This window comes from Gaiella sp. (assembly GCF_035558935.1).
Lineage (GTDB): Bacteria > Actinomycetota > Thermoleophilia > Gaiellales > Gaiellaceae > Gaiella.
The window spans coordinates 1-44,074 of record NZ_DATMBZ010000076.1 but is presented as its reverse complement, the minus strand read 5'-3'; the positions used below and the strand labels follow the sequence as shown (position 1 = coordinate 44,074).

The 44,074-nt window shown below is 70.7% G+C and carries 42 protein-coding genes; 31 read left to right on the top strand and 11 right to left on the bottom strand.

The genetic code is table 11. The features are described 5' to 3' along the window. Window positions 1–635 (bottom strand): class I SAM-dependent methyltransferase (locus VNM44_RS08005; RefSeq protein WP_325624743.1); only part of this gene is annotated, 635 nt, incomplete at its 3' end. A gap of 108 nt (window positions 636–743) precedes the next feature. Here VNM44_RS08005 and VNM44_RS08000 point away from each other — a divergent pair. From VNM44_RS08000 to VNM44_RS07920, 17 genes are all read left to right on the top strand, one after another. Then, a complete protein-coding gene (locus VNM44_RS08000) occupies window positions 744–1,787 on the top strand; it encodes a betaine/proline/choline family ABC transporter ATP-binding protein (protein ID WP_325624738.1) in 1,044 nt (347 codons plus the stop codon). 7 nt (window positions 1,788–1,794) lie between these two features. Beyond that, on the top strand, window positions 1,795–3,780 hold the full coding sequence (locus VNM44_RS07995) for an ABC transporter permease (RefSeq protein ID WP_325624735.1): 1,986 nt from the start codon (window positions 1,795–1,797) through the stop codon (window positions 3,778–3,780). Window positions 3,781–3,872: 92 nt separating this feature from the next. Further along, entirely contained in the window at window positions 3,873–4,838 is a 966-nt protein-coding gene (locus VNM44_RS07990) for a glycine betaine ABC transporter substrate-binding protein (RefSeq protein ID WP_325624730.1), read from the top strand. Window positions 4,839–4,897: 59 nt separating this feature from the next. Beyond that, entirely contained in the window at window positions 4,898–5,572 is a 675-nt protein-coding gene (locus VNM44_RS07985; protein WP_325624726.1) for a GntR family transcriptional regulator, read from the top strand. Window positions 5,573–5,627: 55 nt separating this feature from the next. After that, entirely contained in the window at window positions 5,628–8,144 is a 2,517-nt protein-coding gene (locus VNM44_RS07980) for an FAD-dependent oxidoreductase (RefSeq protein ID WP_325624724.1), read from the top strand. Then, complete coding sequence (locus tag VNM44_RS07975; RefSeq protein ID WP_325624722.1) at window positions 8,141–8,908, top strand: electron transfer flavoprotein subunit beta/FixA family protein; 768 nt, start codon at window positions 8,141–8,143, stop codon at window positions 8,906–8,908. The genes VNM44_RS07980 and VNM44_RS07975 overlap by 4 nt, the downstream gene beginning before the upstream one ends. After that, window positions 8,905–9,864 (top strand): electron transfer flavoprotein subunit alpha/FixB family protein, encoded by a 960-nt coding sequence (locus tag VNM44_RS07970; RefSeq protein WP_325624720.1) that lies wholly within the window; start codon window positions 8,905–8,907, stop codon window positions 9,862–9,864. The genes VNM44_RS07975 and VNM44_RS07970 overlap by 4 nt, the downstream gene beginning before the upstream one ends. Window positions 9,865–9,868: 4 nt before the next feature. Continuing rightward, window positions 9,869–11,830 (top strand): (Fe-S)-binding protein, encoded by a 1,962-nt coding sequence (locus VNM44_RS07965; RefSeq protein ID WP_325624717.1) that lies wholly within the window; start codon window positions 9,869–9,871, stop codon window positions 11,828–11,830. 115 nt (window positions 11,831–11,945) lie between these two features. Then, window positions 11,946–12,725: an IclR family transcriptional regulator gene (locus VNM44_RS07960; protein ID WP_325624712.1), complete on the top strand. Its 780-nt coding sequence runs from the start codon at window positions 11,946–11,948 to the stop codon at window positions 12,723–12,725. After that, on the top strand, window positions 12,722–13,420 hold the full coding sequence (locus tag VNM44_RS07955) for a B12-binding domain-containing protein (protein ID WP_325624708.1): 699 nt from the start codon (window positions 12,722–12,724) through the stop codon (window positions 13,418–13,420). Before VNM44_RS07960 ends, VNM44_RS07955 begins: the two co-directional genes overlap by 4 nt. A gap of 4 nt (window positions 13,421–13,424) precedes the next feature. Then, on the top strand, window positions 13,425–14,087 hold the full coding sequence (locus VNM44_RS07950; RefSeq protein WP_325624706.1) for a DUF1638 domain-containing protein: 663 nt from the start codon (window positions 13,425–13,427) through the stop codon (window positions 14,085–14,087). Beyond that, window positions 14,080–14,379: a virulence factor gene (locus VNM44_RS07945; protein WP_325624701.1), complete on the top strand. Its 300-nt coding sequence runs from the start codon at window positions 14,080–14,082 to the stop codon at window positions 14,377–14,379. Before VNM44_RS07950 ends, VNM44_RS07945 begins: the two co-directional genes overlap by 8 nt. Further along, on the top strand, window positions 14,376–15,281 hold the full coding sequence (locus VNM44_RS07940) for a dihydropteroate synthase (RefSeq protein ID WP_325624696.1): 906 nt from the start codon (window positions 14,376–14,378) through the stop codon (window positions 15,279–15,281). Before VNM44_RS07945 ends, VNM44_RS07940 begins: the two co-directional genes overlap by 4 nt. Beyond that, on the top strand, window positions 15,278–17,311 hold the full coding sequence (locus VNM44_RS07935; RefSeq protein WP_325624693.1) for an ASKHA domain-containing protein: 2,034 nt from the start codon (window positions 15,278–15,280) through the stop codon (window positions 17,309–17,311). The genes VNM44_RS07940 and VNM44_RS07935 overlap by 4 nt, the downstream gene beginning before the upstream one ends. After that, a complete protein-coding gene (locus VNM44_RS07930) occupies window positions 17,308–18,846 on the top strand; it encodes a trimethylamine methyltransferase family protein (protein WP_325624687.1) in 1,539 nt (512 codons plus the stop codon). The genes VNM44_RS07935 and VNM44_RS07930 overlap by 4 nt, the downstream gene beginning before the upstream one ends. Beyond that, window positions 18,843–19,697 carry a methylenetetrahydrofolate reductase gene (locus VNM44_RS07925; protein ID WP_325624684.1) on the top strand — a complete coding sequence of 285 codons (855 nt, stop codon included), beginning with the start codon at window positions 18,843–18,845 and terminating at the stop codon, window positions 19,695–19,697. The genes VNM44_RS07930 and VNM44_RS07925 overlap by 4 nt, the downstream gene beginning before the upstream one ends. Before the next feature lie 17 nt (window positions 19,698–19,714). Continuing rightward, window positions 19,715–20,884: an iron-containing alcohol dehydrogenase gene (locus VNM44_RS07920; protein WP_325624680.1), complete on the top strand. Its 1,170-nt coding sequence runs from the start codon at window positions 19,715–19,717 to the stop codon at window positions 20,882–20,884. Between the two features lie 4 nt (window positions 20,885–20,888). Here VNM44_RS07920 and VNM44_RS07915 read toward each other — a convergent pair whose 3' ends face one another. Both VNM44_RS07915 and VNM44_RS07910 read right to left on the bottom strand, forming a co-directional pair. After that, window positions 20,889–21,722 (bottom strand): EamA family transporter, encoded by an 834-nt coding sequence (locus VNM44_RS07915; protein WP_325624678.1) that lies wholly within the window; start codon window positions 21,720–21,722, stop codon window positions 20,889–20,891. 9 nt (window positions 21,723–21,731) lie between these two features. After that, window positions 21,732–22,706, bottom strand: a complete 975-nt coding sequence (locus VNM44_RS07910) for a LysR family transcriptional regulator (protein WP_325624676.1) — start codon at window positions 22,704–22,706, stop codon at window positions 21,732–21,734. A 71-nt stretch (window positions 22,707–22,777) separates the two neighbouring features. On the opposite strand from VNM44_RS07910, the gene VNM44_RS07905 reads away from it, so the two are divergent. The 7 genes from VNM44_RS07905 (at window position 22,778) to VNM44_RS07875 (ending at window position 29,149) form a co-directional block, all read left to right on the top strand. Continuing rightward, a complete protein-coding gene (locus tag VNM44_RS07905) occupies window positions 22,778–23,677 on the top strand; it encodes an MBL fold metallo-hydrolase (RefSeq protein ID WP_325624673.1) in 900 nt (299 codons plus the stop codon). A gap of 134 nt (window positions 23,678–23,811) precedes the next feature. Continuing rightward, window positions 23,812–24,774: a sugar ABC transporter substrate-binding protein gene (locus VNM44_RS07900; protein WP_325624671.1), complete on the top strand. Its 963-nt coding sequence runs from the start codon at window positions 23,812–23,814 to the stop codon at window positions 24,772–24,774. A 71-nt stretch (window positions 24,775–24,845) separates the two neighbouring features. Next, window positions 24,846–26,348 carry a sugar ABC transporter ATP-binding protein gene (locus tag VNM44_RS07895; RefSeq protein ID WP_325624669.1) on the top strand — a complete coding sequence of 501 codons (1,503 nt, stop codon included), beginning with the start codon at window positions 24,846–24,848 and terminating at the stop codon, window positions 26,346–26,348. Further along, window positions 26,345–27,349, top strand: a complete 1,005-nt coding sequence (locus VNM44_RS07890; protein ID WP_325624667.1) for an ABC transporter permease — start codon at window positions 26,345–26,347, stop codon at window positions 27,347–27,349. The genes VNM44_RS07895 and VNM44_RS07890 overlap by 4 nt, the downstream gene beginning before the upstream one ends. Continuing rightward, window positions 27,339–27,779, top strand: a complete 441-nt coding sequence (locus tag VNM44_RS07885) for a carboxymuconolactone decarboxylase family protein (RefSeq protein WP_325624665.1) — start codon at window positions 27,339–27,341, stop codon at window positions 27,777–27,779. Before VNM44_RS07890 ends, VNM44_RS07885 begins: the two co-directional genes overlap by 11 nt. 63 nt (window positions 27,780–27,842) lie before the next feature. Next, complete coding sequence (locus tag VNM44_RS07880) at window positions 27,843–28,487, top strand: HAD family phosphatase (RefSeq protein ID WP_325624662.1); 645 nt, start codon at window positions 27,843–27,845, stop codon at window positions 28,485–28,487. Beyond that, window positions 28,484–29,149, top strand: a complete 666-nt coding sequence (locus tag VNM44_RS07875; RefSeq protein WP_325624660.1) for a glycerophosphodiester phosphodiesterase — start codon at window positions 28,484–28,486, stop codon at window positions 29,147–29,149. Before VNM44_RS07880 ends, VNM44_RS07875 begins: the two co-directional genes overlap by 4 nt. Here the strand turns inward: VNM44_RS07875 and VNM44_RS07870 are convergent. The 4 genes from VNM44_RS07870 to VNM44_RS07855 are packed head-to-tail and all read right to left on the bottom strand — an operon-like array spanning window position 29,138 to window position 33,138. After that, window positions 29,138–30,244, bottom strand: coding sequence for an ABC transporter ATP-binding protein (locus tag VNM44_RS07870; RefSeq protein ID WP_325624658.1), 1,107 nt, complete (start codon window positions 30,242–30,244; stop codon window positions 29,138–29,140). The genes VNM44_RS07875 and VNM44_RS07870 overlap by 12 nt on opposite strands. A gap of 2 nt (window positions 30,245–30,246) precedes the next feature. Then, complete coding sequence (locus VNM44_RS07865) at window positions 30,247–31,041, bottom strand: ABC transporter permease (protein ID WP_325624656.1); 795 nt, start codon at window positions 31,039–31,041, stop codon at window positions 30,247–30,249. Then, window positions 31,038–31,904, bottom strand: a complete 867-nt coding sequence (locus VNM44_RS07860) for an ABC transporter permease (RefSeq protein WP_325624652.1) — start codon at window positions 31,902–31,904, stop codon at window positions 31,038–31,040. The genes VNM44_RS07865 and VNM44_RS07860 overlap by 4 nt, the downstream gene beginning before the upstream one ends. A gap of 43 nt (window positions 31,905–31,947) precedes the next feature. After that, window positions 31,948–33,138 carry an ABC transporter substrate-binding protein gene (locus tag VNM44_RS07855; RefSeq protein WP_325624648.1) on the bottom strand — a complete coding sequence of 397 codons (1,191 nt, stop codon included), beginning with the start codon at window positions 33,136–33,138 and terminating at the stop codon, window positions 31,948–31,950. A 75-nt stretch (window positions 33,139–33,213) separates the two neighbouring features. On the opposite strand from VNM44_RS07855, the gene VNM44_RS07850 reads away from it, so the two are divergent. Together VNM44_RS07850 and VNM44_RS07845 are read left to right on the top strand one after the other, a co-directional pair. Continuing rightward, window positions 33,214–34,128 carry a CehA/McbA family metallohydrolase gene (locus VNM44_RS07850; RefSeq protein ID WP_325624645.1) on the top strand — a complete coding sequence of 305 codons (915 nt, stop codon included), beginning with the start codon at window positions 33,214–33,216 and terminating at the stop codon, window positions 34,126–34,128. Continuing rightward, a complete protein-coding gene (locus VNM44_RS07845) occupies window positions 34,101–35,624 on the top strand; it encodes a glycerol-3-phosphate dehydrogenase/oxidase (RefSeq protein ID WP_325624641.1) in 1,524 nt (507 codons plus the stop codon). Before VNM44_RS07850 ends, VNM44_RS07845 begins: the two co-directional genes overlap by 28 nt. 3 nt (window positions 35,625–35,627) lie before the next feature. On the opposite strand, the gene VNM44_RS07840 is transcribed toward VNM44_RS07845, so the two are convergent. The 3 genes from VNM44_RS07840 to VNM44_RS07830 all read right to left on the bottom strand — a co-directional run bounded on the left by VNM44_RS07840 (window position 35,628) and on the right by VNM44_RS07830 (window position 39,356). Further along, the gene (locus VNM44_RS07840) at window positions 35,628–36,098 is read right to left on the bottom strand and encodes a (2Fe-2S)-binding protein (protein ID WP_325624639.1); all 471 of its coding nucleotides are present in this window, start codon (window positions 36,096–36,098) and stop codon (window positions 35,628–35,630) included. Continuing rightward, window positions 36,095–36,985: an FAD binding domain-containing protein gene (locus VNM44_RS07835; RefSeq protein WP_325624635.1), complete on the bottom strand. Its 891-nt coding sequence runs from the start codon at window positions 36,983–36,985 to the stop codon at window positions 36,095–36,097. The genes VNM44_RS07840 and VNM44_RS07835 overlap by 4 nt, the downstream gene beginning before the upstream one ends. 109 nt (window positions 36,986–37,094) lie before the next feature. Continuing rightward, window positions 37,095–39,356 (bottom strand): xanthine dehydrogenase family protein molybdopterin-binding subunit, encoded by a 2,262-nt coding sequence (locus VNM44_RS07830; RefSeq protein WP_325624631.1) that lies wholly within the window; start codon window positions 39,354–39,356, stop codon window positions 37,095–37,097. A gap of 54 nt (window positions 39,357–39,410) precedes the next feature. Between VNM44_RS07830 and VNM44_RS07825 the strand changes: the two genes are divergently transcribed. The 3 genes from VNM44_RS07825 to VNM44_RS07815 all read left to right on the top strand — a co-directional run bounded on the left by VNM44_RS07825 (window position 39,411) and on the right by VNM44_RS07815 (window position 40,746). Then, window positions 39,411–39,731 carry a hypothetical protein gene (locus VNM44_RS07825; RefSeq protein WP_325624628.1) on the top strand — a complete coding sequence of 107 codons (321 nt, stop codon included), beginning with the start codon at window positions 39,411–39,413 and terminating at the stop codon, window positions 39,729–39,731. Further along, window positions 39,728–40,129: a ribonuclease HI family protein gene (locus VNM44_RS07820; RefSeq protein ID WP_325624625.1), complete on the top strand. Its 402-nt coding sequence runs from the start codon at window positions 39,728–39,730 to the stop codon at window positions 40,127–40,129. The genes VNM44_RS07825 and VNM44_RS07820 overlap by 4 nt, the downstream gene beginning before the upstream one ends. 71 nt (window positions 40,130–40,200) lie before the next feature. Further along, complete coding sequence (locus VNM44_RS07815) at window positions 40,201–40,746, top strand: hypothetical protein (RefSeq protein WP_325624623.1); 546 nt, start codon at window positions 40,201–40,203, stop codon at window positions 40,744–40,746. On the opposite strand, the gene VNM44_RS07810 is transcribed toward VNM44_RS07815, so the two are convergent. Next, the gene (locus tag VNM44_RS07810) at window positions 40,743–41,354 is read right to left on the bottom strand and encodes a hypothetical protein (protein WP_325624620.1); all 612 of its coding nucleotides are present in this window, start codon (window positions 41,352–41,354) and stop codon (window positions 40,743–40,745) included. The genes VNM44_RS07815 and VNM44_RS07810 overlap by 4 nt on opposite strands. A gap of 202 nt (window positions 41,355–41,556) precedes the next feature. On the opposite strand from VNM44_RS07810, the gene leuA reads away from it, so the two are divergent. Together leuA and VNM44_RS07800 are read left to right on the top strand one after the other, a co-directional pair. Continuing rightward, window positions 41,557–43,242, top strand: coding sequence for a 2-isopropylmalate synthase (gene leuA, locus VNM44_RS07805; protein ID WP_414652964.1), 1,686 nt, complete (start codon window positions 41,557–41,559; stop codon window positions 43,240–43,242). A 198-nt stretch (window positions 43,243–43,440) separates the two neighbouring features. Further along, window positions 43,441–43,995 (top strand): hypothetical protein, encoded by a 555-nt coding sequence (locus tag VNM44_RS07800; RefSeq protein WP_325624616.1) that lies wholly within the window; start codon window positions 43,441–43,443, stop codon window positions 43,993–43,995. Window positions 43,996–44,074: the final 79 nt, after the last annotated feature.

The window sequence follows — 44,074 nt, the reverse complement described above, 5'->3', positions numbered from 1 at the left end:
CGGAACAGCTCCCACATCTCCGCGGGATCGTGATGCTCGTGTCGCGTGTCGAGCTCCTCGAACGACAGCTCGAAGGCGCCGCCGAGCATCTTCTCGGCATACGTCTCCTCGCCCCACTGGAAGGGTGAGCCGGCGCCCTCGGGCGGCGGCGGCATGAACTTCGCCATCCCGTCGAAGATGTCGCCCACGCCGCTGTCCCGGCGCCATGCGGTGATACCCATGCGCCCGCCCGGCTTGCAGACGCGCGCCAACTCGGCCGCGACGCGGGCGTGATCGGGCGCGAAGATCACGCCGACCGACGACGAGACGACGTCGAACGACGCATCGGGATAGTGGAGCGCCTGAGCGTCCGCGACCTCGAGCGTGAGGTCGAGCCCGAGCTCTCGTGCGTGGCGCTCGGCCGTCTCGATGAGGGTCGGAGACAGGTCCGACCCGGTGACGATCGCACCCGCGCGGGCGGCGTGGAACGCAACGTCGCCGGTGCCGCAGCCGAGATCGAGCCAGTGCTCGCCGGGCTGCGGCGCCAGGCGCTCGACCAGGACGACGTGCATCTCCGTGATGATCTCCGCGATCCGCTCGAACGGTGCCGAGCTCCACACCTGCGCGTGCTTCGTCGTCAGCTCCTCGAACGCCACCGCACACCCTCCTCCTCGCCGACCGGAAGGCGGGAGTATCCCGCGCTCGTCGGGCGACGGTCAAGCGGTGTGTGGACACGAGCGCCGCGCGTTGATATATCAGCGCGCGTGACCGGCAACGGCCGTGTCGGCGAGCCTCTCATCGCGGCGTCGGGGATCTGGAAGATCTTCGGGCCGAAGGCGGACCGCATCATCGGGACGTCGGACGCGGAGTTGAGCCGCGCCGCGCTCCGCGAGCAGACCGGATGCGTCGCCGCGGTGCGCGACGTCTCCTTCGAGGTCTGGCCCGGCGAGGTCTTCGTCGTGATGGGGCTCTCCGGCTCGGGCAAGTCGACGCTCGTGCGCACCCTCATCCGCCTGATCGAGCCCACCGCCGGCACGATCCGTATCGCCGGCCAGGACGTCACCGCTGCGGGGCCGGCGGAGCTTCGTGAGCTGCGGCGCCACTCGGTCTCGATGGTCTTCCAGCACTTCGGTCTGCTGGCACACCGCCGCGTGATCGACAACGTCGCGTTCGGGCTCGAGATCCGCGGGATGCCGAAGGAGCAGCGCCTTGCCCGGGCGCGCGACCTGCTCGCGCTCGTGGGCCTCGAGGACGTCGAGAAGCAGTTTCCGGACCAGCTCTCCGGAGGGATGCAACAGCGGGTCGGAGTCGCGCGGGCGTTCGCCACGAGCCCTGCGGTGATGCTCTACGACGAGCCGTTCAGCGCGCTCGATCCCCTGATCCGCCGCGACATGCAGGACGAGGTCTGCCGTCTCCAGGAGGAGACCGGCCAGACGATGGTCTTCATCACGCACGACCTGCCCGAGGCGCTCCGGCTCGGCGACCGGATCGCGATCATGCGCGACGGCGCGATCGTCCAGCTCGGGACGCCCGAGGAGGTCGTGGGGTCGCCGGCCGACGAGTACGTGGAGAACTTCGTCCGGGACGTGCCGCGGAGTCACGTCCTCACGCTGCGCTGGATCATGCGAGAGGCGGAGCCGGACGAGATCCTCGACGGCCCGCGGCTCGACGTTCGCTGCGTCGTGCGCGACGCGGTGCCGGCGCTCGCGGGCAGCGAGCGCCCGGTGGTCGCCGTCGACGGCGACCGCGTCGTCGGGGTCGTCGACCGAACGGCGGCGCTCCAGGCGATGGCGGGCGAGGGCGGCTGAGCAGTTCGTGTCCGTCGTCGCCGAGACCGCCGCCACGACGACCGCCCCGTCGCTCCTCGTCGAGCACCGGCCATGGTGGCGGAGTCGGGTGACACTGACCGCGGGCATCGTCGGCGTGATGCTCGTCTGCTACTTCGCCCTGAAGGCGGAGTACCCGTGGCCGGCCGCGCTCACGTGGAACACGCTGCCGACGCACCTGAACGACTTCCAGACCTGGCTCGTCGACCAGCGCAACGCGGAGAGCCCGAGTGTCGTGATCCGCGCGTTCAACGGTTTCGCCGACTTCCTCGACAGCCTCGTCAACTGGTTCACGAGCTTCCTCGGCTGGATGACCTGGGTGGGCGTGACCGTGGCCGGCGTTCTCGTCTCGCTCCGCTTCGGCGGCGTGCGGGCGGCCGTGTGGGCGCTTGCGGCGTTCGCGACCTTCGCCGCGAGCGGGCTCTGGCTCGAGAGCATGCAGACCCTCGCGCTGATGCTCGCCGCCGTTGGCCTCTCGCTTCTGGTCGGGATCCCGCTCGGTGTCGCCGCCGGGCTCTCGACACGGTTCGAGCGGGCCGTCACTCCCGTGCTCGACGCGATGCAGATCATCCCCGCCTTCGCCTACCTCATGCCGGTCGTGATCCTCTTCTCCGTCGGGCCCGGCGCGGCCGTCATCACGACGATGATCTACGCGATCCCGCCCGCGATCCGCATCACCGCGCTCGGGATTCGCGGAGTCCCCTCCAACACCGTCGAGGCCGCCGTCGCGATGGGCTCGACGCCGTCGCAGACGCTCGCCAAGGTGCGCCTGCCGCTCGCGCGTCGGATGCTGCTCCTGTCCGTCAACCAGACGATCCTGTTCGCGCTTTCGATGGTCGTGATCGCGGGGCTCATCGGCGGGAAGGGCCTCGGCGACGTCGTGACGAGCGGCCTCAACTCCTACCCGGCCCTCGCGCTGCTCGCCGGCCTCGTGATCGTCGTCATGGCGATGGCGCTCGACCGTGTGACCGAGTCCGTCGCGGAGCGGACGAACCCGACCCGCCGTCATCTGACCGACCACCTCCGCCACCGGCTGCGCCTCGCGTCGATCGCGACCGCCGTCGCGATCGTCGCGGTCGTCGCCGCCGCGCGGCTCGCCGGCGCGGGGGCCGACTACTCGCGGACGACCGCCCGCGACTGGCTTCTCGCCCGGATCCAGTCGGTGCTGGACTACGTCCAGAACCCGGACACCGTCCTGTTCCGGATCACGAGCTGGATCGGCGACCACATCGTCCAGTACGGCCTCGTGCCGTTCCGGAACTTCCTCGTCGAGACGCCGTGGCCGGTGACGCTCGTCGGCATCACGCTCATCTCGCTCGTCGTGAGCGGGCGGCGCTCGGCGATCACGACGTTCCTGATGCTCGCCCTGATCGGCGTGATCGGCGAGTGGAGCTCCGCGATGGACACCGCGTCGCAGGTCCTGGTGGCGACGGTGCTGACGGTCGCGATCGGCCTCGGCCTCGGGATCTGGGCGGCGGAGAGCAGGACCTTCTCGAAGCTCCTGCGGCCGGTGAACGACGTGCTGCAGACGCTGCCGCAGCTGGTCTACCTGATCCCGCTCATCTACCTGATGCCGGTCTCGGTCGTCCCAGGCGTGATCGCCGGCGTGCTCTACGCGTTCCCCGTCGTCGCGCGCCTCGTCGAGAACGGCGTCCGGAACGTCGAGGCGAACGCGGTCGAGGCGGCCGCATCCTTCGGGGCGACGCGCGCCCAGGTGCTCCGGAAGGTGAAGCTCCCGCTGGCCCAGGACGCGATCATGCTCGGCGTCAACCAGGGGATCATCATGGTGCTCGCGGTCGTGGTGATCGGCGGGCTCGTCGGCTCGCCGGGCCTCGGGTACGAGGTGGCACAGGGCCTCGCTCGCTCCGACTTCGGCCTCGGTGTGCTCGCCTCGCTCGCGATCCTCGCCCTCGGCATCACGCTCGACCGCGTCACGCGCGGCGTCCGCCGGGCGCAGCTGGGAGATGAACCGTGAAGTCAGAGTCGGGAGGGCGGCGCCGACCGCACGGCCGCTCGACGCAACCGAAGCACGAAGGAGGTTCGATGTCGAACAGGAGAACACGACCGGTGCGTCTCGCGCTTGGCGCGCTGGCACTGGTCGTCGTGGGCGCGCTGGGGGTCTCCGCGAGCGCGTTCGGTCGCAGCGACGCGAAGAGCTGCGGCACGGTGACGATCGACGAGAACGCGTGGGCGGGCGCGACGGCGAACGTCTATGTCGTCAAGTACGTCCTCGAGAAGAACCTGGGCTGCAAGGTCAACATCGAGAAGCTCCCGGAGAGCACGCCGCTGTTCCAGGCGATGGCGGACGGCAAGGTCGACGTCCTGCTCGAGGACTGGAACAACATCCAGCTCAAGGTGAACCAGAAGTACGTCAAGAGCGGGGCGCTGATCGACCTCGGCTCGAACGGCGTGATCGGGCACATCGGCTGGTTCGTCCCGACGTACCTGATGAAGCAGTACCCGCAGCTCAAGACGTGGCAGGGCCTGAAGGGCAAGGAGAGCATCTTCAAGAGCCCGGAGTCGGGGTCGCAGGGCATGTTCCTCGGCGGTGACCCGTCCTACGTCCAGAAGGACCAGCAGCTGATCAAGCAGCTCGGCCTCAACCTGAAGTTCGTCTCCGTGGGCGCGGAGCCGGCGCAGGTCGCCCGCTGGAGCCAGGCGTACAAGCAGAAGAAGCCGATCCTCTTCTACTGGTACACGCCGCAGTACCTGAACACCGCGTACCAGCTGTCCGAGATCAAGTTGCCGGCGCGCGGCAAGACGTGCGTCGACTCGTACAACCCGAAGCTCGGGAACAACTGGAGCATCTACCGGTGCGCCTACGGGCAGACGATCATCGAGAAGGTCATCACGTCGAAGTTCGCGAAGTCGGGCTCGCCCGCCGTCGACGTGATCAAGCGCTGGAAGTGGTCGGCCAACGACCAGAACTTCGTGGCCAACCTGATCGCGGGGAAGCACATGGACCCGGAGAAGGCGGCCGAGCAGTGGGTCAAGGCCAACCCCGGCAAGGTCAAGGCCTGGCTGGGCAAGTGAGCTGACGAGACGCGGGCGTCCTCCCTGTCTCCGGCGGGGAGGACGCTCGCCCCCGAGAGATGGCAACGCCGACGCTCCACATCAACCAGCCCCGTCTCGGCGACGGGCAGTCGCTCTCCGACCGCGCCTACTACGCGATCAGGGAGTGGATCGTGACGCTCGAGCTCGCCCCGGGCACGGTCGTCAACGAGCGGGATCTGATGGGGCGGCTCGGCGTGGGGCGGACCCCGGTGCGCGAGGCGCTCCGCGACCTCGCGCGAGAACAGCTCGTGGAGGTCTTTCCGCGCCGCGGGATCTTCGTATCGACGGTCGACGTCGGCGACATCGCGGGGCTCTCCGAGGTGCGCCGAGTGCTCGAGACGCAGGCGGCGCGGCTGGCGGCGGAGAGGCGGAACGAGGCCGACCGCGCGCAGACGGAGGCGCTCCTCGACGAGCTCGCCCGGACGTCCGGCTCCCTCCACGAACGTGGCCTGATCGACCTCGATCAGCGGATCCACCGGCATGTCTACCACTGCGCGCACAATCCGTTCCTCGAAGCGACGCTCGAGGAGTACTACGTGCTGACCCTCCGCATCTGGTTCCTCGCACTCGATCGCGTGGAGCGCCTCGACCGCGCCGTCGCCGAGCACCACGAGATTCTCGAGGCGATCCGCGACGGTGACTCCGACCGCGCGGAGGAGGTCATGCGCAGGCACATCGTCGGATTCGAACAGGCGATGCGCGCCGTCCTTTGACGCCCTCGTGTAGATTCGCCGCGGACTGATATATCACCGGACGGAGACCTCCCGCATGAGTGACGCACCCTCCGCCGCCCGCTGCGTCGTCATCGGCTGCGGCATCGTCGGCAACAGCCTCGCCCATCACTTGACCCGGCTCGGCTGGACGGACGTCGTCCTTCTCGACAAAGGCCCCCTTCCCAACCCGGGCGGCTCCACCGGGCACGCGTCGAACTTCATCTTCCTCGTCGACCACTCGAAGGAGATGACCCAACTCACCGTCGAGAGCACGCGGCAGTACAGGGAGATGGGCGTCTTCACCGAGTGCGGCGGGATCGAGGTCGCGCGGACCGAGGAGCGCATGGAGGAGCTCCGGCGGAGGATGGCGTCGGCGAAGTCGTGGGGCATCGAGCCCGTGTCGCTGGTCACCCCGGCCGAGATCAAGGAGCTCGTGCCTTACATCGACGAGTCGATTCTCGTCGGCGGCTTCTACACGCCCGGCGTCGGGGTCGTCGACTCACTCCGTGCGGGCACGCTCATGCGCGAGCAGGGAATCGCCTCGGGTGGCCTCACCGTCCTCCCGAACACCGAGGTCCACGGGATGGCGGTCGAGCGCGGGCGGATCCGCCGTATCGAGACGTCCAGAGGAACGATCGAAGCCGAGACGGTGGTGATCGCGTGCGGAGTGTGGAGCCCGCTCCTCGCCGCGATGGCCGGCGCGCACATCCCGCTGACGCCGATGGTGCACCAGATGATCGACGTCGGCCCGGTGCCGCGGTTCGAGCAGAGCTCGCGCGCGATCGAGTTCCCGATCGTGCGCGACATGGACGTCTTCATGTACGAGCGCCAGGACGGGACGAGCCTCGAGATCGGCTCGTACGCGCACCGGTCGATCGTCCACGACCCGGAGGAGATCCCGTCGATCGAGGCGGCAGCGCTCTCGCCCACCGAGTTCCCGTTCACGCAGGCCGACTTCGACCCGCAGCTCGCCGACGCGCTCGACCTGATGCCGGAGATCGTCGGCGACGAGTCCGTTGGCGTGAAGTACGCGATCAACGGGCTGATCTCGCTCACCCCCGACGGGATGCCGATCCTCGGCGAGACGCCCGAGGTGAAGGGCCTCTGGTCGGCGGCGGCGGTGTGGGTCAAGGAGGGCCCCGGCGTCGGGAAGTCGCTCGCCGAGTGGATGGTGCACGGCGAGTCGCACATCGACCTCCACTCCTCGGACGTGGCGCGGTTCCACGACCACCAGAAGACGCGCGCTCACGTCAAGGCGCGCACGACCGAGGCGTTCCCGAAGACCTACGGGATCATCCATCCGGCGGAGCAGTGGGCATCCGACCGCAACATCCGGCTGTCCCCGATGCACGAGCGCGAGACGAAGCTCGGCGCCGTCTTCTACGAGGCGGCAGGGTGGGAGCGGCCGCACTGGTACGAGGCGAACGCGCCGCTCGTCGAGCGTTACGGCGTCGAGTCGCGCGAAGCCGAGTGGGACGCGCGCTGGTGGTCGCCCGTGATCAACGCCGAGCACCTCGCGATGCGCGAGCACGCAGGGCTGTTCGATCTCTCCGCGTTCTGCATCTTCGACGTGAACGGCCCCGGCGCGCTCGACGCGCTCCAGCGGAGCGTGCTGGCGCAGATGGACGTTGCGGTCGGCCGCGTCGTCTACACGCCCGTGCTCTCGCCGGGCGGAGGGTTCCGCTCCGACCTGACCATCATGCGGCTCGGTGAGGAAGAGTTCCGCATCGTGACCGGGGGCGCGCACGGGATGGCCGACCGCAAGCTCTTCTCCGACCAGCTCCCGGACGACGGCTCTGCGACGCTCGTCGACGTCACCACGGCCTGGACGACAATCGGCCTCTGGGGGCCGCGGGCGCGGGACATCCTCTCCTCGGTGACGTCGGACGACGTCTCGCACGAGGCATTCCCGTTCGGCTCGTGCCGCACCGTCGAGATCGGCTCGCAGCTCGCGCTTGCGTCGCGGATCTCCTACGTCGGCGACCTCGGCTGGGAGCTCTACGTCCCGATCGAGCAGGGCGCGCGGTTGTGGGACGTCCTGTGGGAGGCCGGCCGCCCGCACGAGCTGACCGCGTGCGGGATCGGCGTCTACGGCACCACCGGTCGCCTCGAGAAGTGCTACCGCGCCTTCGCCGCCGAGCTCGAGAGCGAGTACACCGTGATCGAGGCTGGGATGCAGCGACCGAAGGTCAAGGACGAGGACTTCGTCGGCAAGGAGGCGCACCTGCGCCACCGCGAGGAGGAGCCCGCTGCGATCCTCTGCACGCTGACGGTCGACGACCATGCCTCCGCGAGCGGCGCCATGCGGTATCCGCTCGGACGCGAGCCCATCACGCTGCGCGACGGGACCGCGTTGACGGACGCGAAGGGACGCCGCTCGTACGTCACGAGCGCGGGAGCGGGGCCCTCGCTCGGCAAGTACATCCTGATGGCATATCTGCCGCCGGAGCATGCGGTCGAGGGCTCGACCGACCTGGCCGTCGAGTACATGAACGAGCGCTTCCCGGTCACCGTCGACGTAGCCGGCTCGCGGCCCATCTTCGACCCGGAGAACACGAGGATCCGCTCGTGAGGATCCTGGTCTGCGTCAAGCGCGTCCCGATGACGGGCGGGACGATCGTGCTGACGGACGATGCGCAGGCGATCGAGACCCGGCACCTGGGCTTCACGATCAGCCCGCACGAGGAGTGCGGGGTGGAGGAGGCCGTGCGGCTCGTCGAGGCGCACGGTGGCGAGTCGGTCGTCCTCACGCTCGGACCGGCCGAGGCCGAGGAGCAGCTCCGCGATGCGATGGCGATCGGCATCGACCGCGCGATCCACCTCGTCACGGACGGAGAGGAGTGGGACCCCCAGGCGACCGCCTCGGCGATCGTCGACGCGATCCGCGAGGACGAGGCGGCGAATGGCCCGTTCGACCTCGTCGTCTTCGGCAACGAGTCGGCCGACGCGGGCAACTTCCAGATCGGGATCCGCGTCGCGCACGCGCTCGGCCGTCCTGTCGCTACCGGGCTGAAGGCGCTCGGCGTCGAGGATGGCTCGGTCCGCTGCGAGCAGGAGGCGGCGGGCGGTCGTGACGTCTACGTGCTTCCCCTGCCGGCCGTCGTCACCGTCCTCGAGGGGCTCAACCTCCCGCGCTACCCCTCGGTTCCGGGCCGGCTCCGCGCTCAGCGCAAGCCGCTCGAGACGCGGGCCCCGCAACGGCCCGCCGCGCGGCTCGAGAAACTCCGGCTCGAGGTTCCGGAGGGCGTGGGGAAGCAGGCGGAGGTGCTCGGAGAGGGCGCCGCGGCAGCGCCTCGCGTCGTCGAGGTGCTGCGCGACGCGGGGGTGCTCGCATGAGTGTGCTCGTCTACCTCGAGCATGCCGACGGCGCGGTCGACGAGCCGTCGCTGCAGGCTGCGACGCTCGCCCGCTCCCTCGCCGGCGACCACGCGCCGCAGGCTCTGGTCGCAAGTGACACCGTGCCACTCGGGCTCGGCGGCCCGTTGCCGGTGGCGACGGTGCACGTCGCCGCACACGAGGCGTTCGGGTCGTACGCCCCGCGCGCCGTCGCGGAAGCGATCGTCGAGCTCGCGGAACGGCAGGAGGCGACAGCCGTCGTCGGGCCCGGGACGGAGCGTGGGAACGAGGTGCTCGCGCACGTCGCCGCGATCCTCGACCTGCCGCTCGCGGCGAACTGCATCGCAGCGTCGACCACGGACGACGGCGCCGAGGTGACGCGTGTCCGCTGGGGCGGGAGCCTCCTCGAGCACGCGCGGATCCATGCTCCGAGGACGTTGCTCACCGTCCAGCCGCACGCGATCCCAGCCGACACCGACGCACCTGCGCCGCCGGCGATCGAGAGCTTCACGCCGTCGCTCTCGGCCGCGGCGCTCGCACGACGGGTCGTGGAACGGGTCGGGGCCGCGACCGGCGGCATCTCGCTGGCGGACGCGAAGGTCGTCGTCTCGGGCGGGCGGGGGGCCGGCTCGGCCGAGGGCTTCGCCCCCGTGGAGGAGCTCGCAGCGCTCCTCGGGGCGGCCGTCGGTTGCTCCCGCGCGGTGACGATGGCCGGCTGGCGACCACACACCGACCAGGTCGGCCAGACGGGGACGAAGATCGCGCCTGACCTCTACATCGCCTGCGGCATCTCCGGGGCGACCCAGCACATGGCGGGTTGCAAGGGCGCGAAGCGGATCCTTGCGATCAACTCCGACCGCGACGCGCCGATCCTCGCGAGCGCCGACTACGCCGTGATCGGCGACATGCACGAGATCCTGCCCGCGATCTCGGCGGCGATCCGCGCCGCGTCGTGACCACGTGAGCACTGCGCTGTCGGCGGTCGTGCTCCTCGCCGTCGTGGCGGTCGCGGGCTTCCTCTTCCTCCGCCGCGCGCACCTGCTCTACCGGGTCGTGCGCCTCGGGAAACCGGCAGGCCGCACCGGCGAGGTCGGCCGCCGCGCGCGCGCCGAGGCGACGATCGTGCTCGGCCAGCGGAAGCTTCTCCAGCGACTCGGGCCCGGCCTGATGCACGCATTCATCTTCTGGGGCTTTCTCGTCCTGTTCCCGACGATCGTGATGGCGTTCCTCGCCGCGGTCGATCGGGACTGGACGCTGCCCTGGCTCGGCCATCAGGGCTGGTTCTTCCTCGTCGTCGACGTGTTCTGCATGCTCGTCCTCGTCGGGGTGGCTGCCGGCTTCCTGATCCGCAAGGTGCAGCGCCCGGCGCGGTTCGAGGGGAGCCATCTCGGCGAGGCAGACCTGATCCTCGGCCTGATCGCGCTGATCGTGACGACGCTCCTTCTCTGGCACGCGACGCAGATCGCCCTCGGACTGAACGAGTGGCCGGCAGGGTGGTCGCCGGTGTCGAACGCGCTTTCGGGCCTCTTCGGCGACGGGGAGACGACAGAGGCGCTCGAGCGCGTCTTCGTCTGGCTCCACGTGCTCACGATCCTCGGGTTCCTCGTCTACCTCCCGTACTCGAAGCACCTGCACATCGCGACCGCCGGGATCAATGTCTGGTTCGGGCGGACGCGCGCGCCGGGGAGGCTCGAGCCGCTCGACTTCGAGGTGGAGGACGAGGCCTCGCTCCGGCTCGGCTCCGGGACGCTCGTCGACATGACGTGGAAGCAGATGCTCGACACGATGTCGTGCACCGAGTGCGGCCGTTGCCAGGACGTCTGTCCCGCGTGGGCGACGGGCAAGGCGCTGTCGCCCAAGCTGCTGATCATGGGCCTCCGCGATCGGCTCTTCGCCGAGGGCCCGGCCGTGCTCGCGGGCGGCGAGCCGACGCCCCTCGTGCCGGGCGCGGTGACCGACGAGGTGGTCTGGGACTGCGTCACGTGCGGCGCGTGCGTGCGCGAGTGCCCCGTCTCCATCGAGCACGTCGACCACATCGTCGACCTGCGCCGCCAGCTCGTGATGGCGGAGGCGCGCTTTCCGGCCGAGGCCGAGCCGATGCTCCGCGACGTCGGGCGCTCGTCGAACCCCTGGGGCAAGGCGCAGTCGGAGCGGGCGTCGTGGGCCGATGGTCTCGACGTGCGCGTGCTCGAGCCCGGTGATCCCGCCCCCGAGATCCTCTACTGGGTCGGCTGCGCCGCGTCCTTCGACGAACGTGCCCGCGCGACCGCGCGCGCGACCGCCTCCCTCATGCTGAAGGCGGGCCTCGACGTCGCGATCCTCGGCCCGCGGGAGTCGTGCACGGGCGACCCCGCGCGGCGGATGGGGGACGAGTACACGTTTCAAACGCAGGCGCAGAAGAACGTCGCGACGCTCGACGACGCGGGCGTCACGCGCGTCGTCACGAGCTGTCCCCACTGCTTCAACACCCTTGGCAACGAGTACCCGGACTTCGGCGGGAGCTACGAGGTGACGCACCACAGCGAGCTCTTGAGCGAGCTGATCCGCGACGGCCGGCTCGACCCCCCCGCGGGCACCGACGCGATCACGTACCACGACTCGTGCTACCTCGCCCGCCACAACGACGTCCTCGCGGCGCCGCGCGAGATCGTCTCGCGGATCGGCCGGCCGCTCGAGATGGCCCGGAGCGGCAAGCGGACGTTCTGCTGCGGGGCCGGCGGCGCGCACATGTGGATGGAGGAACGCGGGTCGGCGATCAACGAGGCGCGCGTGCGCGAGGCGGCGGAGACAGGGGCCGGGACACTCGCCGTCGCCTGCCCGTTCTGCACGATGATGCTCGACGACGGCGTCAAGCAGAGCGGGGAGGAGCTGCGCGTCGCGGACGTTGCGGTCTTGCTCGCCGAAGCGCTCGACCGCTCCTAGCTCGACTCGGCGAGCCGGACCCTCGGCTCGATCGCCTGTTCCTCGGTCAGGCCCTGGCGTCCCGGCATCGCCCTGTGAGTTGACGACGCTCCGTCGAGCAACCTAGACTCATATGGTGGAACGGGAGTTCCACCATATGAGCACGGGGACGCAATCCATCGACCGCGCCGCACAGGTGCTCGTGCACGTCCTCGAGACGGCCGACCCACCGACGGTCGGCGCGCTCTCGACGCGCCTCGGGCTTCCGAAGAGCACGGCGTCTCGGCTCGTCGGAGCGCTGGAGCGGCAGGGGCTCATCCAGCGCGACGGCGGCGCCGGGCAGCTCGTCCCGGGCTCCGTGCTCCAGCGTTACGCAAGGCGCGAGACGGGGGACGCCGAGCTCGTGGACCTCGCTTCGGATGCGCTCGACCGCCTCGCCCAGGCGAGCGGGGAGACGATCAACATCGGCGTGCCCTCGCTCGGCGCCGTCGAGCTCCTCGACCAGCGCGACAGCCGCCACTTCCTCGGCTCGACCAACTGGGTCGGCCGCCGCGTGCCCGCGCACGGCTCGGCGCTCGGGAAGGTCTTCTACGCGTTCGGTGCGCTTCCCGTCCCGAGCGGACCGCTCGAGCCGCTTGCGCCGCGTACCAGCGCGGGGGCAGCAGGGCTCGGTCTCGACGAGGTGGCGGCGACGGGCTACGCCACCGCGGTCGAGGAGCTCGAGCCCGGCCTCTGGGCGGTCGCGGCTCCCGTCCACGACGCCTCCGGGGCGGTCGTGGCGGCTCTCAGCATCTCCGGCCCGACCGTGCGGCTCCGGCGCGGGCTGCTCTCGCGGTACGGGCGGCTGCTCCTCACGGAGGGCCGCGCCGTCTCCGTCCTGCTCGGCCACGACTTCCGAAAGCGAGGTGCCGCATGAGTGACGAGGAAATCGACCTTCGCTCCCTCTCCGACGAGGACCTCGTCAAGCAGATGCACGACGACCTCTACGACGGCCTCGCACCCGAGATCGTCGAGGGCACCGAGATCCTGCTCGAGCGTGGCTGGTCGGCCGAGAGGACGCTGAACGACGCGCTCGTCGAGGGCATGCGCATCGTCGGCATCGACTTCCGCGACGGGATCCTCTTCGTGCCCGAGGTGCTGCTCGCGGCGAACGCGATGAAGGGGGGGATGGAGGTTCTGCGGCCGCTCCTCTCCGAGTCCGACGCGCAGCGGATGGGGAAGGTCGTGATCGGCACGGTGAAGGGCGACATCCACGACATCGGCAAGAACCTCGTCGCGATGATGCTCGAGGGCGCCGGCTTCGAGGTGATCGATCTCGGGATCAACAACCCCGTGGAGAACTACCTCGCCGCGCTCGACGAGCACAGGCCCGAGATCCTCGGGATGTCCGCGCTGCTGACCACGACGATGCCGTACATGAAGGTGGTCATCGACACCCTCGAGGAACAGGGAAGACGAGACGACGTGATCGTCCTCGTCGGCGGCGCACCGCTCAACGAGGAGTTCGGCAAGGCGATCGGTGCCGACGCCTATTGCCGCGACGCCGCGGTCGCGGCGGAGACGGCCCAGGCGCTCGTCCTCGCGCGTCGCTCGTCCGTCGCCGCGTCGTGATCCCGTGACGAGAAGGTCCGCATCGCTGCTCGAGGACGAGGTGTCGTACCCGGGAACGCGGCCGGAGGGACGAGTTCTCGTGCTCGCCTGCGGCGCGATCGCGCGCGAGGTCCTCGCGCTGATCGAGCTGAACGACTGGACGCACGTCGACCTTCGCTGCCTCCCCGCGCAGCTGCACTCCCGGCCCGAGCGGATTCCCGCGGCGGTCGACGCGAAGCTGACGGAGCTCGCCGGCCGCTACGACCGGGTTTTCGTCGCGTATGCCGACTGCGGCACCGGCGGCGCCCTCGACCCGGTGCTCGAGCGCCACGGTGTCGAACGTCTGCCGGGTGCGCACTGCTACGGGTTCCTCGCCGGCAACGACGCGTGGGACGCGATGCAGGACGAGGAGCCGGCGACCTTCTATCTGACCGACTTCCTCGCGCGGCACTTCGACGCGCTCGTCGTGCGTGCGCTGAAGCTCGACACCCACCCGGAGCTCCTGTCGCTGATGTTCGGCAACTACCGGCGGCTCGTGTACCTCGCGCAGACCGACGACCCGGAGCTCGACCGCCGGGCCGAGGAAGCCGCGGAGTTCCTCGGGCTCGACTACGAGCGCGTCCGCACCGGCTACGGCGAGCTCGTACCGTCGCTCACTCGCTTCGCACGGGAGCCGGCGCGTGCCTGAGCTGACCGTCATCTGGTGGCGCGACATCCCCGCCCAGGTCACGGCGAAGGAAGGTCGCAGGCGGGCCTCAGGTGAGCTGCCGCCGCGGTTCCAGGAGGCAATCGACGCCGCGGCGATGCGGGCCGGGCTGATCGGCACCGACGGCTACCTCGAGGAGTGGCGGCGCGAGCCCCGCTCGTGCGGCGACGACCTCGAGGCGGAGGTCGCACAGGAGCTCGAGTGGCTCGAGGCCGCCTATACGGACGACGTGCTCGCGCGGCTCGTCGGCGCGAACGGAAAGGAGGACGGGTGACCGAGACGCTGCTGTCGTCCGCGACGCGGGATGTCGTGATCGGCTTCGACCGGCCGTTCGTCGTGATCGGCGAACGGATCAATCCGACGGGACGGAAGGCACTGGCAGCGGAGATGGCGGCGGGGAACTTCGACACCGTCGTCGCCGACGCGGTCGCCCAGGTCGAAGCCGGTGCCCAGATGCTCGACGTCAACGCGGGCATCCCGCTCGCCGACGAACCGGCGATTCTCGCGCACACGATCGGGCTCGTCCAGTCGATCACCGACGTTCCACTCTCGATCGACTCCTCGATCGTCGAGGCTCTGGCGCGCGGCCTGGGCGTCTACGAGGGCAAGGCCCTCGTCAACTCGGTCACCGGGGAGGACGAACAGATGGAACAGGTCCTGCCCCTGGTCGCGAAGCACGGCGCCGCGGTCGTCGCGATCACGAACGACGAGACCGGGATCAGCGAGGACCCCGACGTTCGCTTCGAGGTCGCCCGGAAGATCGTCTCGCGCGCCGAGGACCATGGGATTCCGCGGGAGGACGTCGTCGTCGACCCGCTCGTGATGCCGATCGGCGCGATGGGCACCGCGGGCCGTCAGGTGTTCAGCCTCCTCCGGCGGCTGCGCGACGAGCTGCGGGTGAACACGACGTGCGGCGCGTCGAACGTCAGCTTCGGGCTGCCGAACCGCACCGGGCTCAACGCCGCATTCCTGCCGATGGCGATCGCCTCGGGGCTGACGTCCGCGATCACGAGCCCGCTGCACGGCGAGATGCTCCAGGCGATCAAGGCCGCCGACGTGATGATGGGCAACGACCCGCATTGCGCCGCCTGGATCGCACGGCACGGCGACGGAGCGACGGCGACGCCCGGTCGGCGCGGCGGGCGCGCCGCCCGGCGGAGTGCGGCGGGCGCGTGAGCCAGGACGTCCTCGTCGTCTTCACGCCGTCCGGCCGGCGCGCCCGGGTCGAGCGGGGCACGACCGTGGTCGACGCTGCGCGACGGCTCGGGGTGGATCTCGACTCGACGTGCGGCGGCCGCGGCATCTGCGGGCGCTGCCAGGTGACGGTTTCCGAGGGCGAGCATGCAAAGCACGGCATCACGTGCGCGGCGGACGCACTGACGCCGCCGACCGCGTCGGAGCTCGAGTACGTCGCCGACCGTGGCCTCGCGGCGGGGCGCCGGCTCGGCTGCACGGCCCGCGTCGACGCGGACGTCGTGATCGACGTGCCGCCGGAGAGCCAGGTCTACCGGCAGGTCGTGCGGAAGGAGGCGGACCAGCGAACGATCGCGGTCGATCCCGTCGTCCGGCTCTACACCGTCGCGGTCGAGGAGCCGCAGCTCGGCTCGTCGCGAAGCGACGCAACGCGGCTGCTCGAGGCCCTGGAGCGAGAGTGGGGACTGCGAAATCTCCAGATCGACATACACGTTTTGCGATCACTCCAACGTGTTCTGCGGGCAAGTAGCACTGCGGCACTTGCGCCGTGGCACGCGACAGTGGCGGTGCACGACGGGTCGTCGGTGACGGCGGTGTGGCCCGGGTTCCACGACGTGGCGCTCGGTATCGCCTTCGACGTCGGCTCGACCACGGTCGCGGGCCACCTCTGCGACCTGCGGACGGGCGACGTGCTCGCGTCCGCGGGCGCGATGAACCCGCAGATCCGCTTCGGCGAGGACCTGATGAGCCGCGTCTCGTACGTGATGCTCAACTCCGGCTCCGAGAAGGAGCTCACGCGAGCCGTCCGTGGCGCCCTCGCGAAGCTGACCGCCGAGCTCTGCCGCGACGCGGGCGTCGAGCGGACGAACGTGCTCGAGGTGACGTTCGTCGGGAACCCGGTGATGCACCACCTGCTCCTCGGGATCGACCCGACGGAGCTCGGCGGGGCACCGTTCGCCCTCGCCGTCGACGACGCGCTCAGGCTTCCGGCCTCGGAGCTCGGGCTCCCTGTCAACCCGGGGGCCCGCGCCTACGTGCTTCCCTGCATCGCCGGTCACGTCGGCGCCGACACCGCAGGGGTGATTCTCGCCGAGGGGCCTCACGTCGACGACGACGTGACGCTGCTCGTCGACGTCGGGACCAACGCGGAGATCGTGCTGGGCAACCGGGAGCGGCTGCTCGCCGCCTCCAGCCCGACGGGCCCCGCCTTCGAGGGCGCGCAGATCAGCTGCGGCCAGCGGGCGGCGCCGGGAGCGATCGAGCGCGTGCGGATCGATCCCGCGACGCTCGAGCCGCGCGTGAAGGTCGTCGGCTGCGACGCGTGGTCGGACGAGCCGGGCTTCGCGGGCACACGTGTCACAGGGGTCTGCGGCTCCGGCATCGTCGAGGTCGTCGCGGAGCTCCACCTGGCCGGGGTGCTCGCCACCGACGGGACCATCGACGGGTCGTTCGCCGAGCGCACGCCGCGGGTCGTCGCCGACGGCCGGACGTTCTCGTACGTCCTCTGGGACGGCGAGCCGGAGCTCGCGATCACGCAGAACGACGTGCGGCAGATCCAGCTCGCGAAGGCGGCGCTCCACGCGGGCTGCAAGTTGCTGCTCGACCGCTACGGACTCGACCGCGTCGACCGGGTGCGGCTTGCGGGCGCGTTCGGCGCCCACATCGACCCCGTGCATGCGCTCGTTCTCGGATTGGTGCCGGACTGCGACCCGGCCGGCGTCACGTCCGCCGGAAACGCCGCAGGCACCGGCGCGCGCATCGCCCTGCTCAACCGCGCGGCACGCGAGGAGATCGAGGCCGTCGTCCGCACGGTCGAGAAAGTCGAGACCGCCGTCGAGCCGCGCTTCCAGGAGCACTTCGTCCACGCGATGGCCATACCGCATGCGACAGACTCGTACGAGCGTCTTGCGGAGAGCGTTCCGCTCCCCGCTAGGACTGCGGTCGGAAAGGCGACAGCTCGTCGTCGGCGAGCTCATCTAGCGGAATCCGCCCCGGAGAGGAGAGCCTCATGAGCGAGACGAGGAGCCGCCGCGCAGGCGGCCGGGCCGCGCGCCAGGCGGCGCGGATGCACGCCCACGTCGAGCGCGTGCCGTTCCTGACCCGCACCATGGCGCCGGTCGAGATGCTGTCGGAGGAGGGGCTCGCCACGATCGAGGCCAACGCCGATCGGATCCTGCAGGAGGTGGGGATCGAGTTCCACGACGCGCCCGACGCGCTCGAGCTGTTCACGGGAGCGGGGGCGGACGTCGCGGGCGAGCGTGTCCGCTTCCCGTCCGGCCTCTGCCGCTCGCTCGTGCAGGCGACCGCGCCGGAGCAGTTCACGCAGGTCGCGCGGAACCGAGCGAACGACGTCGTCTTCGGCGGGCAGGGGACGATCTTCGCGCCCGCGTATGGATCTCCGTTCGTCCGGGACCTGGACGGCGGCAGGCGCTACGGGACGATCGAGGACTTCCGCAACTTCGTGAAGCTCGCGTACGCCTCGCCGTGGCTCCACCACTCGGGCGGGACGGTGTGCGAGCCGGTCGACGTGCCGGTGAACAAGCGGCACTTCGACATGGTCTACGCGCACGTGCGCTACTCCGACAAGCCGTTCATGGGGTCGGTCACGCGGCCCGAGCGGGCGCGCGACACGGTCGACATGGCGCGCGTCGTGTTCGGCGCGGACTTCGTCGAGCAGAACACAGTCCTCTTCAGCCTCATCAACGCCAACTCGCCGCTCGTGTGGGACGCGTCGATGCTCGGCGCCGCCCGCGCCTACGCGGAGGCGAACCAGGCAGTGATGATGACGCCGTTCATCCTCGCCGGCGCGATGAGCCCCTCCACGGTGGCCGCGACATGCGCGCAGACCCTTGCGGAGTCGCTCGCGGGGATGGCGTACGTCCAGCTCGTCCGCGCCGGTGCGCCCGTCGTGCTCGGCTCGTTCGCGTCTTCGATGTCGATGCAGTCCGGCGCACCGACGTTCGGCACGCCCGAGCCGGCGCTCGTGCTCTACGTGATGGCCGCGCTCGCCCGTCGGCTCGGCGTCCCCTTCCGCTCCGGCGGCGCGCTGACGGCGTCGAAGATCGCCGACGCGCAGGCCGCCTACGAGTCGGCCAACACGATGCAGCCGACGATGCTCGCGGGCGTCAACTTCGTGCTCCATGCCGCGGGCTGGCTCGAAGGCGGCCTCTCCATGGGGTACGAGAAGTTCGTGCTCGACGCCGACCAGCTCGGCATGTGGCACTCGTTCGCGCGCGGCGTGGACCTGTCCGAGAATGGCCAGGCGATGGACGCCTTCACGACGAACGAGCCCGGTACGCACTTCCTCGGGCACCCGCACACGCTCGCGAACTTCGAGCAGGCGTTCTACCGCTCCCCGGTCGCCGACAACTCGAGCTTCGAGCAGTGGGAGAGCGAGGGCGCGAAGGACGCCGCGGCGCGGGCGAACGCGCTCTGGAAGCGCACGCTCGCGGAGTACGAGGCGCCGCCGATCGACGACGCGGTGGACGAGGAGCTCCGCGAGTGGATCGACCGCCGCAAGGCGTCGTTCCCGGACGCAAGCGAGTGACGACGACCGCCGCATCGGGACACGCGGCCAGGGTCGCGGAGCTCGTCGGCCGGTCGCGGTTCGAGATCCTGCCTCTGGACGGGATCGAGGAGCGGGTCCACGCCGTCGTGCCGCGCGACGTGACCCTCACGGTCACTGCCTCCCCGACGAAGGGCCTCGAGCCGACGCTGGCGCTCGCCGAGGCGCTCGTCGGGCAGGGCTACACGGTGGTGCCGCACCTTTCGGCCCGACTCGTGGCAGACGCGTCCGAGGCCGCGGAGATCGCAGAGCGGCTGCGCGCGGTCGGGATCGGCGACGTCTTCGTCGTCGCCGGCGATCCGGAGGAGCCGAAGGGCCGCTTCCACGGAGCGCTCGAGCTCCTCGAGGCGTTCGAGGAGCTCGGGCGGCCCTTCCCGGAGATCGGAATCGCCGGCTACCCGGAGACGCATCCGCTCATCGAGGACGAGACGGTGATCGCCGCGATGCTCGCGAAGGCCAGGCATGCGACGTACATCACGAGCCAGGTCTGCTTCGACCCGTCTGTCACCGCGCGCTGGATCGAGGAGGTCTGGGAGCGAGGGACACGTCTGCCGGTCTACATCGGCGTTCCCGGCGCGGTCAGCCGCGCGAAGCTGCTCCGCGTCTCGACACGGATCGGGATCGGTGACTCGCTGCGCTACCTGCGCAAGAACGGCAGCTTTGCGAGTCGCTTCTTCCGCGGCGGGTTCAGCCCGGACCCACTCGTCGACGGCCTCGGGCCGGTGCTCGCCGGCGACAGGGTCGCCGGCTTCCACGTCTTCACCTTCAACGATGTCGAGGACACCGAGCGGTGGCGCCGCGAACGGCTAGGCTCGACAGCCGCCCGTTCCTGAGCACCCGAGGAGAGCACATGCCCGTCGAGGTCGACACCGTCCGCGCCGTCACCGTCCCGACGAGGCTCGTCCACGGCCCGGGCGCCGTCGCGAGCCTCGCGGACGAGTGCCGGGCGCTCGGGATCACGAAGCCCATGCTCGTCACCGATCCGGGTGTTGCGGCGGCCGGCCTCGTCGACCGCGTCCTACCGCACCTGAACGGCGTGGTGGTCTTCGACGAGGTGCGCCCGAACCCGGACATCGAGCTCGTCGACCGCGCCGCCCGCGTGTACCGCGAGAACGGTTGCGACGGGCTCGTCGGCCTCGGCGGGGGCTCTTCGCTCGACACGGCGAAGTCGATCGGCGTCGTCGCGCGCCACGGCGGCTCGATAGCGGACTACGAGTGGGGTCGGGACCCGATCGAGGAGCGGATCCCTCCGCTCGTCGCGATCCCGACCACAGCCGGGACGGGGAGCGAGGTGACGCTCTGGGCCGTGATCACCGACCACGAACGGCAGCTCAAGTTCAACGTCGGCGGGACGCCGCTGATCGGCGCCCATGTCGCGCTGATCGACCCCGAGCTCATGCTCGGTCTCCCGCCCGCGGTGACGGCGGCGACCGGCATGGACGCTCTGTCGCATGCGATCGAGTGCTTCACGTGCGACTACCACCAGCCTTTCAACGACGCGGTCGCCCTGCACGCAATCGAGCTCGTCGGTCGCTGGCTGCGCCGCGCGGTCGAGGACGGCACGGACCTCGAGGCGCGGACGCACATGGCCCACGCCGCCACGCTCGGCGGGATGGCGTACGGGACCGAGAGCGCCGGCGCAGCGCACGCGATGAGCCAGTCTGCCGGGGGCGTGCACGACTGCCCGCACGGTGCCCTGACGGCGCGGGTGCTGGGGCCCGTCTGCGCGTACAACGTCCCCGCGGCACCGGAACGCTACGCGCGGATCGCCCAGGCTCTCGGCATCGAGACGAGTGGAATGGACGTCGTCGAGGCCGCGCGGGCGGGAGTCGAGGAGGTCTACAGGCTCACCGACGACGTCGACATCCCGACGATGGAGGAGCTCGGCTTCTCGGAGGACGAGATCCCCATGCTCGCGCGCATCGCGTTCGAGGACCCGCAGACGCAGGGCAACGCTCGCGAGGTGGACGTCCCGGCGTACGAGGAGATCTACCGCGCCGCGTTCGTGCGAGCCGGCTAGGGCCTCACGCCAGCGCGATCAACGCGACGCCGGCCACGACCAGCCCCGCTCCCGCGAGTCGCCCAGGGCCGACGTGCTCGCCCGCGAGGGGCGCGGCGAGGAAGGCGGCGATCAGCACGCTCGTCTCGCGGACCGAGGCGACGGATGCGGCGGACGCGCGCGACAGTGCGGCGAGCACGAGCGCGTAGGCGACGAACGACAACACACCGGCGAGCGCGGGCAGGGGGCGTGCCGCCGCGCGAACGCGTCCGCCGCCGTGCTCGGTGACGAGGAGAAAGCCGACGTAGCCGATCGTCGCCGGCAGCATGCCCAGCTCGAGGTAGACGACGGGCGACGCATGCTCGATGCCGTGCTTGTCGACGAGCGTGTACGCCGCGATGCACGAGGCGACGGCGACACCCCAGGCGGCGCCCGCGGCGCGTGCCTCGGCGCCTCCGCGGAGACCCCGGACGAGCACCACTCCGAGGCCGACGAGGCAGACGCCGGCCGCCTGGCCGGCGCTCGCGCCGACTCCGAGCGCGGTCACGCCGACGAGCAGCACGAGAACGGGCGCGAGGCCGCGGGCGATGGGATAGACGACGGAGACGTCGGCGTGGCGGTACGCCGTTGCCAGCGCCGCGAAGTACGCGAGCTGCAGCATCGAGGTCACCGCGATGTACGGCCACACGGCGGTGTCCGCATCGAAGCGCCACGCGGCGACGGGCGCGAAGAGGACGACCGCCGCAGTGAGCGCGACCGCCGTCGCCGCCTCCGGGTCGCGCTCGCGGCCGAGGATCAGGTTCCAGAGCGCGTGGAGGAACGCCGAGCCGAGGGCGAGGGCGAACGCGTCGAGCGGCACCGCACGACTCTACGGCGACGAGGTCGGTCTTCCGGCCCCTCGACGCGCCGAACGCCGAGTGGGCGCGAACAAGGATTTCAGATGGTCGGGCATGAGCCGGCCGTGTCGGTGCGCGCAATCGGCGAACGCTCGAGCCAGGTCCTCGTTCGACGAGGCTGCGAAGACCGCGATGCGACGCCGGATCGGTGGCGCGAGGACCAGCACCGCTCCCGGCGGCGGATCCGGCACCGCGTTGACGGGCACGAGCGTCGGACCGAGGCCGGAGGCGGCGAGAGCGACAAGCGTCCCTACGCCGGACGAGCGGATCGCAGCCTCGGGCGTGAAGCCTTCCTCGGCGCAGAGTCGCTCGACGTACTCCGAGAAGCCGTCCGTGACCGCCGGCAGCACCCAGCGTCGGTTTCTCAACTCGCGAATGGCGGTGCGGCCGTTGCGGCTCCTCACGAGCGGGTCGCCGTGGGCGACGATGACGACCATCTCCTCGTCGCCGAGATCGAAGATCGGGCCGTTCCACTGCTCGGGGTGAACGCCGAGGGCCACGTCGGCCTCGCCCGCGAGCACCTGCGCCGTGACGAGATCCGCGTGGGAATGCTCGTGCACCCGGACCTGCACGCCGGGATGCTCCGCGAACCACTCGCGCAGCGCATGGGGGAGGACGCCGAGCGCCAGCGAGAGGCTCGTCGCAATGCGGAGCTCGCCCTCGTCGAGACCTGCCGCCGCGCGGGCCGAGCGCCGCGCATCCGAGGCAGCGGCCAGCGCCGCCTTCGCCCCCGGCAGCATCGCGCGTCCGACAGGCGTCAGCGCGATGCCGCGCGGCCGGCGATCGAACAGCGTCGCGCCGAGTGCCGTCTCGAGGACGCGGAGCTGATGCGAGAGCGAGGGCTGGGAGATGAGCAGGCGCTCGGCTGCGCGGGTGACCGAGCCCGTCTCGGCGACGACCGTGAAGTACTGGAGCTGGCGGAGGCTGAGAGGGATCTCGTCTTCCATAGAGAGAACCTATGGGATCGGTGCACAACCTGTCTTTGTACTGATGGATCGCGGGCGAGAAACTCGTCCGCGTGAGCGAGCCCACCTCGGGGGCCGAATCCCCGCCCCCTCCGGTCGTCGACGGCACGCCGCAGGAGATCGCACCAGGCGTCTGGATCGTTCCGGACGGTGGCGTCCCCCTCGTCCCGAACATCGGCATCGTCCTGGGCGAGCAGAGAGCGCTCGTCGTCGACACCGGCATGGGGCCGGAGAACGGGCGCCGGGTCCGGCAGATCGCCGAGGAGCTCGCCCGCGGTCGCGAGCTCGTCCTCACGATCACGCACTTCCATCCGGAGCACGGCTTCGGTGCCCAGGCCTTCGCCGACGCGACGATCGTCTACAACCGGGCCCAGCGCGAGGAGCTCCGCCAGAAGGGGACGGGCTACCTCGAGATGTTCCGGACGTTCGGCCCGAGCGTCGAGTCGGCGCTCGACGGAGTCGAGCTCGTGGAGGCGAACGACGTCTACGACGGCGAGGCCTCGACCGTCGATCTCGGCGGGCGCTCGGTTGAGCTGCGGACCTGGGGGCCGGCGCACACGCTCGGCGACCAGGTGGTCTTCCTGCCGGAGGAGCGGATTCTCTTCACCGGGGACCTCGTCGAAGAGCGATGCTTCGCCATCGTCCCGTACTTCCCGCCCGACGACACGGACGTCGACGGCGAGAAGTGGATCGCCGTGCTCGACCGGCTCGAGGGCCTCGCGCCGGAGATCGTCGTGCCCGGGCACGGGAGCGTCGGCGGATCATCGCTCGTCCGCGAGGTGCGGAACTACCTTGCGGCTCTCCGCGACGAGGTGCGAGAGCTACAGTCCGCCGGGGTGCCCGTCGACGCAGCGGTCGAGCAGCTCGATGCCCGTATGCGTTCCTTGCATCCCGACTGGGTGCAGCCGGAGTGGATCGGCTTCGGGGTCAGACACTTCTACGAGGCCGGCTAGCGGCTGCGGCCGACGAACTCAACCGTCAAGGAGGGAACGTGCGCAGATTCACTCGAATAGCGGTTCTCCTGGCAGCCTGCGTCGTCGCCGCGAGCGTCGCCGCCGGCGCAATGGGTCGGAGTGGAGGCGTGCCCGTGCCAAATGGGTACGTTGGCGTCGAGGCGTCCCTGCCGACGGCATACAAGTCGCCCGCGAAGAAGGCCGGGTCGTGCACGATCGGTTTCCAGAATCCGATCGCCGGCAACGAGACGCTGCACACGCTTCAGCTCGCGGTCGTCGCGCAGGCGAAGGTCTACGGCTGCAAGGTGATCGCCCTGGACGACAGGACGACGCCGGACAAGCAGGTGAGCAACATGCAGCAGCTGATCGCGCAGAAGGTGAACGCGATCATCTTCTACCCGCTCGATCCGAAGGCGACGGTCCCGGTCCTGAAGCAGGCGAAGAGCAAGGGCATCCCGGTCGTCGCGATCGATGGAACCTTCGGGTCGCGCACCGCGAAGGCGCCGTACCTGCCCTACATCGCGACGCAGGTCTGGCAGGGACGCGACATCCAGGCCTACCTGCAGATCAAGGCTCTCGCCGCCGCGGCGCCGCGAGCCAAGGTCGGCCTCATCGGCATCGGATTCCCCGTCCCGGCCCTCAAGTACCTGAACCAGCGCGAGGCGTTCTGGGCGAAGAAGGCGGGGATGAGCATCCTCGGGACCCAGGACAACCCGAGCGACGACGTGACCGGAGGAGAGAAAGCGGCAAACGGGCTCGTCCAGCGGTACTCCGACATGACCGCGGTCGTCGGGTACAACGACCCGAGCGCCGTCGGCGCGTCGATCGCCGCGCGAAGCGCGGGCCGGAAGATCACGATCGTGGGCCTGAACGGCGACAGCGCCGGTCTGCAAGCGGTCAAGTCGGGCAAGCTGGTCGCCACCGTGCGCGTCGATCCCGTCGGCTGGGGCATCGAGACCACGAAGGCCGCGTACAGCCTGATCACGAAACAGAACCTCCCGCTGCCGAAGATCCTCGTCCGGCCGGCAGAGCTCGTGACGAAGGCGAACGTGGGCAAGGTGGCGAGCTGGAAGGCGCAGGTCGCCGCGATCGACTAGTGGCCCGTCCGGAAAGTGGCCACGGTGGATGACGCGCGTCAGGCGGCCCGGTTCTACCGGACGGACCACTAGTGGAGGCGGAGGCAGAGCCGGTTCTCCGCGCGGTAGGCGTGCACAAGCGCTTCGGCGGTGTGCACGCCCTCCGCGGCGCCCACATCACGATCCGGGCCGGCGAGGTGCACGGCCTCACCGGCGAGAACGGCTCCGGCAAGTCCACGCTGCTGAAGGTCCTCAACGGCCAGCTGGCTCCGGACGCCGGCACCGTGGAGGGGCTCGGGCGCGTCGCCGGCTTCAAGGGGGCACGCGACGCTCTGCAGAGCGGCGTGGCAACGGTCAGCCAGGAGACGACGCTCGCCCCCGACCTGTCGATCGCCGAGAACATCCTGCTCGGCCACCGGATGCCCCGGCGAGCCGGTGTCATCGACTGGCGGGCCACCGCTGCCCGAGCGGCCGAGACCATGGCAACGCTGGGCCTCGAGCTCGACCCGAGGAGCCCGGTCCGGAAACTACGGCCGGATCAGGCGCAGATGGTCGAGATCGCGCGCGCCCTGTCGATGAACGCGCGGGTGCTCATCCTCGACGAGCCGACGAGCTCCCTGACGGACGATGCGGTCTCGCTCCTCTTCGACTCGGTCCGTCGCCTCTGCGACCAGGGCGTGGCGACCGTGTTCGTGTCGCATCGGCTCGACGAGATCTTCTCGATCTGCGACCGGGTGACGGTGCTCCGGGACGGAAGAACGGTGGGAAAGGCGCCGATCTCCGGGTTCGATCGCGACTCGCTCGTCTCGCTGATGGTCGGCGCCTCGCTGGAGCAGGCAGCGCATGAATCGGCGCCTCACCGTGTGGAAGAGCGAACGGTGCTCCGCACGCGCAACCTCTCGCTCCCCGGGGCGTTCAGGAATGTCGACCTCGAGGTTCGCGCGGGGGAGATCGTCGGCCTCGCCGGGCTCGTCGGCGCCGGTCGGACAGAGCTGCTCGAGTCGCTGTTCGGTTTGCACAGGCCCTACGGAGCGGTCGAGATCGACGGCGAGCCGCGGTGGTACCGCTCGCCGCAGGCGGCCATGCGCGACGGGGTCGCACTCGTTCCGGCCGACCGGAAGCTCCAGGGGCTCGTCCTCGGCATGAGCGTCGGCGAGAACCTGCTGATGGCGTCGCAGTCGCGACTGTTCCGGCTGCGCGTGCCGCGTCCTCGCCACGAACGTGTCGCCGTCGCGGCCGCGACGCAGAAGCTGGGGATCCGCGCCGCCTCGCAGTCGGCCTCGGTCGACACCCTCTCTGGCGGCAACCAGCAGAAGGTGCTCCTCGGCAAGTGGCTCGAGACCCGACCGCGCCTGCTCATGCTCGACGAGCCCACGCGCGGGGTGGACGTCGGCGCCAAGGCGGAGATCTACCGGATCATGCGCGAGGCGCGCGAGCAGGGCGTCGGGATCGTCGTCTCTTCGTCGGAGACACCGGAGCTGCTCGCGATCTGCGACACGATCGTCGTGATGTTCCGCGGGCGGGTGGTCGCCGCGCTCCCGCGCGAGCAAGCTGACGAGGCGCTCATCACCCGACTCGGCGGCGGTCACGGGTGAACCGGGCGCTCGGTTGGCTCGCGACGAGTCGTTACGCGGCCGTACTGCTCCTCCTGGTCGGCATCGTCGCGTACTTCGCGATCTCCGAGGGCAGCCGGTTCCTCTCCAGCGCGAACATCGAGAACCTGCTCGGCAGCGTCTCGATCCTCTGGATCGTCGCGATCGGCATGACGTTCGTCGTTCTCACCGGCGGGATCGATCTGTCTGTCGGCGCGGTCGTCGCGCTCTCGGGTCTCGTCCTGGCGAAGGTGTTCAACGGCCTCGGGGCGCCGGCACCCCTCGCGGTGGTAGTGACGGTGGCGTTCGGGGCGCTGCTCGGAGCCGCCGTGAACGGGTTGCTCATCGGCCGGGCGCGGCTCTCGTTCTTCGTGGTCACGCTCGGAACGGCGTCGCTCTACCAGGGGATCGTCAGCATCTGGTCCAACACGCAGACCGAGTACATCGACTCCTCGCTGATCGGCGGGATCGGCTTCGGGTCGGCCCTCGGCGTGTCGACGCCGATCTGGATCATGCTCGGAGTCTTCCTGGTCGCTTTCGCGGTGCTGCGTTGGACGTACTTCGGCCGGGACGTCTACGCGGTCGGCGGGAACATCGAGGCGGCGCGCCTGTCGGGCATCAACACCACGGCGACGCTCGTCGCCGTGTACGGCGTCGTCGGAGCCTGCGCGGCGCTCGCAGGCGTCGTCCAGGCCGGACGGCTCGGAGCGTCGAGCCCCGACGTGGGTGCCGAGATTCCGCTGTCCGCCGCCGCGGCAGTGCTGCTCGGAGGGACGAGCTTCCTGGGCGGCATCGGCGGCGTGACCGGCACGGCCGTGGGGGTGTTGTTCATCGGGACGTTGCAGAACGGGCTTGCGATCAAGGGCGTTTCGAGCTTCTGGCAGCAGGTCGTGACCGGCGTGATCCTGATCGTCGCCGTCGGCATCGACCGTATCCAGCAGAGCCCTCGCGGGCTCGTGCTTCGCCGCCGCATACGGGGGGAGGAGATGACCGATGGAGGATGACCGGTACGAGCGCGGGCTCAAGGCGTATGCGAGCCAGTTCGGCATTGCCGAGAGCGCGGTTGCCGCGTACTTCGCCGATCGTTACGGCTCGCGCTTCGGGGAGGAGGCGATCAACGCCGCCGGTGGCGCCTGGAACGACGACGAGCTGACGCTGCGAGACCGCAGCATCGTCGTAGTCGTCGCACTGATCACCCAGGGTGGCGTCGACGACCGTCTCCGGGGCCACGTCCGCTGGGCGCTCGAGCACGGCGTGACCGCGGCCGAACTGGACGCGATCCTCGCGCTGCTCGCCGTCTACGTGGGGTATCCGCGCGCATCGACGGCCGGGGAGATCGTGCGCGAGGAGCTGAACCGGGTCGGCGGCCACCGGCACGAACCGGACGGTGAAACGAACAGGCGCGCCGCCGACGGGCTGACGCAGCCCGACTGACATCGGCGACCCTCGACTGCGAGGCCCGTTCGACGGTCGAAAGGGCACTAGGCTCCCGGCCGGATGAAGCCTGCGCGCGCGCTCGTGTTCGACTTCAACGGGACGCTCTCCGACGACGAGCCCGTGCTGTTCGCGATCTACTCGGAGCTCTTCGCGGAGCACGGTCGTCCCCTGACGGAGGCCGACTACTACGGCCGCCTCGCGGGCAACACCGAGGAGGCGATCATCGGCGGCTGGCTCGGGGTCGAGGGCGACGAGCTGCAGGCGCTCGTCGAGGAGCGGATCGACAGATATGTCCGTCGCGCAGACGGCTCGACGATCACGCTCGCTCTCCGCGAGGCGTTCCGCTACGCAGCCGCCCGCGTTCCTGTCGGCGTCGTCTCGGGCGCATACCGACGCGAGATCCAACCCGTCCTCGAGAAGGCCGATCTCGCGGATCGGGTGACGGTGGTCGTCACCGCGGACGATGTGACCCGTGGGAAGCCCGACCCGGAGGGATACCGCCTCGCGATCGCGGCGCTCGGCGACGGCATCGTGCCGCAGGAGGTCGTCGCGTTCGAGGACACCGAGGCCGGGATCGCTTCTGCCCGCGGCGCGGGGCTTCGGTGCCTCGCCGTGCGTGGGACGCTTCCGGATGCGCGGCTCGCGGGCGCTGACGGGATCGTCGACTCGATCGACCTCGACCTCGTGCGTTCGCTCGTCGGATGACGTGGGTCATCGCCCACCGGGGCGCCTCGGCGGACGAGCGCGAGAACACGCTGCCGGCATTCGAGCGCGCGATCGAGCTCGGTGCGGACTACGTCGAGCTCGACGTCCAGGTCTCCTCGGACGGCGCGCTCGTGGTCTTCCACGACCTGGATCTCGACCGGCTGACGCCGCTCCGCGGCCCGCTCCGCCGACGTCCGCTCGCGGAGCTGCGCGAGCACGACATCCCGTTGTTCGAGGACGTGGTCGAGCTCACCCGCGGACGGATCGGCGTGATGGCAGAGCTGCGCAGCGCCTACCTGTTCCGCCGCCATGACCTGATCGGGCGCACGGCGGCGGTGCTCGGGGACGACGACTTCCTCCTCTCCTTCGGACGGCGGACGCTGCAGGAGGCGCGACGGCTGAAGCCGTCGCTGCGCGTGCTGCAGCACGTCGGCTACGGCGTCTCCATCCGGTCCGCGTCCCGTTACGCATCGGCCGTCGGCTTCCACGATCCGAGAGTCACGCGCCGCGGGCTCGCCCGCGCCCGGAAGCTCGGCCTGGAGACGACGGTCTACACCGTGAACGATGCGTCGAGGATGCGCGCGCTGGCCACGATGGGCGTCGGCGGAATCTTCAGCGACCGCCCCGCGCTCCTGCGCGAGACGCTCGAGTCACTCGACTGAGTCCGCGGCCGCGGCCTCGAGGCCCTCGGCGGCGCCACCCTCGAGCGTGAGGAGCTTCGCGCTGGACGGCGGGAAGTGCAGGCTCACCTGCGCACCGATCGGAAGCGCCGCGGCCCGCTCTGCGGAGAGGTCCGCGGTCCACTCGGCGGGGCCGGCGAGCACCCGCAGGCGCGTGACCGAGCCGAGGAACGTCTGCGAGACCACCTCGCCCGTGAGCCCGTTCTCCGACGAGGCCGCCGCCTCGACCTGCACGGTCTCGGGCCGCACGAGCACGAGGACGCGCTCGCCGCGCTGTCTCCCGCGCGCGGCGTCCACGGTGAGCGAGCTGCCCTCGTAGTCGACCCGACCGTTGTCGGGATCGGCAACAGTCGACTCGATGCGGTTCATCGTCCCGACGAACTCGGCGACGAACGGCGTCGCCGGCGCGCCGTAGATCTCCGCCGGCGTCCCGATCTGCTCGATCTGGCCCTGCGAGAGAACTGCGACGCGGTCGGAGATGGAGAGCGCCTCCTCCTGGTCGTGCGTGACGTAGATCGTCGTGATCCCGAGCCGCGTCTGGATGCGGCGGATCTCCTCGCGGAGCTGCACGCGCACCTTCGCGTCGAGCGCCGAGAGGGGCTCGTCGAGCAGCAGCAGCCGCGGCTCGATCGCGAGCGCCCGCGCGAGCGCGACGCGCTGCTGCATACCGCCGGAGAGCTGGTGCGGATAGCGGTCGGCCGCGTGGCCGAGGCCGACGAGCTCGAGCAGCTCGAGCGCCCTCGTCCGGCGGTCGCCGCGACCCTGACGCCTCACCCGGAGGCCGAACTCGACGTTCCGCACCGAGGTCATGTTCGGGAACAGGCTGTATGCCTGGAACACCATCCCGATGTCTCGCTTGTTGGGCGCCACGCCGGTGATGTCCTTGTCTCCGACGAACACGCGCCCGGACGTCGGTCGGTCGAAGCCCGCGATCAGCCGCAGGGCGGTCGTCTTGCCGCAGCCGGAGGGGCCGAGGAAGGAGACGAACTCGCCGCTCGCGATGTCGAGGTCGATGCCGTCGAGCGCGACGACGTCGCCGAACCGCCGGCGAAGGGACTGGAGCCGGACGCCTGCCATCGTTACCTCGCTCCCTGCGCCGCCGGCGCCCGGCCGCGCCCCGCCGCCAGCAGCGCGACCATCGCCGCCCACGTGATCGCGAACGCGAGCAGCGTCACCGACGCCGCCGGGTACGCCTTGTTCTGGTTGATGTACTGGATGTAGATCGGGAACGTGTCGAACACCGCCAGGCTGGCGATCGTGAACTCGCCCATCACGATCGCGAGCGTGAGGAACGAGCCTGCGAGGGCGGCCGACTTGATGTTCGGGAGGATCACGCGGACGAGCGTCGTCGTCCAGTGGGCCCCAAGGCTCTGGCTCGCCTCGGTGAGCGTGTGCACGTCGATCGACCGGAAGCCGGTGTCGAGCGAGAAGTACATGTACGGAAACGCGAGGATCACGTACGCCGCGACGAGGAACCCGTACGGCTCCGCGTAGAACCACGTCGGGGTGCCTTTGTAGACGTCGAGCAGGCCGACGACCAGGATGATCGGCGGGATCACGAACGGCACGAGCGCCATGAACCCGATCACCGAGCGCAGCCGCGGCAGCTTCAGGTGCACCCAGTAGACGGTCGGGACGAGCAGCACGAGCGTGAGGAAGATCGTCTCCAGCGAGAGGATGAACGACGTCTTGATCGTCTTCAAGAACTGCGGGTCGTGGATGATCGTCCCGTAGTTCTCGAGGGTGCAGCACGTGCCCGTCTGGTTGCTTCGGAGGCTGAAGATCAGCGTCGCGATCAGCGGGATCAGGAAGTAGGCGGCGCCGAGCAGGAGCCAGAGCACGGCGGACGGCGCGATGAACCGCCGCGGCGTCACCGCGACCACCTCGACGCGCGGCGCTGGAGCGGGATGTAGAGCAGCATCATCAGCGCGAGCACGACGAGCATCCCGAAGGCGAGCGCCTGGCCGAGATGCGGGTCGTCGAGCACGTTGCCGGAGAGGTAGAAGCCGATCGTGATCGGCACCAGGCCGACGCTGCCGCCCGTCAGCCCGTAGGCCGTCGCGTAGGCCGAGAACGAGTTGCCGAAGAGCAGCACGAAGGCGCTCAGGATCGACGGCGTCATGATCGGGATGCCGACGTGCCGCCAGAACTGCCACGAGCTCGCACCGAGGCTCGAGGCGGCCTCGCGCCACTCGCGCCGGAGGCCGTCGATCGCGGGCGCGATCACGAGGATCATCAGCGGGATCTGGAAGTAGAGGTAGACGATCTCGATGCCCGTCTTCGAGAAGACCGAGAACCCGTGGTCGTACGGGTTGAAGCCGAGCTGCTCGGTCATGAACTGCGTGACGACGCCGATCGTCCCGAGCGTCGCGATGAACGCGGCTGCGAGCGGGATGCCCGCGAAGTTCGCGGCGACGCCGGAGAAGGTCGTGAGGCCCGCGCGGACGAACCTCGGCGTCCCCTCGCGGATCGCCGCGTACGCGAGCAGCAGCCCGAACACCGCTCCGAGCCCCGCCGTGACGAGGCTCACCTCGATCGAGTTCTTGAACGCCGTGCGGTAGGGCTCGTCGAAGAGCTTCTGCACGTGGTCGAGCGTCAGGCCGCCCGCGTCGTCCTGGAACGCGCCGAACATCACCTTCGCCGCGGGCCAGAAGAGGAAGGCCGTGGCGTAGACGAAGAACGGCAGGACGCCGAGATACGCGAGTGGGAGGCGACGCCTCGTCCGGCCGGTCTCCACCGGCCGGACGGGAACGTCGGTATCCGCGACCGTGCTCAGAGGGCTACGAGCCGACCTTCTTGGGCCAGTCCGTCGCCACGGTCTCCTTCGCCTTCGTGTTCTGCGACGGGCTCGCGAACTTCACCTTCGAGTACACGGCGGCGCTCGGCAGCGCTGCCGTGAGCGCCTTCGGCACGACCTTCCGCCTGGTCATGTCGGTGAAGAGCGCCGGGTGCGAGTACCCCTTCAACCAGAGCAGCTGACCCTGGTCGGAGTAGAGGAACTCCTGCCAGAGGCGCGCCGCCCACGGATGCGGGCCGGTGGCGTTGATCGCCTGGCAGTAGTACGCGCCGTAGACGCCGTCCGACGGGATCGACGTCTTGATCTTCGCCGCCGGGAACTCCTTCCCGTACGCGAGGTTCAGATAGTCCCAGTCGATCGTGATCGGGGTCTGGCCGGACGCGATCGTCTGGGGCGTCGCCTGCACCGGGATGAAGTTGCCGGCCGACTTCAGCTTCGCGAAGAAGTCGATGCCGGGGCCGACGTTCGCCAGCGAGCCGCCGTTCGCGAGCGCCGCCGCGAACACGCCGGCCTGCGCCGAGCCCGACGTGAGCGGGCTTCCGTTCAGGGCGACCTTGTTCTTGTACTCGGGCTTCAGCAGGTCCTGCCACGTCTTCGGGATGTTGGAGACGACCGCGGTGTTGACGCCGAACGACGTCACGCCCCAGTAGTCCGCCACCCAGAAGCCGCGGCCGTCCTTCATGGCCCGCGGCACCTTGGCGAAGTTCTTCGTGAAGAACTTCGCGTAGAGGCCCTCGTTGGCGCCCGCCTGCGCGAACGACGGGCTGACGTCGAGCACGTCCGGGGCCCGCGGGTCGCCCTTGAGCGAGCGCACGGCCTGGTTCTCCTGCGCCGAGCTCCCGTCCGGGTTGTCGTTCGAGATCTTGATGCCGTACTTCTTCGTGAACGTCGACATGATCTCGCCGTAGTTGGCCCAGTCGGGCGGCAGGGCGATCGTGTTGAGCGTTCCCTCCTTCTTCGCCTGCGCGACCCACTCCTTGAGCGACAGCGCGCCGCCCCGCAGGGGCGGATTGGCGAGCGCCTTCCGACGCGCTGCGAGCGCGCCGGCCGGCATGCTGAGGATCGTCAGGCCTGCGCCTGCTACCAGACCCCGACGTAGCAGCTTGCGCCGGTCGAGCTTTTCCTCCTCGAGCCTTCGCAGGAACTCGTATTCCTGCTCCTGGAAATCCTCCACGGACCCTCCTCGTTTCGTTGCCGTGTAGCGGCGATCGTACGAGTCTGGAGCCAGGACTGCAATTAGGGTCTCCAGGTGGATTCGCCCTGGCGCTCGAACGGTGACTGGCTCCGCGCCGCGCTCCACACGCACTCGACGAGCTCGGACGGCGAGCTCGTGCCCCGAGCCGTCGCGCGGCACTACGGCCGGGCGGGCTACGACGTGGTCGCACTGACGGACCACTGGCACCGCAGCACCGCGCCCTCGACGCCTGAGCTACTCGTCCTGCCGGGTGTCGAGCTCAACTGCGCGCTGCCCGACGAGCGCGACGGGCACGTGCTCGGCATCGGGATCGACCGCGACCCGACGGAGCTCGAGGGCGAGCGTCGGGACCTGGCCGCGACGGGGGAGTGGATCGTCGCGGCGGGCGGCGTCGCCTACCTCGCGCACCCGTACTGGACCGGCGCGCGGCCGGGCGGGATCGAGCTCCCCGAGTCCGTCACGGGGATCGAGGTCTTCAACGCGGGTTGCGAGCTCGAGGTCGGACGCGGGCTCTCGTCGGTGCACTGGGACGAGCTGCTCGAGGCCGGCGCTCTCTGCCCGGCGCTCGTGACCGACGACAGCCACCACCCCGGCTTCGACTCCGACCACGCGTGGACCTGGATCCGCGCCGAGCGGACGGCCCCGTCCGTGCTGGACGCCCTCCGTCGTGGCAGGTTCTACGGCAGCTCGGGGCCGGTGATCCACGACGTCGAGTCGGGGGAGGGGGAGGTCGTCGTCCGCTGCACGCCGGCCCGCTCGGTGACGCTCCTCTGCGGCCGGACGAGCGGCACGGCGGTCAACGCAGGCCGGCTCGGCTACCGCTACGGCGCGGAGGTGCTTGAGACGACGGCGGACGACTGGATCGTCGCCGCGCGTCTCGACCTCCCGGGCACCGCGCCGTTCGCACGTATCGAGGTCGTGGACCCGAAGGGTCGCCGCGCGTGGACGAATCCCGTGTGGCCGGCGTGAGCGAGCAGCGGGCGACTGCGCGAGAGGCGCTCGAGCGCACGTCGTTCGACCTCCTCGTGATCGGCGGCGGCGTGATCGGCGCGGCAACCGCCGCACACGCCGCGCGAGAAGGCCTCGCCGTCGCGCTCGTCGATGCCGGCGACTTCGGCTCCGGCACGTCGAGCGCGTCCTCGAAGCTGATCCACGGCGGTCTGCGCTATCTGCGGCTGGGGGACGTCCGGCTCGTACGCGAGGCCCATCACGAGCGCCGGACGCTCGCCGGGTCCGTCGCGCCACACCTCGTCCACCGGCTGCCGTTTCTCCTGCCGCTCTACCGGGGTGGCCCGTTCCGGCCGTGGTTCGTCCAGAGCGGGATCCTTCTCTACTCGACACTCGCGCTGTCGCGGCTCAACTGGCTGGTGAAACCGGCGCGAGCCCGTGAGCTCGTGCCTTCGCTGCGGCTCGACGACCTGCGCTCCTGCGCGCTCTACGCCGACGCCTGGACGAACGACGCGCGGCTGTGTCTCGAGAACGTGCTCGCGGCCGCCGAGGCGGGGGCGACGGTCGTCAACCGGGCGGAGGTCGTGTCACTGCGCCTCGTGGACGGGCGAGTCGCGGGCGCCGAGGTGCTCGTCGACGGCGAGGCCGTGCCGGTGCGGGCGCGGGTCGTCGTCAACGCGGCCGGCCCGTGGGTGGACGCAGTGCGCCGCCTCGAGGACCCGCGAGCCGGGTCGTCCGTACGGCTCAGCAAGGGCGTGCACGTCCTCGTGCCCGGGGGCGAGGGCTGGAGCGCTGCGCTGACGATCCCGCAGGACGACGTGCGCGTCACGTTCGCCGTGCCGTGGTACGGGCTGTTGCTGCTCGGCACCACCGACTCCGACTACGAGGGCGACCCCGCGGCCGTCGCCCCGTGCGACGCCGACGTGGCGCAGATCCTCGCCGAGGCTGCGACGGCGCTGCCGGGCTCGCTGCTGCCGTCCGATGCGGTGCGGGCGTCGTTCGCGGGGCTGCGTGTTCTGCCGCTCGGCGAGGGCGCGACGGCCAACGCCCGCCGCGAGACCGTCTTCTCGGTCGGCCCGGCCGGGATGCTGAGCGTCGCCGGAGGCAAGCTGACGACATACCGAAAGATCGCCCTGGACGCGCTCGACCGCGTTCGCGGCGAGCTCGGGCTGCGGCGACTCGACCGCCGGCCGTTCCCGCTGCCGGGCGCTGCCGGGCGTGCGGCGGCACTTCCCGTCGAGCTCGACCCGGAGGTCGGCGCACACCTGCGTCATCTCTACGGCACCCGCGCGGGGATGGTCCTCGAGTCGGCCGCCGACGACCCCTCGCTCCTCGAGCGGATCCACTCCGACGGCCCCGACATCGCCGCGCAAGCGCTGTTCGCGGTGCGCCACGAGTGGGCGACGACGGCCGAGGACGTCCTGCGGCGCCGGACGACGGTCGCGCTCCGAGGGCTGGCCGACGCCGGCGCGGTCGAAAGGGTCGAGGCGCTGCTCGCGCCGGCGGCCCAGGCCTGAGGCTCAGGGGGCGTCCGACTCCGCGACTGCCAGCACGGCCTTGACGATGCCGTCGTAGCCGGTGCAGCGGCAGAGGTTGCCCGACAGCGCGATGCGCACGTCCTCCTCGGTCGGCGACGCGTTGCGTTCGAGAAGGGCGGTGGCCGAGACCAGCATTCCCGGCGTGCAGAAGCCGCACTGCACCCCGCCGTGCTCGAGGAATGCCGTCTGGAGCGGGCTCAGCTCGCGGCCGTCGGCCAGGCCCTCGACGGTCGTCACCTCGCTGTTCTCGGCCTGGAGGGCGAGGTACGAGCAGCTGTTCACCGGCTCGCCGTCGAGCAGCATCATGCAGGCGCCGCACTCCGAGTCGTCACATCCCTCCTTCGACCCGGTGAGACCGACGGCGTCGCGCACGGCGGCGAGGAGGCTCGTGCCGGGCTCGACCTCGACCGGGTAGGCGATGCCGTTCACCGTGAGCGTCGCCGCGACCTTCACGGGCGCACCCCGCTCGCCGGGACGGGAACGGCCTCGCCGCGCGCGCGGGCGAGCGCGAAGCCGATCGCGCGGCGCGCGATCACTTCCGCCATCGCCGTGCGGTACCGCTCGGAGGCGCGGACGTCGGAGATCGGCGTCGCTGCGGCCGCCGCCGCTCGGGCCGCCGTCCCGATCGCGGTCTCGCCGCCGTCGCTGCCGGCGAGCGCGGCCTCCGCCTCGGGCACGCGGCGAATCGTCGGCGCGAGCGCGGTGATCGCGACGCGCGCGTCGCTGATCGTCGGGCCCTCGAGGACGACGACGGCCGTCGCACCGACGACGGCGATCTCCATCTGCCGTCGGTACTCCAGGCGGACGTAGGCGCTCCCCGTGCCCGGCGCGGGCGCGGGCACGTCGATCGAGACGAGGAGCTCGTCGTCGTCCGCGGTCGTCGCGCCCGGTCCGGCGAAGAGGTCGGAGACCGCGAGCGAGCGCACGCCTCCGCTCGAGCGGAGGGTGACCGTCGCGTCGAGGCACTGGAGCGGGCCACCTGTCTCCATCGCGGGCGAGGCGTTCATCAGGTTGCCCCCGAGCGTCCCGTGAGCACGTGTGGCGTGCGAGCCGACGATCGAGCTCGCGTCCGCGAGGGCCGTGAAGCGCTCGACGACGACCGGGTGCGAGGCGATCTCCGCATGGCTCGCGAGGGCGCCGATGCCGAGGCCGCCGTCCGTCTCCGCGATCCCGGCGAGCTCCGCGATGCGATGGATCGCGACGAGCGACTCGGGCAGCGGCGCCTTCCCCTGGCGCGCGCCGACGACGAGGTCCGTCCCGCCCGCGACGGGACGCGCGCCGTCGGCGAGAGCCGCGAGGGCGTCCTCGATCGTGGCTGCCGTGGCGAATGCCGTCGTCAACCATCCCTCCCGGGCCAAGAAGGGGGGCGAGGCTGAGGCCTCGCCCCAGCCGCGGGCCGCTCCGGGTGTCGCTCCGGCGTCCCCCGTCTTGGTTGCGTCTCTGCGGCGCTCACTTCTGCTGCGCGTCCCAGACGCGCTCCGGGGTCATCGGGAGCGCGCGCACACGCTCACCGAGCACCTTGGCGATTGCGTTTCCGATCGCGCCCGCGGTGGGCACGCACGGCGGCTCGCCGACGCCCTTCGACCCCTTCGGGCCGGCGTTGGGAGTGTCGGTCTCGATCCACGCGATCTCGATCGACGGCGCGTCCGAGGCGGTGACGAGCTTGTAGTCGAGGAGGTGCGGATTGCGCTGCCGGCCGTGGTCGTCGAGCTGGGTGCCCTCGGTCAGCGCCTGGCCGATCCCCATCACGACGCCGCCGTACACCTGGCCGTCGGCGCCGACGCGATTCAGGATCCGGCCGCAGTCGTGCACCGCGGCGACGCGCAGGACGCGCACGACGCCCGTCTCGCGGTCGACCTTCACGTGCGCGGCGTGCGCGATGAGCTGCGGCGCGTGGAACGACTCCAGGCCGAGCCGCCCGACGCAGCCCTCGGCCGGTGCCGACGGCCCTTCCGGGAGCTCGCCTGCGCCCTTCCCGTGGAACGTTCCGCCGGCGGCGAGCGATGCGACGGTGACCGCCTTGTCGGGCGAGCCCTTCACGCGCACCGAGCCGCCGACGAGCTCGAGGTCGTCGCGCGCCGCCTCGAGCTGCTCGGACGCCGCGTCCAGCAGCTGGTCGCGCACGTCGTCGGTGGCGGCAAGCACTGCGCGGACGCTGTTGAAGGTGGTCTGCGAGCCGCACGAGCCCATGTCCCACGGGGCCGCGTCCGTGTCCTGATACAGCAGCGAGAAGTCGTCCGCACGCATCCCGAGCTCCTCGGCGACGAGCCGCGGCATCGCCATCACCGCGCCGGTCCCGTTCTCCTGCGCGCCCGTCACGATCGTGCCGGTGCCGTCCGGATTGAGCTTCACGTACGCGCCCGCGTTCGCGGAGAAGCACGGCCACCAGCCGCATGCGACGCCGATCGCCTCGTCGTCGGCGAGGCCGTCGCCGCCGCCGATCAGCTCGACCGCCTTCGCGAGGGTGTCCTTGATCGTGATGCCTTCGAGAACCTGGCCGGTGGCGGTGACCGACCCCTCCTCGACGAGCGTGCGCATGCGCAGCTCGACCGGGTCGAGGTCGAGCGCCTCGGCGAGCTCGTCCATGTGCTGCTCGAGCGCCCAGCACACCTGCGGCGCCGTCGGGGCGCGAATCGAGGACGAGGGCTGGTTGTTCGAGTAGACGAGCGACGACTCGATGTGGACGTTCTCGAGCTCGTACGGACCGTGGGCGTGCATCGCAGCCATCTGCGCGAAGAAGCCGCCCTCGCCGCAGTAGGCGCCGCTGTCGAGCACGAGCCGTGCCTTTCGGGCGACGATGCGGCCGTCGTGGCTCGCGCCGGTCTCGAGCTCGATCACCATGCCCTCGCGGCGGTGGCCGACCGCGAAGAACTCCTCGTGCCGCGAGAAGACGAGCTTCACCGGCCGTCCCGCGGCGCGAGCGAGGGCGGCGACGTGGCCCTCGAAGTGGAAGTCGCACTTCGCGCCGAAGCCACCGCCGAGGAGCGGGACGATGACGCGGACGTTCGCCTCCGGGATCCCGAGCGTCTCCGCAACGCCTGCGCGCGCGGCGTAGGGAACCTGCGTCGACGACCAGACGGTGACACGATCGCCCTGCCACTGCGCGACGATCGCCCGCGGCTCGATCGGGACGCCCTGCACCGGATCGGTGACGTACCGCCCGCGCACGACCACATCCGCCGCCGCGAGCGCGGCATCGGTGTCGCCCTTCACGATGGTCGAGAAGCCGAGCACGTTGTCGTGGCGGCCGAGCTCCTCGTCTCCTTCGTACGACTCCCAGGCGGGGTGGACGAGCGTCGCGCTGTCGTCGAGCGCGGCCTCGAAGTCCGTGACGACCGGGAGCGGCTCGAGGTCGACCTCGACGAGCGCCGCGGCCTGCCGCGCCAGCTCGGGCGTCAGCGCCGCGACCCCCGCCACGATGTCGCCTTCGAAGCGGACGGTGTCGCGGGCGAAGAGGCGCCGGTCCTTGACCATCCCGCCGTAGAGGACGTCGGGCACGTCCTCGTGCGTCACGACCGCGATCACGCCCGGCAGCGCCCGCGCCTTCGTCGCGTCGATCCGGGTGATGCGCGCGTGAGGGTGGTCGGCGTATCGGAATGCGGCGTGCAGCTGCCCCGTGAGTGTCAGGTCAGCCGTGTACCGGCCGCTGCCCGTGACCTTCTCGCGGCCGTCCGAGCGGACAGTGGTCGGTGCGTCCTCGAGCGTCGCCACCGTGCAATCCAACCAGAGCGGAAGGGCGCCGCGAGGGCGGTACAGTCCAGCGCCGTGGCCGCCTCGTACAAGCTCGTGTGGTTCGTCCCGGCCTCGCACCTCGATGCCACACGCGACGCGGTGTTCGTCGCCGGAGCGGGCTGGATCGGCGACTACTCGCGCTGCTCGTGGGCGACGCTCGGCCACGGCACCTTCCGCGGCGGCGAGGGGACACGTCCTGCGGTCGGTCAAGCGGGCCGTGACGAGGCGGTGACGGAGTACCGAGTCGAGACGGTCGTCCCCGAAGCGAAGCTGACAACGGTCGTCGACGCCCTCCGCCGGGCGCATCCCTACGAGGAGCCCGCCTTCGACGTCTACGAGCGCGTCGAGGCGTGAAGGCGCGGCTCTGGACGGACGGCGGGGCTCGCGGGAACCCCGGACCCGCCGCTTTCGCCTACGTGCTCGAGACCGAGGACGGCACAGTGCTCGACGCGCGCGGCGAGGCGATCGGGGTCGCGACGAACAACGTGGCCGAGTACTCCGCGCTCGTGGCGGGCCTGTCGCGGGCGCTCGAGGCAGGCATCCGAGAGCTCGAGGTGCGCTCGGACTCGGAGCTGATGGTCAAGCAGATGCGAGGGGAGTACCGCGTCAAGAACAAAGATCTCCAGTCGCTCTTCCTCGACGCCTCACGCGCGGCGCGCGAGATCGGACGCGTCACCTACACGCACGTGCGCCGCGAGCACAACGAGCTCGCCGACCGCCTCGTGAACGAGGCGCTCGACTCGGCGGCGTAGGGTTTTCCGTACCGCCCGGAGTGTGGCTCGCCGGTGGCCGCGCGGGCGAGCGGCCTCGTAGGCTCCGGGCCGTGCCCCTCCCGATCCTCATGTTGAGCCGGCCCGCCCGTGTCGCCCGCCTGGTGGCACTCGCCGGCGTCCTCGCCCTCGTCTCGGGCGCGCTCGCGCTCGGCGCGCATCCAGTCGGACATCGCATCGCGGCGGTCGCCCTGCTCGCGACCGCGGCGGTGGCCGGGGTGCTCGCGCCGCTGTACGGTCGCGCTGCCGGGATCGGGCTCTGGACTGCGCGTGGCGGGCTCGCGCTCGGGGCCGTCGCCCTCGTGCTGCCGGACGGGCGCGCGATGACGGCCCTGCGGATCGCCGCGGCGCTCGTGGTCCTCGCCGGGCTGGGCGTCGTGGCGCGCGGAGCGAGCCGCATGGGCGACCTTCCCCCCTGGGCGTGCGCCGCGGTCGGCGCCGGCGTCGCCGCGGCGCTCCTTGCGCCGGGCCTCGGCGGCGGTGTCGTGCTCGGCCTCGCCTGGCTCGCGATCGCCGCAGCGATTCGTGCGACGTCACCCGTTCCGCAGCTCCGTGCCGCTCCGCTGGCGCCGGCCCTGGCACAGCCATCGCGCCGCTAGCGCTCGCTCAGGTAGAGGTGCCAGAGGAGCCGGGCTGCGCTCGCGCGATGCGGCCGCCACGGCTCGCCGATCGCCGCGAGCTCGTCGGGCGTGGGGCGTGCTTCCAGGCCCCGCACCCGGCGGGCGCCCTCCTGCAACGCGATGTCGCCGATCGGCCACGTGTCCGGGCGGCGGAGCGCCGAGAGGAGATACACCTCGGCCGTCCACGGCCCGATCCCCGGCAGCGCGACGAGCGCGCCCCGTGCGTCGTCGTCCTCCAGCGCGGCGACGCCGTCGAGGTCGAGCGATCCGTCCTCGAGCGCTGCCGCGAGCACTCGCACGTAGCGCGCCTTCTGCCGGCTGAAGCCGTCCGTCCGAAGCTCCTCGTCGCTCGATGCGAGGATTCCCGCAGGGGTCAGCTCGCCGAGGCGGCCGACCATCCGCTCGTAGGCCGCCCGTGCGGAGGCGAGGGAGACCTGTTGCTCGAGGATCAGGAGCACGAGCGTCGGGAGCCCGGGCTCGCGAGCCCAGAACGGGGGCAGCCCGTGGCGGTCGACGATCGCCGCGAGGTCGGGATCGGCGGCGCAGAGCTCGGCGACCGCCGCCTCGAACGTGGTCTCGTCGAGCACGCTGCCAACGCTACGCGTCGCGGTGCGTTATCGTCTCGGACGATGACGCGCGAGCGCTCCCGTATCTCGACGGCCACCGGTCTGCTCGCGCTCGGCCTTCTCCTCCTTCCCCGCTAGGGGGAGCGAGGGACGCACATACAGCCGCCGTGCTCCGGCACACCGCCGGGAGCAGTCCGCCCTCGCCCAGGAGAACGCCATGCCGATGCCGTTCCAGCACTACCGTCCGTACGCCACCGTCGACCTGCCCGACCGCACCTGGCCCGACGTCGTCCTCGACCGAGCGCCGATCTGGTGCTCCACGGACCTGCGCGACGGCAACCAGGCGCTCGTCAACCCGATGGACGGCGCCCGCAAGCGCCGGTTCTTCGATCTCCTCGTCCGCCTCGGCGTCAAGGAGATCGAGGTGGGCTTCCCTTCCGCGTCGATGGCCGACTTCGAGTTCTGCCGCACGCTCGTCGAGGAGGAGCTGATCCCCGCAGACACCACGATCGCCGTTCTCACGCAGGCGCGTCCGGAGCTGATCGAGCGAACCTACGAGGCGATCGAGGGGACTCCGCGTGCGATCGTCCACCTCTACAACTCGACCTCGGAGACGCAGCGGCGCGTCGTCTTCCGTCTCGACCGCGACGGGATCACGGAGCTCGCCGTCCGCGGCACCGAGCTCTGCAAGGAGCTCGCGGCGCGGACCGACACGGAGATCGTCTTCCAGTACTCGCCCGAGAGCTTTCACCACACGGAGCTCGACTACGCGCTCGAGATCTGCGAGGCGGTCGCGGAGGAGTGGGGGCCGACGCCCGAGGAGAAGATGATCGTCAACCTGCCGACGACCGTCGAGGCGTTCCCGCCGAACGTCTACGCCGACCGGATGGAGTGGTTCATCCGGAGCTTCACGCGGCGAGGCGCGGCGATCCTCTCCGTCCACCCGCACAACGACCGTGGCACGGCCGTCGCCACGGCCGAGCTCGGCCTGATGGCCGGCGCCGAGCGCGTCGAGGGCTGCCTCTTCGGCAACGGCGAGCGGACCGGCAACGTCGACCTCATCACACTCGCGATGAACCTCCTGACGCAGGGCGTCGACCCCGAGCTCGATCTCTCGGAGCTCGACGAGGCACGGCGGATCGTCGAGGAGTGCAACGAGCTGCCCGTCCACCCGCGTCATCCGTACGTCGGCGAGCTCGTCTACACGGCGTTCTCCGGCTCGCACCAGGATGCGATCAAGAAGGGGATGGACGCGCAAGAGCGCTCGCGCTCCGACGTGTGGGACGTGCCGTACCTGCCGCTCGACCCCAAGGACGTGGGCCGCGACTACGAGGCGATCATCCGTGTCAACTCGCAGTCGGGGAAGGGCGGAGTCGCCTACCTGATGAGCACCGAGCACCACCTCGACCTCCCCCGCGGTCTCCAGGTCGACTTCGCCCAGAAGGTGCAGGCGATCACGGATGCCCGCGGCGGCGAGCTGACGGCTGCCGAGCTGATGGACGCGTTCACCGAGCACTACCTCGGCATCACCGAGCCGCTCGCCCTCGTCTCGTACTCGCACGAGAGTGGGGAGGAAGGCGATCGCCTCGCCGCGCGGATGCGCCACGACGGCGAGGGCATCGTGGTGACGGGCGAAGGAAACGGACCGATCGCGGCGCTCGTGCACGGCCTCGAGCAGCGACTCGGGATCGAGATCGACGTACGCGACTACCACGAGCACGCGATGTCGAAGGGCGAGGACGCGACCGCGGCCGCCTACGTCGAGGCCGACGTCGACGACGAGGCGTTCTGGGGCGTCGGCATCCACCCGTCGATCGTCACCGCGTCGCTGCGGGCCGTCGTCAACGCCGTCAATCGAGCGCACGTTCTCCGGTCGGCGCGAGAGGGGGCGGTCGCCGCGTTCGACTGACCCGTGCCGGACATGGCCGTGCGGGACATCTAGCGCACGGTGTCACATATGTCACCCGGTTCCCGCGGAAGCGGGCCACCGTCTCGAGGGGAAACCGCGGTGATCCCTCCCTTGGGCGCGGCTTCAGCCTCGCCCTCGTCGTTTGCCGCGTCCTGCCGCCGGGTACCTCCTCCTCGGCACGACAAGGAGGAAACGCACATGGATACGACGTGGTGGATCGTCATCGCCGTCGTCGCGGCCCTCGTGGTGCTCGCGCTCCTCGCGTGGGGCTACATGCAGTCGCGACGCCGGACGGCACTGAAGGACCAGTTCGGGCCCGAGTACGATCGGACGGTGAGCTCGGCCGGCTCCCGCCGAAAGGCCGAGCAAGACCTCGCAGATCGTGAGCGGACGCGCGAGGACCTCGACATCCAGCCGCTCTCGGAGGCCGCCCGCACCCGCTACGCGGACGACTGGCAGCGCGCCGAGCAGCGGTTCGTCGACGACCCGGAGCTCGCGGCCCGAGAGGCCGACCGGATCGTCCGCAGCGTCCTCGAGGAGCAGGGCTATCCAAACGACGACTTCGACACCCAGGTCGCGGCCGTCTCCGTCGACCACCCGAACGTCGTCGACCGGTACCGCCACGGGCACCAGATGGTGCACGGCAACGGCGCGGACGGCGCAGACCGCACCGAGAACCTGCGCAAGGCGATGGTCGACTTCCGCACTGTCTTCGAGCGCGTGGTCGAGAGCCCCGAGACCGTCACTCGCTAGACGCACCAGCGGCGACCCGGCCGGGTGTTCGCCGGGTCGCCGCTATAGTTCGCCCCTCTCGCGGATGTAGCTCAGTTGG

Excerpts from the sequence above, each read along its gene's own strand:
- VNM44_RS07885 (WP_325624665.1), top strand. The coding sequence starts at position 27,339 with ATGGAGGATGACCGGTACGAGCGCGGGCTCAAGGCGTATGCGAGCCAG.
- VNM44_RS07985 (WP_325624726.1), top strand. The coding sequence starts at position 4,898 with ATGGCAACGCCGACGCTCCACATCAACCAGCCCCGTCTCGGCGACGGG.
- VNM44_RS07980 (WP_325624724.1), top strand. The coding sequence starts at position 5,628 with ATGAGTGACGCACCCTCCGCCGCCCGCTGCGTCGTCATCGGCTGCGGC.
- VNM44_RS07955 (WP_325624708.1), top strand. The coding sequence starts at position 12,722 with ATGAGTGACGAGGAAATCGACCTTCGCTCCCTCTCCGACGAGGACCTC.
- leuA (WP_414652964.1), top strand. The coding sequence starts at position 41,557 with ATGCCGTTCCAGCACTACCGTCCGTACGCCACCGTCGACCTGCCCGAC.
- VNM44_RS07875 (WP_325624660.1), top strand. The coding sequence starts at position 28,484 with ATGACGTGGGTCATCGCCCACCGGGGCGCCTCGGCGGACGAGCGCGAG.
- VNM44_RS07910 (WP_325624676.1), bottom strand. The coding sequence starts at position 22,706 with ATGGAAGACGAGATCCCTCTCAGCCTCCGCCAGCTCCAGTACTTCACG.
- VNM44_RS07920 (WP_325624680.1), top strand. The coding sequence starts at position 19,715 with ATGCCCGTCGAGGTCGACACCGTCCGCGCCGTCACCGTCCCGACGAGG.
- VNM44_RS07930 (WP_325624687.1), top strand. The coding sequence starts at position 17,308 with ATGAGCGAGACGAGGAGCCGCCGCGCAGGCGGCCGGGCCGCGCGCCAG.
- VNM44_RS07880 (WP_325624662.1), top strand. The coding sequence starts at position 27,843 with ATGAAGCCTGCGCGCGCGCTCGTGTTCGACTTCAACGGGACGCTCTCC.
- VNM44_RS07800 (WP_325624616.1), top strand. The coding sequence starts at position 43,441 with ATGGATACGACGTGGTGGATCGTCATCGCCGTCGTCGCGGCCCTCGTG.
- VNM44_RS07870 (WP_325624658.1), bottom strand. The coding sequence starts at position 30,244 with ATGGCAGGCGTCCGGCTCCAGTCCCTTCGCCGGCGGTTCGGCGACGTC.
- VNM44_RS07970 (WP_325624720.1), top strand. The coding sequence starts at position 8,905 with ATGAGTGTGCTCGTCTACCTCGAGCATGCCGACGGCGCGGTCGACGAG.